This is a genomic window from Amycolatopsis thailandensis (genome assembly GCF_002234405.1).
GTDB lineage: Bacteria > Actinomycetota > Actinomycetes > Mycobacteriales > Pseudonocardiaceae > Amycolatopsis > Amycolatopsis thailandensis.
Genome location: NZ_NMQT01000016.1, coordinates 113,523 through 168,812 on the forward strand (window position 1 = coordinate 113,523; position 55,290 = coordinate 168,812).

Here is a 55,290-nt window from a genome sequence, read left to right on the forward strand (position 1 = left end):
CCATCCGTTCCAACGTGGTGTCGCGCCTGGGCCCCTCGTCCAGGCCCGCTCCGGCGAACGGCGTGATCTCGGCGGCGAACCGGCCTTCGTCGATCGCCGCGATCGCGCGCTGGTGACTGCGGAAGGCGAACTCCTCCATCGCCTCACGGGTCAGGTCCCAGTGCTCGGCGATCATGTCGGCACTGCGGAACTGCGAGACCTCGACGCTGCCGTACCGCTCCTGCCAGCCCTTCGAGCCGGAGAACGGGTCTTCGAAGCCGTACTCTCGTCCGGCGAGCATCGCCGCGCTGATCGGGATCGCGCTCATGTTCTGCACGCCGCCGGCGAGGACGAGGTCCATCGTCCCGGACAGCACCGCCTGCGCGGCGAAGTGCACGGCCTGCTGGCTCGAACCACACTGCCGGTCGATCGTCACGCCCGGCACGTGGTGCCCGAATCCCGCCGCGAGCCACGCCGTCCTCGCGATGTTCCCCGACTGCGGCCCCAGCGTGTCGCAGCAGCCGAGGATGACATCGTCGACCAGGTCGGCCTCGACGCCCGATCGTTCGACGACGGCCTGGATGACGTGGGCGCCCAGATCGGCGGAGTGGACGCCGCTGAGCGCTCCCCCGCGTTTGCCGACCGGCGTCCGGACCGCGTCCAGTACGTAAGCTTCAGCCCGAGGTACGTTTTCCCTCCGAGGGCTCATCGATTCAGCCACGCCGCCTCCTTTTGGTCGCGATGCCGTCCAGCAGGATCCCGAGGTACTGCTGCGCGACGTCGTCCGCGCTCAGCGATCCGTCGGGGTTGTACCAGCGCACCGCCACCCAGACGGTGTCGCGGATGAACCGGTAGGTGAGTTCGACGTCGAGGTCCTCGCGGAACGCGCCGGCCGCGATGCCGTCGGTGAGGATCGCGTTCCACAGTTTGCGGAATTCGGTGTTGCGGTCGTTGAGGTAGTCGAAGCGCGGCAACTGCATCAGGTGTTTCGCTTCGGACTGGTAGATCGCGACCTCGGCGGGCCGCCGGTGAATGGATTCGAACGACGCCACGACGATGGCTTCGAGCGTTTCCCGCGGTCCTCGGCCTTCCGCGACGATCTCGGCGTACGCGCCGAAGAGTTCGTCGAGGAACCCGGTGAGGATCTCGTCGGCCATCGACTCCTTCGAGTCGAAATGGTGGTAGAGGCTGCCCGACAGGATTCCCGCCGCGTCCGCGATGTCCCGCACGGTGGTGGAGACATAGCCGCGCTCGGCGAACAATTTCGCCGCGAGGGCGAGCAGTTCGGCGCGGCGGGACCCTGGACTGGCTTTCATCGGAACCTCACGCATGCTGGGAACTCACGGACAAGACCTCGCCGGTGAGGTACGACGAGTACTCACTGGCGAGGAACACCATCACATTCGCCACTTCCCAGGGTTCCGCCGCCCTCCCCGAGACCTCGCGGGCGGTGAGTTCGGTGAGCAGCTCCTCGCTGGTCACCTTGGCCAGGAACGGATGCATCGCCAGGCTCGGCGCGACGGCGTTGACCCGGATGCCGTGTTCGGCGACGTCGACGGCGGCGCAGCGGGTGAGCGCCATGACTCCCGCTTTCGCGGCCGCGTAGTGCGCCTGACCGGCCTGAGCGCGCCAGCCGATCACGGACGCGTTGTTGACGATCACCCCTCCGTCGCCCTGCGCGATGAACCGGTTCACCGCGGCCCTGGTCGCGCGGAAGGTGCCGTTGAGGGTCACGTCGATCACGCGCGACCATTCCTCGTCCGTCATGTCCACTATGGACTTCGTGCCGCCGAGACCGGCGTTGTTGACGAGCACGTCGATCCGGCCGTAGTGCGCGGCGGCGCCGTCGACGAGTGCCCGCACTTGATCTTCTTGCGTGACGTCACAGGGAATGGCGTGGACGTCGCCGAGTTCGGCCGCCTTCTCTCCCAGCCGTCGCTCGTGCCAGTCGCTGATCACGACCCGGGCGCCTTCCTCCAGCGCGCGTTTCGCCACCGCGGAACCGATCCCGGTGCCGGCCGCCGCCGTCACCACGACCACCTTGTCCCGCAGGAGATTCGCCCCCTCGGGGTACTTCGGCACCGGAATCACGGTCGCACCTCCCGGGGAAGGCCGAGCACCCGCTCGGCGATGACGTTGCGCTGGATCTCATTGGAGCCGCCGTAAATCGTATCGGCCCGGGTGAAGAGGAAAAGCCGTTGCCAGGCGTCGAGCCCATCTTCGGCGAGCATGCCCCGCGCGCCGCGGACGAGCATCGCGAGCTCGCCGAGGTCGCGGTGCCAGTTCGCCCAGACCAGTTTCGACACTTCGGCGACGCCCGGCGACGAGTCGCCCAGGGTGCGGATCGCTTGCGCCCGCATGACCTCCAGGCCGACCCACGCGCGGTCGATCCGCTCGGCGATCACCGGGTCGTCCGGCGCGATCCTGGTGAGGTCTTCGAGTTCCCGCCGGAAGCCGACCTGCTGGCCGAGCGTTGCGACGCCGCGTTCGAAGGCGAGGGTGCCCATGGCCACCCGCCAGCCGTCGCCGGGTTCGCCGACGACCAGGTCCTTCGCCGTGCGGGCGCCGTCGAAGAAGACTTCGTTGAACTCCGACGTCCCGGTGAGCTGCTGGATCGGGCGGACCTCGACCCCGGGCTGCCGCATCGGAACGAGCAGATAGGACAGTCCTTTGTGGCGTTTCGAACCGGGCTCGGTCCTGGCGAGGACGAAGCACCAGTCGGCCACGTGCGCGAGCGACGTCCACACCTTCTGGCCGTTCAGCACCCACTCGTCGCCTTCGAGGGTCGCGGTGGTCGACACCGCGGCGAGATCGGAGCCCGCGCCGGGTTCGGAATAGCCCTGGCACCACAGTTCCTCGACGGCCACGATCGGCGGCAGGAACCGCTTCCGTTGTTCCGGCGTACCGAAGGCGATCAGGGTCGGGCCCAGGAGTTCCTGAGCCAGATGACTCACCCGCGCCGGGGCGCCCGCTCGCGCGTACTCCTCGTGGAAGACGACCTGCTGTTCCAGCGTCGCGCCCTGCCCGCCGTGCTCGACCGGCCAGCCGACGCAGGTCCAGCCCGCCGCGGCAAGCCTCCGTTCCCACTCCACGCGTTCGTCGAAGGCCTCGTGTTCCCGCCCCGGGCCGCCCAGCCCCCGCAGTTCCGGCGGCAGATTGCCCGCCAGCCAGGTGCGCACACGGTCGCGGAAACCGTCCTGAGCCACACGTGCCTCCTCTAGCCAAACCAGAGCCTGCTGCGTAGGCTACCCTACCAAGCACTTGCTAGGGAGAAATGATTCGGACTTCGCGGCACTCGGGTGACAACAGGGAGACGTCGATGAGTGAGGGGACCATCCCGGCGGCGCTCGATCAGGCCGCGGAACGCTTCGCCACACGAGAAGCACTCGTCGACGGCGAAGTCCGGCTCACCTATGCCGAACTCGCGCGACGGGTCCGGCAGGCGGCGCGGTTCTTCGAAGGCCACGAACGGGTCGCGATCTGCTCCCCCAACACCTGGCACTGGGTCGTCGCCGGACTCGGCGCGCTGTACGCCGGCGCGACGCTGATCCCGGTCAACACCCGGTTCACCGCCCGCGAGACCATCGACGTCCTCGACCGCGCGGGGGTCTCCGCGCTGGCGATCACCGGCACGTTCCTCGGCACGGACCGGCTGGCGGCCCTCGGCTCCTCACGGCCCGGCACGGTGCTGCGGATCCCCGTGGAAGGCGCCGAAGCGCCGATGGACGGCGTCACGGAATGGGACGCTCTCGCCGATCTCGACAGTGATTTCGTCAGCCGGGCGGAGCCCGGCCACGTCAGCGACATCCTGTTCACCTCCGGGACCACCGGCCGCAGCAAGGGCGCGATGAGCAGTCACCGGCAGGCGCTGAGCGTCGCCGAGGCCTGGGCCGACTGCGGTGGACTGACCGAGGAAGACCGCTACCTCGTGATCAACCCGTTCTTCCACAGCTTCGGCTACAAGGCGGGAATCCTCGCGGCCATCCTGCGCGGCGCGGCGATCGTCCCGCAGGTCACCTTCGACGTCCGCGGCACCTTGAGCCTCATCGAGACCGAGCGGATCACCGTTCTCCCCGGCGCGCCGACGGTCTACCAAGTCCTGTTGGACGCGCCCGAACGCGGGGAACACGATCTGTCCAGCCTCCGGCTCGCCGTCACCGGGGCGGCGACCGTGCCGGTCGCGCTGGTCGAACGCATGCAGGCGGAGCTGAGTTTCGACACGGTGCTCACCGCGTACGGGCTCACCGAGGCCGTAGTGGCCACGATGTCCCGTCCCGAGGACGAAGCGAAATTGGTGGCACATTTCTCCGGACGCGCGACGGCGGGCTTCGAGGTGAAGCTCGGCGAGCACGGCGAAGTCCTGCTGCGCGGGCCGAACGTGATGCTCGGCTACCTCGACGATCCGGAAGCCACCGCGGAAGCCGTCGACGCCGACGGCTGGCTGCACACGGGCGACGTCGGCGTGCTCAACGACCGCGGCTACCTGCGGATCGTCGACCGCATCAAGGACATGTACGTCTGCAAGGGATTCAACGTCTACCCGGCCGAGATCGAGCAGACCCTCAGCTGGCTGGACGGCGTCGCGGAATCCGCGGTGATCGGCGTTCCCGACGCGGTGTACGGCGAGGCGGGCAAGGCCTACATCAGGCTCCGCCCCGGATCCGAACTGTCCACAGAGGACGTTCTGGCGCACTGCAAGAGCAATCTGGCCAACTACAAGCTCCCCCGGTATGTCGAGTTCGTGGCGGAGCTTCCGCGGAACCTGTCGGGGAAGGTGCTGAAACGCGTGTTGCGGGAGGAGAACGGATGACCGTCGAGTACGAGCGACGCGGGCCGGTGGCCGTCGTCACGATGAACCGGCCGGAGTACCGGAACGCGCAGAACTCGGCGATGACCTACGCGCTCGACGCCGCGTTCAGCCGTGCCGTCGACGATCCCGAGGTCAAAGTGATCGTGCTGGCCGGGGCGGGCAAGCATTTCTCCGCCGGGCACGACATCGGGACGCCGGAGCGCGACGTGGACGTCTCCTTCGAGCGCAAGGCGGTGCTGTGGTGGGACCACGTCGGTGCCGAGGGCGGTGACCAGCGGTTCGCCCGCGAGTCGGAGGTCTACCTCGGCATGTGCCGCCGGTGGCGCGAGATCCCGAAGCCGACCATCGCGAGTGTGCAGGGCGCGTGCATCGCGGGCGCGCTGATGCTGGCGTGGGTGTGCGACATGATCGTCGCCTCCGACGACGCGTTCTTCGCCGATCCCGTGGTGCGCATGGGGATTCCCGGTGTCGAGTACTTCGCGCACCCCTGGGTCCTCGGTCCGCGCGCGGCCAAGGAAGTGCTGTTCACCGGTGAGCGCTTCACGGCGCAGCAGGCCAAGGAATGGGGGATGCTGAACCGCGTCGTCCCCCGTGCCGACCTCGAAACGGAGACCATGGCGCTGGCGGAGAAGATCGCGGTGATGCCGAGGATGGGTCTCGCGCTCGCCAAGAAGGCCGTCAACCAGGCCGAAGACCTGATGGGCCTGCGGTCCGGAATGGACTCCGTGTTCGGACTGCACCACTTCGCGCACGCGCACAACGCCGAGATGTCCGGCGGTGACTCGCTGGGCGGACAGGACGCGCGCTCGATGCGAGACGCGAACAGGACTTCGTGATGGATCTCGATCTCGACGAGCGCACGCTCGCCTTCCGTGACGAGGCCCGCGCCTGGCTCGCCGCGAACGTTCCGGCCGAGCCGCTGAAGTCGTTCGACACCGCCGAGGGATTCGCGCAGCATCGCGACTGGGAATCCCGGTTGGCCGACGCTCGCTGGTCGGTCGTCTCGTGGCCGCGCGAGTTCGGTGGCCGGGACGCGAGCCTCCTGGAGTGGGTGCTGTTCGAGGAGGAGTATTACGCGGCGGGGGCGCCGTTGCGGGTCAACCAGAACGGTATCTTCATGCTCGCGCCCACGCTGTTCTCCCATGGCACGGAAGAACAACAGCGTCGGATCCTGCCGAAGATGGCGCGCTCGGAAGAAGTCTGGGCGCAGGCCTGGTCGGAGCCCGAGGCGGGCAGCGATATCGCCGCGCTCCGTAGCACCGCGACCCGCTGCGACGGCGGCTGGCGGGTCAGCGGGCAGAAGACCTGGAGTTCGCGGGCGACGTTCGCCGACCGGGCGTTCGGCCTGTTCCGCAGCGACCCGGAGTCGGCGCGGCACAAGGGCCTCACCTATCTGATGGTGGATCTGCGGTCCGAAGGTGTCACCGTCCGGCCCATCCCCCAGCTGGACGGCGAACCGGGGTTCGCGGAGATCTTCTTCGACGCCGTCTTCGTCCCCGACGCGGACGTGATCGGCGCGGCGGGCGAGGGCTGGCGGGTCGCGATGACGACGGCGAACAACGAACGCGGACTTTCCCTGCGCAGCCCAGGCCGGTTCCTCGCCGCAGCCGACAGGCTGGTCTCGCTCTGGACCGGCGCCGGGCGGCCCGCGCACACCGCCGACAGGGTCGCCGACGCGTGGATCGGCGCGCGGGCGTATCAGCTGTACACCCTCGGCACGGTCACCCGTCTCGCGGACGGCGCCGAACTCGGGCCGGAATCGAGCGTCAACAAGCTGTTCTGGTCGCGTCTCGACGTCGAACTGCACGAAACCGCGCTCGACGTCCTCGGCCCGGACGCCGAACTGCGGGGGCGCTGGAGCGACGGCTGGTTGTTCTCCCTGGCGGGCCCCATCTACGGCGGGACCGATCAGATCCAGCGGTCCATCGTCGCCGAACGACTGCTCGGCCTGCCGAAGGGGGCCCGATGAGGTTCACGCTTTCCGGCGAGCAGCAGCAGTTCTCCTCGAGCCTGCACGATCTTCTGTCCGATTTGGACACCGAAGCGGCCAACCGATCCTGGGCGGTGGGCGATCACGGGCCCGGTCTCAAGATCTGGCGGCGGCTGGCGGAACTCGGGGTGACCGCGCTGGCCGTTCCCGAGAAGTACGACGGGCTCGGCGCGACCCCGGTCGATCTGGCCGTCGGCTTCGAACGGCTCGGGTACCACTGCGTTCCCGGCCCGTGGACCGACACGGTGGCCATTCTGCCGTCTCTGCTGGACGACGAGCTGCTGACCTCGGTCGCGTCCGGCGAGACCTTGGCGTCGGTCTCGTTCGCCCCGCATGTGCCGTACGCCTTGGATTCCGATGTCGCCGACGCGCGGCTCTCCGTCGAGGACGGCAGGCTGCGCGCGTTCACACCTGGCGCTCTCTTGTCCTCTGTGGACGGTTCACGGCGGCTGTTCCCGCCGGTGGCGGGAGACGACCTCGGCACGGCGCTCGACGCGGACCGCGCGTTCGAACTGGGCTGTCTGGCCACCGCCGCGCACCTTCTCGGCGCGGGGCGGTGGCTGCTCGACACGTCCGTCGCGTATGCCGCGCAACGCAAGCAGTACGGGCGGGAGATCGGCGGGTACCAGGCGGTCAAGCATCTGCTCGCCGATGTCGCGACCGGGCTCGCGCTCGCCGAACCGCTGCTGTTCGGCGCGGCCGTCACCCTCGACCCACGCGACGTCTCCGCGGCCAAGGTGGCGTGCGGCGACGCCGCGCATCTCGCCGCCCGGACCGGGCTGCAAGTGCACGGCGCGATCGGCTACACCGCGGAACACGCGCTCGGTCTGCGGCTGAGCAGGGTCCGCGCGCTGGTCGGCGCCTGGGGCACGCCGCGGTTCCACCGGGAGCGGGTGCTGTCATGACGTTCACCGCCGAGCAGGACGCGCTGCGGGACAGCGTCCGGAAACTGCTGGACCGGGAAGCGGATCCCTGGCCGGAGCTGTGCGAACAGATCGGCGTGGCGGCGTTGGCCGTCCCCGAACGGTTCGGCGGGCTCGGCGCCGGGACGATGGAACTGCAAGTGGTCGCCGAAGAGCTGGGCCGGGTTCTCGCCGACGTCCCGTTCCTCGGTTCGGCCGTACTCGCCGTGCACGCTGTCCTGGCCACCGGTGACGACGAAGCCTGCGAGCGACTGCTCCCCCGCCTCGCCGAAGGTGCCGTCGGCGCGGTGGCCTGGACCGACGCCGACGGCCGGTGGGACGCGCCGGCGTGCCGAGTCGCCGACTCCGCTTTGACGGGTGAAGCGCACTATGTCCTCCACGGCGACGAGGCAGAGATCCTCCTGGTGGTGGCCGACGGCTCGCTGTACGAAGTCACCGAGGCGGCGCGGGTGCGTACCCCGGCGATGGACGAAACGCGGCGCCTGGCCCGCCTGACTTTTGATCGTGTCCCTGCCCGGCTGCTCGGCCCGGTCGATCTCGGCGCGCTGCGCGACGTGGCGTGCGCCGTCCTGGCCGCCGAGCAGGCCGGGGCCGCCGCGCGCGCTTTCGAGCTGACAGTGGAGTACAGCAAGCAACGCCGCCAGTTCGGCAGGCCGATCGGCGGCTTCCAGGCACTGAAGCATCGGATGGCGGATCTCCACGTCCTGGTGGAAACCGCGCGCTCGGCGGCCTACGCGGCGCCGGAGTCGAGCAGGCTGGCCGCGGTGGCGAAGGTCCATTGCTCGGAGGCGCTGGCGACGGTGGCGGGCGAGATGATCCAGCTGCACGGCGGGATCGCGATCACCTGGGAGCATCCGGCGCACCGCTATTTCAAGCGGGCGCACGGGGCGGCGCGGCTCTTCGGGGCGCCCGATGAGCACCTGAGGCGGGTGCGACCGCCGCTATCGTGACCGGGTGGACTGTGCGATCTGCGCCAAGCACCGCGGCGAAGGGCCGTTGGTGGGGCCGGTCGTCCGGGCCGACGACCTGGTCATCGTGTCGCACCGGCCGGGTGAGTTCCCCGGGTACCTGTTCGTGGAGACCCGGAGGCACGTGGCCGTACTCGACGAGCTGACCTCGGACGAGGTCTCGGCGGTGTCGCGGGCTGCGTGGTGCGCGGCTCGTGGCCTGCGGGCGGAACTGGCACCGGAGCACGTGTTCTCCGCCATCGCCGGGCGGAGTGTCGCGCATTTCCATCAGCACGTGTTCGCACGGCACCGGGGAACGCCCGCGGAGATCGGGTGGATGGACGGTCCTTCGTGGAGCGGCGCCCCGGTCGTGGACATCGACGCGCTCTGCGGCCGCCTCGCGGGCTACTTCTGATCCAGGAACCGGGTGACGGCGCGGATCCGGTCGCCGTCGAGCGTGAGGACCATCAACCCGGCCGGTGTCGCGCCGTGGCGGCAATGGAACGCGGGCTGGTTGTTCGCCCGGGCCGGTGTCATGGTGAAGCCCTCGGGGACCGGAACGGCCATGGTGACGCGGAGGAAGCTCGCGATCGCTTCGAGGCCGTGGTACTCGTGCGGCGCCGGCGGCATGGCGAGCCACGCGTCATCCGTGAGCAGACTGAGGACACCGTCGAGGTCGCCCGCGGTAAAGGCGTCGGCGAATCGCTTGGTCAGCTCGCGTTCCCGGGGTGAGGGCCGGTGCCCGGCGCCGTCGCGATGCTTGGCGAGCGACGCGCGAGCACGTTGGAGGATGCCTTTGACCGCCGTCTCGGTGGTGCCGAGCATGGCCGCGACCTCACCGGCGGGGAAGCACAGGACGTCCCGGAGGACGAGCGCGGCGGCCTGTCTCGGCGGGAGGAGCTGGAGACCGGTGACGAAGGCGAGTTCGATCGCCTCCCTGGCGGTGTAGCGCGCTTCGGGACCGGGTTCACTGTCGGCGACGCGCTCGAGGAGCTCGTCCGGGTACGGCTGCAACCAGGTCACCTCACCGCGACGGCTGGGCTCCGGCGGATCGAACGGCGGCACCGGCTCGGGCGGCCGGCGGCGGCCCGCGTCCCGCAGGGCGTTGAGGCAGCGGTTGGTGGCGATGCGGTACAGCCAGGTACGGAGCGACGAACGGCCCTCGAAGCCTTCGAGGCCGCGCCAGGCGGCCAGGAGCGTCTCCTGGACGACGTCCTCGGCGTCGGCGAAAGAACCGAGGAGCCGGTAACAATGCAGGTGCAGCTCATGCCGGTAGGTGTCGCTGAGCTCGCGAAAGCCCCGCTCGTCCGTCGTCCTGGTGCTCACGGGCCGATCCTGTCACTTCGTGGCGCACCGTTCCGTTCCGGGCGGGAATGGTGTCTGACGAGGTGAAGGTCGACGAAAGGAACCATCATGACCAGTCCGGCTTTGGACGTCGCACTCGCCTACCACCAGGCGTGGACCGGCAAGGACTTCGAGAAGGCGATGACCTACATCGCCGACGGCATCGTTTGTCACACGCCCGGTGGACCGCTTTCCGGCGCGGAAGCGTTTCGCGGGTTCATGGGGCCGTTCACCGAGATCCTGACCGGGTCGACGCTGCTTTCCGCGTTCGGGGACGAGACGACGGCGCTGCTGATGTACGACACGGCGACCTTGCCGGTGGCGAGCGCACCCGGGGCGGAGATGCTGACCGTGCGGGAGGGGAAGATCGTGGAGTTGCGGATCGTGTTCGATCGGGCTCCTTTCGATGCGGCGAGGGCTGCTGCTGCTGGGTCTTAGGGCACGTGGTCGCTGCGGGGTTAACGGTGCGCGGCGCTTAGCTGCATGTGGGCGCGGGGCGCTTAGCGGCACGCGGGCGCGGGGTGTGTGGTCGTGGACCGGGCGCGTCCTTCGAACCTGTCCTGATGGACCGGTTCGACCACGTTGCGCTGTTTATGGACCTCGGCGTCGAACATGGGCGGTCGCCCGCCGCTGCGGCTTTTGCGTCTTTTGTGGCCTTTGGCTGCGCGGCGGGCGATCCGGGCGACGGTGATGCCCAGCCAGCAGCGGGTCGTCTCCGGCTTGGCCCGGGATGAGCCGGAACCGCATCGGCGGATCCGCCCGTCCGCGGCGACGTGGATCTTGGTGCTCAGCACACCGCAGGACCGCCCGAGTCCTCCCCCACCGGAAGCGAGGGCTTCGATCCGTCGCTACGTCCTTCTTTCGGGCGGCGGCATGGTGGTGCGCCCGGACCACACTCGAGTCGACGGAAACGATCCCTTCGAGCTCGCCGACGGCGTCCTCCTTGAGGATCATCCGGTCGAGGCCAGGTCCCAGGTGCCGTCTTCGGTCCACGACCGCAGCCGTTCGCGCTGTCCTCCAGGCCCGTAAAGGTTAGGGCGTGCAGGTGCGCAGCTTCCACAAGATCGCGTTCGATGACTTGACGATGAACCTGCCATCGCCGTGCACCACGACCAACCACGTCCGCGATTCAACCGAACCGTGGCTAGACCACATACACGACACGCCTTGGGCGCGCGGCTACCGTCACCCAGCCTGCGTCCGGGTGAGCATCGGTCAGGTGCGTGCCTGTCAGAAGGGTGGGATGTCATCCTCCGGTTCCGGCCGCGGGTCGTGGAGTGGCTCGGGTGTCGCGTCGTAGGTGCGACCGGTGGGGGTGGTGATGATCATGCCGCCGTTGCCGGTAGGCGCCGCGGACCAGCCCGGTTCCTCCTTGAGCAGATTGTGGATCTTGCAGGAACCATGGCAGTTGTGGTGATCGGTCTTGCCGTTCCGCGCCCAGGCGAGGATGTGGTCGATCTCGGAGAACTCGGCGGGACGGTGGCAGCCGGGATGCGTGCATTCCCGGTCCCGGGCTTTGATGAACCGGGCCAGCGAGGCAGGCGACCGGTACTTGTCGGCACCTGCCTCCAGGAGCTGCCCGGTGGCGGGGTCGGTGATCAGCCGTGACCAGGTCGAGCCGGGATCGGAGGCGATCTCGCGGACGAGCCATTCGGGAATGGGTCCGTAACCGGCGAGGGTCGCGGGATCGTCGCGAGCGCCGGCCAGGGTCAGGAAGTCGACGTAGACGTGGATGTGCGCGCGAGGCTTTCCGTGACCGTCCTCGGCCAGTAGCCGTTCGGCGAACACGTCCGCGCGATGCTGATCCAGGGTCCGGGATTTGTCCTGCGCCCGGCGCGCCTGCGCGGCGCGGCTCATCGACGCGTAAATCGAGCTCGCCACCTCGGACGGCAAATAGCCGGCAAGGGTGGACATGGTTTCGTCTTCGTGTTCCAACGAAATGTGCCGTCGCGCGCGTTTCTTCTTCGCCCGCTCCTTATAGCCCTCCCGGTCGAACTTCTGCACCGCGCCGCTCACCGATCTACCGATCGCCCTGACATCACGATCGGCGAGCCGTTTGGCCATGAACGCGTCCACCTGCGCGGCGACCTCGTCCGAGACCTCCCGAGTCAGCTGACTGACTTTCGACGCCTTGTACAGATCGATGTCGCCTTTCTCCAGTGCCGCCAACGTGTTCGGCAAGCGCGCCACAAGAGCGCAGGACGTTTCGACCAGCAGGAAGGCTTGATTGCGAGAGACCGAGAAGCACAGGGCGACCTCCTCGGTCACCGATCTTCGCGAACCACCCACCGCGGCAAACTCGGCTATGGACCGCACCTGACGACCCTGCGCCTGACGAAGCAGAATCTCCTCGTCGTGGGCGGCATCGAGAAGGCGAGCGGCTTTCGGATTGAAAGCAAGAGATGTGGTCATGTCCATGATCATACTCGAACATGAGTTCGATCGCCATGAACGAAGCCTGGCGGTTTCAAGTGGTCAGTGCGCCACCTAAGTCTAAGGGTTGTCCCGTAAATGATCTCCCAGCAGTTCGGGACGTGCCTGCCCTGGAGCGGTCGCGCTCGTCTATCCAGCAAGGGTGAGATTGTGCAGGCGAGCGATGCCGAGCATCGCGTGGCGGACGCTTTCGCCACGTAGCCTGCAGTCGCGCAGGATCTTGTAGATCTTCATTCGGGCGAAGCAGTGTTCGACGCAGGCCCGGACTTGCTTGTGGGACTTGTTGTGCGCCTGCTTCCACTCCGGCAGTTCCTCGCCCTTGCGACGGCGGTGCGGCATTGCCAATCCGGTGCCGGGATAGCCGCCGCCGGCAATGGTCGTGGTGTTGCCGACCGCGTCCTTGGCACCGGACTCCGCCAGGCCCCGGCAGTCGTTGCGGTTGCCCGGCAGCGGTCGGCCGACCACGACCACCAGGCGGGTGTCAGCGTCAATGACCACCTGGTGGTTGGTGGAGTAGCGGTAGTTCTTCGACTGCTCGGCGATCTTGTGATCGCGGGTGGGCACTAGGGTGCCGTCTACGATCAGCACGGCGTCCTAGGCGAACCGCCGCGGGGTCGCAGAGCGAGCTTCGGCCCGCGCTCGTCGATTACCCGGTCGGCGCGGCCGACTTCGACACCCCGAACAGCGGGGTCAGCTGCCGCATGGTGAGGATGGTCCGTCAGTACGCGGCGACCTGCAGCACCCGGCCCTCAGGGAGAGCTTCCATAGTCGGCCCCGGCCGCCGACGCCAGCGCCTTCACTTCGCAGTTGAGTCAACAACTTGCCGAAGCGCGAGGGCCCAGCCCGGTGAACGGGCGATAGATGACGGCTCGGACGCCGTGGTCACGCCAGCCACATCCAAGATCATTCCCTCGGCGGTCAACCGGCCAGATGCAGGTCTCCTCGCCAACTCCCGCATTGCACGCTGCCTGTGGAGAAGCAGATCTCCAGGCCGACCCGTCCGGTGCGGGCGTCGAACCTCTCGTCCACCGAGGAGATGGCCTCTCCCACGTAGCGGGCAAACGGTGTCCCGTGTCCACTCGTCACCACCTCGACCCGGCCACTCTCACCAAGGTCGTATCCCGCGTGGGGTGCCGCGTCATCCACAATCAGGCACCAGTCGGATCCGGTCCTGATGTGGATGTAGTCACCGAGGCCGTCGACGAGCCAGATCTCCAGCGGGCCGACAGCTTCCTCGGAATCGTAGCGATGCCGGGCGGCCACGATCTGCACCACGCGACGTCCCACCAGGCGGTCGTGATCCACCGCCGCTCCATGCAGCGGACATACGTGCGGTTCCGTCGACATCACCCGCAGACCGTATCCGGCGTCGAGCATCAGGTCACTGGGATTACGGGACAGATCTTAGGAAAAGCTTGTTGAACACTTCGGCGGGTTTGTGCCAGCCGAAAGTTTCGCGTAGGCGGTCGTTGAGTTCGTCGGCGATGGCGTCGAGTTCTGGCTGCCGTGGCTGGAAAGGTCAGCGCCTTGGGGAAGTACCGCCAGTGACGCACTGACCATTTGAGCCAAGTCCAGCTAGACGACCATCCCGCCCGCGTTCCGGATCAGCCGTTGCAGCACCTTCACCGTCGTCACATAGTCCGTGTCGTCGATGCCGTCGTGGAGCGCGGCGCGGATGGCAGGGGCATTACGCGCGAGGTCGACACGGGCCTGTTCCCCCTCCTCCGTGAGCCACAGCCGGTTCTCGCTGTCCCGAGTCAGCCAGCCGCGCTCCAGGAGCACCTCGGCCTCCGCCACCAGATCGTCCTCGGGACGGATGTAGGAAACCATCGCCGCTTGCAGTTCAGCCAGGGTCATTCCCCGACCATCGGGCGAGATGTCGTTCGCCGACAGATTGCGCAGCAGCCAGAACTGGGGCTGGGTGTAGCCCTTTTCCGCCTGCCGGGCCCGGGTGAACGCGATGAGTGCCTCGTAGGCGACACCGGTCCAATACGCGGCGGGCTGTCCGGCCAGTTCGACGTCGGATATCGGCCGAGCCGTCATGTCGTACTTCTTCCCATACGGAGACGGTAGAACCTCAAGCGCGGTCGAGGACAAGAGCAAGCTCAGTCCTCAGCCCTGCCGAGAGCCTTGTTCCACACCCGTTCAAACTCGTCGCCGTCGATCCGGGACGCCGAGAACTCCTGCTGCGCGTTGATCTCGTCAAGGGGCACCCAAGCGCGTGCCGCCCACCTCGTGCCGCTCATCAGCCCAGCCGAGGCGGCCACCCCGGAAGCGCTCCACCTTCCGGCACTCGTAGCCATCTGCGCCCACCTCACTGAAGATCTCCACGGGTTCCTCGGCGAACTCGTGCGACCAAAAGCACCTCAAGTACCACATACACGCATCACTCCCCCAGGGTAGGGCCAGCCCCCGCATCGACCCACCGGCGCACCGCATTCACCCCACCCCACCGCCCGGCCAGACTCGGACCGGTGACCGCAAACCTCCGCACAGGCAGCGATTTCGCCCGCCTGTCCCGCCGCGTCAGCGAAGCGGGCCTCCTCGACCGCCGTCCCGGCTACTACGTCTTCCGCATCGGCCTGGTCGCCACCCTCTTCGTCTCCGGCTGGGTCGCCTTCTTCGCGATCGGGGATTCCTGGTGGCAGCTGGGGATCGCCGTGTTCCAGGCGGTGATGTTCGGCCAGATCGCCCTGCTGTCGCACGATCTCGCGCACCGCCAGGTGTTCCGGACCCGCCGTCCGAGCGAGATCGCCGGCCGCATCGCGGGCAATCTCGGCGTGGGCATGAGTTACGGCTGGTGGATGGACAAGCACACCCGCCACCACGCGAATCCGAACCACGAGGCTCTCGATCCCGACGTCGATCCGGACATCCTCGTGTGGTCGAAGGAACAGGCCAGGGCCAGCAAGGGGCTCCCCCGGTTCATCGGCCGCTACCAGGCTTTCCTGTTCTTCCCGCTGCTCACCCTCGAAGGCCTGAACCTGCACTTCTCCGGCATCCGCGCGGTCTCGAAGCCGGGGATCCGGCGGCGCGGGCTCGAAGCCGCCCTGCTGCTGACGCATTTCGCGCTCTACTTCAGCGCGCTGCTCGTCGTCCTCTCGCCCGGCAAGGCGCTCGTGTTCTTCATCGTCCACAAAGCACTGTGGGGTGTCTACATGGGATCGATCTTCGCGCCCAACCACAAGGGCATGCCGATCCTGTCCGGTGACGCCGAACTCGACTTCCTTCGCAAGCAGGTGCTCACATCCCGCAACGTCCGCGGCGGCAGGATCGTCGACGTCGCGCTCGGCGGGCTCAACTACCAGATCGAGCACCATCTGTTCCCGAGTATGCCGTCGCCGCACCTTCGCCGCGCCCGGCCCATCGTCCAAGGATACTGCGCCGAAATTGGCGTCCCGTATCACGAGACGGGGCTCGTCGAGTCGTATCGGCTCGCGTTGCGCAGTCTGCACGAAGCGGGTGAGCCGATCCGACTTTCGGAGGGTTCACCGGCTGAGACGGCCACCGGACGTCGTTGACACTCCAGATACGGCTTCTTACTTTCAGTGCATGACGCCCCCGAAGATCTTCCCCGGCGCCACCCTGCATCCAGAACCGTTCCCGCGAGCCCTGCGCGCGGCGATCACGGCCAGCGGGCTCCCGCTGGACCGGATCCGCCATCGTCTCGAACTGCGCGGCGTCTCCATCAGTGTGCCGACGCTGAGCCATTGGCAGTCCGGCAGACGCAGACCGGAACGCCCGGAATCCCTCCGGGCGCTCGCCGAACTCGAACAGCTGCTGTCCTTGCCGCCGTTGGCTTTGCGGTCACTCCTCGGCCCGCCACGACCACGCGGACGGAAAAGCTCGGTCCCGGCGCAACGCCGGGACCGAGCCACCACCGAGGGAACCTACCCGACGTAGAGCGTGCGGTTCGGGCTACCGCTACCGGGGTTGGTGACCAGCCCCGGAGTCGAAGCGCTGATCAGCGCCTGAGCCACCTGCGCCGCGGTGGCACCGGTGTGCGAAGACAGGTACAGCGCGGCGGCACCGGCGACGTGCGGAGCGGCGAACGAGGTGCCGTCACCGGTGTAGGTCGCGGTGTCGTTGTCCTTCCAGGCCGAGGTGATCGAGACGCCCGGCGCGAACAGATCGATCACGGAACCGTAGTTGGAGAAGGAAGCGCGGCGGTCGGTGCGGTCCGCCGCGGCGACCGTCAGCGCTTCGGTGACCCGGGCGGGCGAGGTGTTCGCGGCGTTGACGTTCGAATTACCCGCCGCGATCGTCCAGGTGACGCCCGCCTTGATGGAGTTCCGCACCGCGGTGTCCAGCGCGCTCGACGCGCCACCACCGAGACTGGCGTTGGCCACCGCGGGCTTCTTGGCGTTCTGGGTGATCCAGTTGACGCCGGAGATCACCCCCGCGGTCGTGCCGCTGCCGTCGGAACCGAGGACCCGCACCGGATACAGCGACGCGCCCTTGGCGACACCGTACTTCGCGCCGGCGATCGTGGCCGCGACATGCGTGCCGTGGCCGTAACCGTCGTCCGCGTTCGTGTCATTGTCGATGAAGTCGTACCCCTGCTTCACCCGGCCGCCGAAATCGGTGTGCGTGGCGCGGATCCCGGTGTCCAGAACGTAGACGTTCACATTCGAAGCGGTGGTCGAATAAGTGTATTTGTTGTCCAGCGGAAGTTTACGCTGATCGATCCGGTCGAGCCCCCAGGACGGCGGATTCGTCTGCGTCGCTTCGGCGCGCAGCACCTTGTTCTGCTCCACGAAGGCGACAGCCGGGTCGGCCGCGAGACGCTTCGCCTGCCGCTCGCCCAGCGCCACCGAGAAACCGCTGAGACCCTGCGAGTACTGCCGTCCGATGGTGCCGCCGAACTTGCCTGCCAGCGAAGGCTTGTCGGCGGTGGACCCGTCCTTGAGCACGACGATGTAGCTGTCGGCGATGGCGCCTTCCGCACCGGCGCCGACGATCGCGCCCTCGGCGGCCTGCGCCGGCGTCACGCCTGCCAAGACCGTGACGACGGCGGCGGCCAAGCCGATTCCGGTCAGTCTGCGAGAATTCACGTTGCTGTCCCCATTCCTTGGTGAGCTTCCGCCGAAAACGCTAAGCGGAAGCACCCGGAAAGGACAGCTTTACATTTTTTCGTTTATCCATTTAAAGCCAATCATCGGGACGCGGCCACGGCATGAGCGCGGAGAGCGCGTCCGTCACCGGTTCGGTCACCGTGTACCGGCCGCGGTGGAACAGCAGCGGCCGATCATCGGACGGCTCCCCGAGCGCGGTCACCTTGCCGACGACGACGTAGTGGTCACCCGCTTCGTGCACGGCTTCGAGCGTGCAGTCGATCCACGTCAATGCCCCTGCCAGCAAAGGGGATCCGGACGGCGCGGGCGCCCAGTCGACCGACGCGAACTTGTCCGCGCCCCGGGCGCCGAACACCGCGCTGACGTCCTGCTGATGCTCGGCGAGCACGTTGACGGCGAACCGGCCCGACTCGGCGAGCACCGCCCACGTCCGGGAAGTCTTGGCAGGACAGAAAAGCACCAGCGGCGGATCCAGGGAGAGCGCCGCGAACGACTGGCACGCGAAGCCCACCGGCGCCTCGCCATCGTGCCCGGTCACCACCGCGACACCGGTGCAGAAGTGCCCGAGCACCGTCCGGAACCGCGCCGCGTCGATCCCCGATCCGATATCCGTCACCGGGGTCACGACTGACCTGATACTCGATGTGCGCCGACTGAAAAGTCGTGCCCCCACAACGAAACCGCCGTACTCTCTCGGGCGATCCAGCTCTCGTCGTCCACCTGACGTCCCTCGCAGCCGTATTCGACGTCGAAGCCACCGGGGGTCTTCATGTAGAACGAGAGCATCAGATCGTTGACGTGCCGCCCGAGGGTCGCCGACATCGGCACCTTCCGGCGGATGGCCCGGTCGAGACAGAGGCCGACGTCGTCGGTGTTCTCCACTTCGACCATGAGATGCACGATTCCGCTCGGAGTCGGCATCGGGAGGAACGCGAGACTGTGGTGACGCGGGTTGCAGCCGAAGAACCGCAGCCACGCGGGCGCGCCGTCGGCGGGCCTGCCGACCATCTGCGGCGGCAGTTTCATCGAGTCCCGCAACCGGAACCCGAGCACGTCACGATAGAACCGCAAAGACGCGTCATCGTCGTGGGTGGACAGTACGACGTGCCCGAGTCCTTGCTCGCCGGTCACGAACTTGTGGCCGTACGGGCTCACCACACGCCGATGTTGCAGCGCGACGCCGTGGAAGACTTCGAGTGTGTTACCGGAAGGGTCCTCGAAGGACACCAGGCCGTCGACCCGGCGATCGGCCAATTGATCGGGCGTGCCTTCCTTGTACGGCACCGAGTGCGCGTCGAGCGAGTCCCGGATCTCGTCGAGTTCGCCGGCCGTGGCGACCTCCCAGCCCGCCACGGCGAGCCGGTCCTTTTCCCCGGGGAAGACCACCAGCCGCGCCGGAAAGTCGTCCATGCGCAGGTACAGCGCTTCCGGATTCGTACCGGAGCCCTCGACCATGCCGAGGACTTTCAGTCCGTATTCGCGCCACGCGGCCATGTCCGTGGCTTCGATGCGCAAGTAGGCGAGTGAACGGATACCCATCAGGAGGCTCCCAGGAAGTCGAGTGCCAGCCGGTTGAACTCGTCGAACTTCTCCAGCTGCGCCCAATGCCCGCAGCCGCCGAACACGTGCAGCTGGGCACGCGGGATCGTCTTGAGCGCGAGCAACGCGCCGTCGAGCGGGTTGACCCTGTCCTCCCTGCCCCAGATGAGCAGCACCCGCTGACGCAGGCGATGCGCCTCACGCCAGAGCATGCCCTCTTCGTAGGAATCGGGCTGGGCGAACGATTTGCCCATCGCCTTCATCGCGGCGAGGGACTCGGACGCGCTCGCGGTCGCGAACCGTTCGTCGATCAGTTCTTCGGTGATCAAGGACTGGTCGTGCACCATGATTCGCAGGAAGGCTTCGAGCTTCTCCCGGCTCGGCCCCGGCGGCGCGCTGAACCGGCCCAGGTTCTTGATGCCCTCGGTCGGGTCGGGCGCGAACAGGTTGACGCTCAGCCCACCCGGCCCCATCAGCACCAGCCGTCCGGCGCGCTTCGGATGGTTGAGCGCGAGCCGTACGGAGGCCCCGCCGCCGAGCGAGTTGCCGACGAAATGCGCCCGCTCGATGCCGAGTTCGTCCATCAGCCCGACAACGGCGTCCGCGCTGTGCCGGAAGTACTGCGGATGCTCGGTCGGCTTGTCCGACCGGCCGAACCCGGGCTGGTCGATCGCCAGCGTCCGGTAGTTCTTGGCGAACACCGGCAGGTTGCGGCCGAAGTTGCTCCACGCCGACGCGCCCGGACCACCACCGTGCAGGAGGATCACCGTCTCCGGATGCTCCACGCCCGCTTCGTGGTAATGCAGCTTGAGTCCACCTTGGACGGCGACGTATTTGCCTTCGGTCATCAGACCATCGCATTCTCGACGGGCAGCCCGAAGGCGCCGGTTCCGAACATGACGTACGCGCGCTCGGCGTCGTTCGCCGCGTGCACCCGGCCGGCGTGAGCGTCACGCCAGAACCGCTGGATCGGGGTTCCGGCCTTCAGCGCACGGCCGCCGGAGTTCTCGAAGAGCCTGTCGATCGCGAAGATCGCCCGCTCCGTGCCGCGGACCTGGTCGCGGCGGACCCGCAGCCGGGTGGGGAACGGAAGCTTCTCCCCCTTGCACGCCAGCTGGTACAGCTCGTCGATGTTGTGCGTCAGCTGGAGCCAGGCCGCGTCGATCTCGCTCGCCGCCTCGGCGATCCGCACCTTGGCGAACGGGTCCTCTTTGGACTGCTCCCCCGCGTACGCCGCGCGGACCCGCTTGCCCTGGTACTCGACGTGCGCGTCGTAGGCACCCTGCGCCATGCCGATGATGGGCGCGGTGATCGTGCTCGGATGCACCGAACCGTACGGCATCTTGTACAGCGGCCCGGGATTGATCTCCTGGCCGGGCGTCTTGCACTTCGACGTCGCGATGAAGCTGAGCGCGCGGTGCTTCGGGACGAAGACGTCGTTCACGATGATGTCGTTGGACCCGGTGCCGCGCAGGCCCACGGTGTCCCAGACGTCTTCGATCGTGTAGTCGGAGATCGGCACCAGGTACGTGCAGAAATCGACGGGCTTGCCATCCTTGAACACCGGCCCGCCCAGCAGCACCCAGGTCGCGTGGTCGCAGCCGGAGGAGAAGCTCCAGCGCCCGCTGAGCCGGTAGCCGCCGTCGACGACGTCGGCCTTGCCCATCGGCGCGTACGACGACGAGATCCGGACGTCGACGTCGTCACCCCAGACGTCCTGCTGCGCCTGCGCCTCGAACAGGCCGAGATGCCACGGGTGGACGCCGAGGATGGAGGCGACCCAGCCCGTGGACCCGCACGCGCTCGCGACGAGTTTGACGGCGGTGTAGAAGCTGACCGGGTCGGCTTCGAGACCACCGAAGGTCTTCGGCTGCAACAGCTTGAAGAAACCGGTCTCCTGCAGGGATTTGACGGATGCCTCGGGAACGCGCCTGGCGTCCTCCGCCTCCTGCGCCCGTTCCCGCAGGACCGGCAGCAGCTCCCGGATCCCCGCGATCACGTCCTGCGCGGCGTGCTCGCTCATATGCGTTCCCTCTCTCGCCATACTCCGTGAACCGGATCCAAGACTAGAACACGTTCTCGTTTTTGTCGACCGATCCCCGGTCGAGGGCGCTGTGCGCTCCAGCACGGCGGCCGGAAAACACGCAGTCGGCCAGCGACAGACCGCTCACATAGGACCTAGAACAGATTCCCACCGCGGTCCGCCCCGCCGCGTAGAGACCACGGATCGGGACACCCGCGCCAGAACGCACGGCGCCGGTTTCCTCGTCCACCACCAGGCCGCCCAGCGTCAGCATCGGGCACGGATAACCGAGATTCGGCTTGATCGAGACGTCGATCAGCGAGTACGGCGCCCGGTCCAGCGGGCGCGCGAACTCCGGGGGTTTACCTGTCGGATCCGCACCGGAACGCGACGCCTCGACACTGGCGACCAGCCCCGCCGGGTCCACACCCGCCTTGCGCGCGACGTCTTCCAGCGAACCCGCGACGACTCTTTGCCGCAGCAGGTAGCGCACCTGAAGTCCTTGGAACCACTGACTTTGCCCGCGCGCGTCCCGCTTGACCTCCCGGACTATGGCGTCGTCGACCAGCAGCCACCCGCGTCCTTCGTGGTCGGCGATCATGCGTTCGCCGACGGCCGCGCCGTACCGGGATTCGTCGATGATCCGGCCGCCCGTCTCGCTCACGAGCAGGCCGCCGAGGAACGCCGACGGCGGCGTGATGAACCGCCAGGCGGAGATCCGCCCGAGTTCCGCGGTGGCTCCGCCGGCCTCGACCCCCATCCGGATCCCGGATCCGTCGTCGGCGGAGGTCCCGAGCGCCAGGCCGCCGCGATACGCGGGCGCGTGTTCGCGCACCATCTCGCGGTTCGCGATGAACCCGCCCGCCGCGAGGACGACCCCTCGCGAGGCGGATATCCGCAGCTCACGGCCGTAGCGGCGTTCGATCCGCTCCACCCGCCGATGCAGCGACTTCCGCAGTGACGGCACGTAGATCCCCGGTTTCGCGGCGTACGCGGCCAGCTTCCGATGCGTCGCCCGCACGCGCGCGGGAGCGTCCCGCAGAGTGGACACGACGACGCCGGTCACGGTCCCGTCGGCGTCCACGATCAGATTTCGGGCCGCAGTCTGCGGCAGCACCTGGATCCCCCGACGCCGGACAGCCTCCGCCAGGCGTTTCATCAGCAGCTTTCCCGAGGTCCCCGGGCCTTTGACCCGATGCCCGCGCGGCGCGGGCTTGGCCGCGTCGCGGAAGCCACCCGCCGCCTCACTGCCCGAGTAGTACAGATAGTGCTTGTCGCTCGGATACGACGTCTTATAAGGACAGAGACTGCCTTCGAAGGGCACGCCGTTGCCTTCCAGCCAGGAGATCATCTCCGTACTCCCCGCGCAGAACCGCCGCAGGGTCTCCTCGGAGACGACGTCGCCGACCTCCAGCCGCAGGTAGTCGTACATCGCGTCGACGCTGTCGTCGACGCCCGCGTCCCGCTGTTGCGCCGTCCCGCCACCGGCGTAGACGACACCTCCGCTGACGGCGCTCGCGCCACCACCGGAAAACCGGTCCAGGATCAGCACCCTGGCTCCGGCGTCGGCGGCTTCGATCGCCGCACAGGCGCCGGCCGCCCCGAAGCCCACGATCACCACATCCGCGACGAGGTAGTCCATGACCCCACCCTAGAACTAGAACACGTTCTCGTCTATGGTGACTGGAGCAGCGCGAATGCTGCTACATGCTTCCTACAACGTGTTTCAGGTGAGGGGCGTATGGACTACGACGTGATCGTGGCGGGCAGTGGTGCCGCCGGGATGACCGCCGCACTGTCCGCAGCCCATCGGGGACTCGACGTCCTGGTCGTGGAGAAGGCCGCCCATTTCGGCGGCTCGACCGCGCGTTCCGGTGGCGGCGTCTGGATCCCGGGCAACCACGCGCTGCGTGCCGCCGGGATCTCCGAACCCCCGGAACGGGCGCACGAATACCTCGAATCGATCGTCGGTGACGTGGTCCCGGCGGAACTCCGGTCGGCCTTCCTCGACCGCGGCCCCGAGGTCTTGTCCTTCGTCTGCGACAAGACGCCGCTGCGCTTCCGCTGGGTCCGCGGCTACTCGGACTACCACCCGGAAGCGCCCGGCGGGCGGCCCGGCGGGCGGTCGGTCGAGCCGGCCGCGTTCGACGGCAACCTGCTCGGACCGGAACTGGCGAATCTGGAGCCGCCGTACAGCGCTCCCCCGCTGGGCGTCCCGATCACCCAGGCGGACTACCGGTGGCTGAGCCTGCTCGCCCGGCATCCACGCGGGATCCTCCGCGTCCTCGGCCTCGGCGGACGCTGGCTCGTGGGCCGGATCCGGCGACAGCGGCTCCTTTCCATGGGGCAAGCGCTTGCGGCCGGGCTGCGCGAGGGTCTCCGACGGGCGAACGTCCCCGTCTGGTTGAACACGCCGCTGGTGGACCTGAAGGTCGAGGGCGATCGCGTGGTCGGCGTCGTCGTCCGCCACGAGGGTGAAGAGAAACTGATCCGCGCGCGGCTCGGCGTCGTCCTCGGCGCGGGCGGGTTCGAGCGCAACGAGGAGATGCGGGTCAAGTACCAGCGCGCGCCCATCGGCACGGAGTGGACGGTCGGCGCCGAGGCCAACACCGGTGACGCCATCGACGCCGGGCTCAAACTCGGCGCGGCCGTCGACCTGATGGACGACGCCTGGTGGGGCCCGTCCATCCCGCTGACCGGCGGGCCGTGGTTCGCGCTCGCCGAGCGGTCGCGGCCGGGCTGCCTGATGGTCAACACGCGGGGCGAACGCTTCGTCAACGAGTCGGCGCCCTACGTCGAGGCCGTGCACGCGATGTACGGCGAAGGTGACGGGCCCGGCGAGAACATCCCGACCTGGCTGGTGTTCGACCAGCGCAACCGCAACCGGTACATGTTCACCGGTCTCGGCCCGCGCCAGCCGCTGCCCGGCCGCTGGTTCAAAGCGGGCATCGCGGTCAAAGCGAGCACGATCGCGAAACTCGCCGAGCGGATCGAGGTCCCGGCCGAAGCGCTGGAGAACACCGTGCGGCGGTTCAACGGCTTCGCGAAGAGCGGCGTGGACGAGGACTTCCACCGCGGGCGCAGCGCGTACGACCACTACTACGGCGACCCGCGGAACAAGCCCAACCCGAGCCTGGGCCCGCTGGACGTCGCGCCGTACTACGCGGTGAAGATCGTGCCCGGCGACCTGGGCACCAAGGGCGGTTTGCGGACCGATCCGCACGCGCGCGTCCTGCGCGAAGACGGTTCGGTGATCGACGGACTTTACGCGGCGGGCAACACGAGCGCGGCGGTGATGGGCCGCACCTACGCGGGCCCCGGCGCGACGATCGGCCCGGCGATGGTGTTCGGCTACCTTGCGGCCGAGCACCTCGCGAAGCAAGATCACACCAAAGCGGGAGGCAGCCGATGACGACGGAATCCGTACGGCAGATCGACGCGGGCGCGCTCCCTTCGCGGTTCGCGCGCGGCTGGCACTGTCTCGGCCTGGCCGAGTCGTTCCGGGACGGGAAGCCGCACGCCATCACGGCGTTCGGGACGAAACTGGTGGTCTTCGCCGATTCGTCCGGCAAGCTGAACGTGCTCGACGGGTACTGCCGTCACATGGGCGGCGACCTCACGCAGGGCGAGGTCAAGGGCGACGAGATCGCCTGCCCGTTCCACGACTGGCGCTGGAACGGCAACGGCAAATGCGTCTCGATCCCCTACGCCAAGCGGGTTCCGCTCCGCGCGCGGACCAAGACGTGGCAAGTGCTGGAGGAGAACAAGCAGCTGTTCGTCTGGCACGACCCGGAAGGCAAGCCGCCGCCCGAGGACGTCGTCATCCCGCGGATCGAGGGCGTGTTCACCGGCGAGTGGAGCAACTGGACCTGGGACTCGGTGCTGATCGAGGGCTCCAACTGCCGCGAGATCATCGACAACATGGTCGACATGGCGCATTTCTTCTACATCCACTACGCCTTCCCGACCTACTTCAAGAACGTGTTCGAGGGGCACATCGCCACCCAGTACCTGAACACGAAGGGCCGTCCGGACAAGGGGATGGCGTCCAATTACGGCGGCGAGGAGAACCTGCTGCGGTCGGAGGCGTCGTACTTCGGGCCCTCGTACATGATCAACAAGCTGCTCAACACGTACCAGGGCTTCGAGATCGAGAACGTGCTGATCAACTGCCACTACCCGGTCACCGAGAACTCGTTCGTGCTCCAGTGGGGCGTGAGCGTGAAGAAGTTCGAGGGCGTCTCGGACGAGCACGCGGACAAGATCGCCGGCAAGTTCGCCAAGGGCATCGGCGTCGGCTTCCTTCAGGACGTGGAGATCTGGCGCAACAAGACGCGGATCGACAACCCGCTGCTGTGCGAGGAGGACGGGCCGGTCTATCAGCTGCGCCGCTGGTACGACCAGTTCTACGTGGACGCCGCCGACGTCACCGAGGACATGACGCGGCGGTTCGAGTTCGAAGTGGACACCAGCCGCGCCAACGAGGTCTGGGCGGCGGAGGTGGCCGAGAACCTGGCGAGGCAGCAGGCGGAAGAGGCCGGGGTGTGAAGCCCGAGACCGTCGAGTTCCTCACCGCCGGGCTGCGGCCGCTGAACTGCCGCGCTTGCGGGACCTGCGTGCTGGTCAAGAAGAGCAGCATGCAGCACACCAGCATCCAGTGGACGAGCGACGCGTCCCGCAGCTGCCCGGTGTTCGCGGAGCAGAAGGCCTCCGGGGCGCAGACGGCGTTGCTCGACACCTGCGGCAATCTCAGCGAAAGCATCGAGATCGCCTTGAAGGACGGACTGCTGGAGGTTCCCGAATGAGCGGTCCCGTCACCGTGACCGTGGCCGAGGTGATCACCGAGACGGCCGACGCGCGTTCGATCGTGTTCGAGATCCCGGCCGAGCACGTCTCCGTTTTCGCTTACACGCCAGGGCAGTTCCTCACCGTCCGGGTGCCCAGCGAGCGGACCGGGTCGGTGGCCCGCTGCTATTCGCTCTCCAGCGCGCCGCACGAGAACCGGGTCCAGGTCACCGTCAAACGCACCGCCGACGGCTACGGGTCGAACTGGCTCTGCGACAACCTCCGGGCGGGCCAGGAGGTCCAGGTCCTGCCGCCGGCCGGGGTGTTCAGCCCCGCGTCGCTCGACGAGGACTTCCTGCTGCTCGCGGGCGGCAGCGGCGTCACGCCGGTGATGTCGATCCTGAAGTCCGCGCTGGAGCACGGGACCGGCAAGGTGGTGCTGCTCTACGCCAACCGCGACGAAGCGTCGGTGATCTTCGCGAAGGAGCTCGCGGACCTCTCCGGGAAGCATCCGGACCGGCTGGTCGTGGTGCACTGGCTGGAAAGCCTGCAAGGGCTGCCGACCGAGGCGCACCTGCGCGCGCTGGTGGCGCCGTACACCGCGCACGAGGCCTTCATCTGCGGCCCCGGCCCGTTCATGGACGCCGCTCGCACGGTGCTCAAGGAGCTCGGGCTGCCACGCAAACGGATCCACCTGGAACGGTTCCTGTCCCTCGGCGGGAACCCGTTCGAGGTGGCCGAGCCCGTCGCCGTCGAAGAGGCCGAGACCCCGGCGAAGGTCGAAGTCACCCTCGACGGCGAGACCAGGAACCTCGGCTGGCCGCGCCGGACGAAACTGCTGGACCTGTTGCTGGAGAAGGGTTTCGACGCGCCGTATTCCTGCCGCGAGGGCCAGTGCAGCGCGTGTGCCTGCCGGATCACCTCCGGCGAGGTCAAGATGCTGCACAACGAGGTCCTCGACGGCGACGACATCGCCGAAGGCATCGTGCTGGCGTGCCAGTCCCTGCCGCTGACCGACGAGGTCACCGTCACCTACGAGTAGGAGTCTTCCCGTGCCCATCGATCCTTCGGTCGCGATCGGCGCCGACCTCGGCGAGGTGAGCTTCGCCTGGACCGCGTCGGACGTGCAGCTCTACCATCTGGCGCTGGGCGCCGGAGCGGATCCGATGAGCCCGCGAGAGCTGCGCTACACCTACGAGGACGGCCTCCAGGTGCTGCCGACGTTCGCCACCGTGGCGGCGAACCTGCGCGTGTTCGAACCGCCCGCGGTCTCCTTCCCCGGCGTCGAGGTCGACCTCGGGAAGGTGTTGCACGGCAAGCAGGAGGTGATCGCGCACCGGCCGATCCCGACCTCGGGCAAGGCCGTGGCGCGGACGAGGATCGTCGACGTCTTCGACAAGGGCAAGGCGGCCGTGATCGTGAACGAGACCGTCGCCACCGACTCCGACGGGACTCCACTGTGGACGCTGCGGTCGAGCATCTTCGCCCGTGGCGAAGGGGGTTTCGGCGGTGAACGCGGCCCGTCCGACCGCGTCGAACTCCCGTCGCGGGAGCCGGACGCGGTCATCGACACCCCGACGCTGCCGCAGCAGGCGCTGCTCTACCGGCTCTGCGGGGACCGCAACCCCCTGCACGCCGACCCCGCGTTCGCCGCGGCGTCCGGGTTCGACAAGCCGATCCTGCACGGGCTGTGTACCTACGGCGTCATCGCGAAGGCCGTCACCGACGAGTTCCTCGACGGCGACACCTCCCGCGTCGCGTCGTTCTCGGCCAAGTTCGCCGGCGTCGTCTTCCCCGGTGAACCGCTGCGGACGCGCGTCTGGCGGGAGCAGGCCGGGCTGCTGATCACGACGTCGGCACCGGATCGGGACGAGGCACCCGTCCTTTCCGACACTTTCTTGACCACGACAGACTGAATCATCGTTCCCGCAGGTAGCGGGTCTGGCTAGACTCGGCCGGGTGCGCCCCTTGATCTCCGATCCGTATGCCGAACTCGGCCGGGACTACGCGCGATCAAGACGTCCGGACCCCAGGATCGCGGCCACCGTGACAGCCGCTCTCGGCGACGCGCGCTCGGTGGTCAACGTCGGCGCCGGCGCCGGTTCCTACGAGCCGGAAGACCGCGACGTGATCGCCGTCGAGCCGTCGTCGCGGATGATCGCGCAGCGTCCCGGGGGTGCGGCCCCCGCCGTCCAGGCTTGTGCGGAAGGGCTCCCTTTCCGCGACAACGCCTTCGACGTCGCCCTGGCGGTGCTCACCGTGCACCACTGGACGGACGTGACCGCCGGGCTGGCCGAGTTGCGGCGCGTGTCCCGTCGCCAGGTGATCGTGACCTGGGACCAGGCGGTGTTCGCGCGGTTCTGGCTGGTGCGGGACTACCTGCCGGAGATCGCCGAGCACGAGAGCAGGCTGGCCTGCCTCGACAGGATCGTCGACGAGTTGCGCGCGGCGGGCGAGACACCCGAGGTCGCTCCGCTGCCGGTTCCCTCGGACTGCGTCGACGGTTTCCTCGGCGCGTATTGGCGCAGGCCGGAGGCGTATCTGTCCGAGCGGGTGCGCGCGGGGATGTCCGGAGTGGCCCTGCTGGACCAGAACGTCGTCGCCGACGCCGTCGGCCGGTTGCGCGCCGACCTCGCCGACGGGCACTGGCACCGGCATCACGTCGGCCTGCTGGGCCGGACGGAACTCGACCTGGGATACCGGCTCGTCACGACGTGACCGAGTACACAGTGGACACTGTCCGTGGCGTGGACGGCGGTCGACCTCCGCTGCGAGGCGTGGTATTCATGGCTTTCGTGACAGCGAGGACGGGGGCGGCATGACGGCGGAGTACTTCGTGGTCCGTGGCCAGGTGGAGAAGGGCGATCAGCGGGGCCGGGAACTGGGCTTCCCGACCGCCAACATCGCGCTGCGCGACCAAGACGGCCAGGTCGGCGACGGAGTGTGGGCGGGCTGGGCCGAACGCGCCGACGGCACGCGCATCGCGGCCGCGGTCTCGGTCGGCAGGCGCCCGACGTACTACGGCGCGGACGGCTACCGGCTCGTCGAGGCGCATCTGCTGGACTTCAGCGGCGACCTCTACGGCGAGGTGCTGACCGTGTGGCTGGGGCACCACCTGCGGGAGCAGAAGGCGTACCCGTCGTCGGAAGCGCTGATCGCCGCGCTCGACACCGACATCGCGGACGCGGGCAAGTGGGCCGCCGACAACCCGGCCGAGGGCCTGCCGGACGCGGGCGACGCCGAGGACGGCGTCGTCCGACGGGTACCGCTCACCTGAGCTGCTGAGCGCCTGTGATGCGAAAGCCACTTTCGCAACCTTCAACGTTGCGAAAGTGGCTTTCGCATCGCGCCTTCTTGGCCTCGCTCACGCCGGCACGTGCGGTGAAGGGCTCCTTCACTACCTTCAGGGTAGCTAAGGAGCCCTTCACTACATCCGGCCTTGCCCTGTCGCGGACGTTGCGAAAGCCACTTTCGCAACGGTGAGTGTTGCGAAAGTGGCTTTCACAACACACGGGACGCAGCCGCCGCGTCCGCGTTTAGTCCTCTGAATGCGGCCGGGAAACGTCAGAGGGCCGCGCCCACCAGCATGTACCCCATCCCCACGCCCATGATCACCCGGCACACCCACCGCGACACCTGACCGGAGCGCTCGGTGCCCCGCGCCGCCAGGACACCGGCGCGCACCGCGTCCACCGCGAAGTACGCGGCCACGGCACCGAAGACCAGCGAAAGCCACAGCGCCGAACCGCCGCCGGGGCCGGACATCACCAGCCACGGACCGTGAGAAACCTCGCTGTGTGGCATGGCCGTCACCATGAACAGCATCGCGGCGGCGGAGACCGCGTGGTGCCCGCACGCGGCGTGCCCGGACCGCCGTCCCTTCCACCACGAGACGGCGAACCAGCCCGCGGTCAGCGCCAGCACCGCCTGCCAGCCGGCCGCCGGGATCGGGCCGCCCACCGGGGACAGCATCGCGACCATGGCGACGACGAGCAGCAGCTCGGCGAGATCGCCGTTGCGGACCGCCGCGCCCTGGCGCCCGTAGTCCAGCCGGACGAGTCTCAGCACGCACGGCAGGACCAGCGCGGCGAACACCGCGGTCAGGGCCCACGCGACGACGAGTGGTCCAGACATGTCACCTCCTGGCCGGTATCCCTCTCACCGTCGCAGGTGGCGCACTAGTACACCATCGGGCATCGGGGTGATCTCAGCCCGCGGTCAAGACCAGTCCGCTCGTAGGTACGCCGGTTCCGGCGGTCACCAGCACCCGGGAAGCCCCGTCGACCTGGTTGACGGCGTCGCCCCGCAGCTGCCGGACCCCTTCGGCGATCCCGTTCATCCCGTGGATGTAGGCCTCCCCCAGCTGCCCGCCGTGCGGGTTGAGCGGGAGTTTCCCGTCGAGCTCCAGGGTGCCGCCGCCGATGAAGTCCTTGGCCTCACCCTTCCCGCAGAAGCCGAGTTCTTCCAGCTGCATCAGGACATAGGGGGTGAAGTGGTCGTAGAGCACGGCGAGATCCATGTCGCCGGGCCCGAGGCCGGACTGCTCCCACAGCTGCCGTCCAACGACCCCCATCTCGGGCAGCGCCGGGAGGTCGTCGCGGTAGTAGCTGGTCATCACGTACTGGTCCGGACCACTCCCCTGCGCGGCCGCCGCGATCACGGCGGGCCGGTGCGGCAGGTCGCGCGCCCGTTCGGCGCTGGTGATCACCAGCGCGACCCCGCCGTCGCTCTCCTGGCAGCAGTCCAGCAGGTGCAGCGGTTCGGCGACCCAGCGGGAGGCTTGATGGTCTTCGAGCGTGATCGGCTTGCCGTGGAACCAGGCCTTCGGGTTCGTCGCCGCGCGGGCGCGGTCGATCACGGCCACCCGGCCGAAGTCCTCGCTGGTCGCGCCGTACTCGTGCATGTAGCGCCGGGCGAGCATGGCGACGGTCGCGGCCGGGGTCGCGATCCCCATCGGGTAGTGGAACGCGTTGTCGACGCCGGAGGAGTTCACCTGCCCCGCCGCGGCGGAGGACACCTGCCCGAACCGCATCCCGGACCGTTCGTTGAACGCCCGGTACGCGACGACGACGTCCGCGACGCCGGTCGCGACGGCCATCGCGGCCTGCTGCACGGTCGCCGCGGCCGCTCCGCCGCCGTAGTGGATCCGGCTGAAGAACTTGAGTTCCGGGATGCCGAGTTCCCGCGCCACCGCGATCTCGCTGTTGCCGTCCATGGTGAACGACACCAGTCCGTCCACATCAGACAGAGAAAGACCGGCGTCCTTGAGCGCGCTCGAGACCGCCTCCGACGCCAAGCGCAGCTCGCTGCGCCCGGAATCCTTGGAGAACTCCGTCGCGCCGATCCCGGCGATCGCCGCCCGTCCGGACAGGGTCATCACTCGCCTCCCAGCGTGAGTGCCACGGTGCCCACCACGTGCTCGCCGAGACTGTCCACACCGGACACCGAGATCACCACGTCGTCACCGTCCCGTTCCGTGACCCGGCCGGTGAAGGTGAGCGTGTCGTAGGCGTAGCAGGGCACGCCGAGCCGGATCTTGATCGATCGCACGAAAGCCTCCGGTCCCGCCCAGTCGGTGACGAATCGTTGCACCAGGCCGGTGTCGGTGAGGATGTTGACGAAAATGTCCTTCGACCCGCGCCGCACGGCGGCGTCACGGTCGTGGTGGACGTCCTGGAAATCCCGGGTCGCCACCGCGGTGCTCACCACGAAGGTCGGGGTGGCCTCGATCATCAGCGGCGGCAGCTCGGTGCCGACCGAACAGTCCTTCATCGCGCGACCCTCCAAGCGGGCAACGTCAGTTCCTCGTCGACCTTCACGAAAGCCGCTTCCACGCCGAGTCCGATGTGGACGGACCCCGGATCCGCGTCGAGCAGTTCGCCCATCACCCGGACGCCCTCCTCCAGTTCGACGAGCGCGACCACGAACGGCAGATCCTTGCCGGGCACCTTCGGATGGTGGTGCACCACGTAGCTGTAGACCGTCCCGCGGCCGCACGCGACGACGTGGTCCGGCTTGGCGTCGAGGTCACCGTCCGGTGGCATCGGGCCGGGCGGATGCCGCAGGGTCTCGCCCCAGCGCTGGATCCGCAGTTCCCCTTCACGCAGTCCGGCCCAGAAGAACTCGGTGTCCTTGCTGATCACCGGCCGCAGGACCGGGGCCGAGGGCTTGGCGGGTTCGGCGCCCGGCGGCCGGAACTTCAGCACCCGGAACACCATGTCCGCGACGGCCTCGTCACCGACGTACCAGGTGGTCTTCGTGGTCACGAACCAGCCTTCGCCCAGCGCGGTGCGTTTCGGCCCGACGACGCTTTCGAGTTTCGCGGTCGCCTCGACGCGTTCGCCGTGCCGCAGATAGCGGAAGTAGTTCTGCTCGGAATTGGTCGCGACGACCGAGGTGAACCCGGCTTCGTCGAGCACCTCCATCATCGCGCCGAGCGGGTCGTCCGAAGCCCTCGTCCAGTGCAGCCCGCCCATCGTCCACACCTGCGCCATCGCGGGCGGCGCGACCAGTCCCTTGTGGACACTTCCGGCGGCGAACTCCTCGTCGACGTACACCGGATTGCGGTCGCCGATGGCTTCGACCCAGTTGTTGACCATCGCCTGGTTGACCGCGTCACGGGCGGCCCTCGGCGCGGATTCCCCTTGTGCGGCGATGCGTTCCGCCGCTTCCTGGATGCTCATCGCGGCACCCTCGGCAGGCCGAGGCCGGCGGTGGCGATCAGTTCGCGCTGGATCTCGTTGACACCGCCACCGAAGGTCAGCACCAGATTGCGTTTGGCCACCACGTCCAGCCATTGCGCCAGTTCCGCGGTTTCGGCGTCGGCCTGATCGCCGTGTCGCGCCACGATCTCCTCCAGTCTCCTGGCCAGCCGCTGGATGCGTTCGGAACCGAAGATCTTGGTGGCCGAAGCGTCGGCCACCGCCACCGGTCCGGTCGCGGTCGAGGCCGCGACCTGCCAGTTCAGCAGTTCGTTGACCCGGGCGGTCGCCAGGGTTTCCGCGAGTACGCCTCGGACGTCGGGCAGCTGGAGCAACGGGGTGCCGTCCGGGGTCTTCCGGGACGAAGCCCAGTCGCGGACTCGGTCGTGGAGGCCGCCGACGCGCCCGGCCGGGCCGAGCATGACGCGTTCGTGGTTCAGCTGGGTGGTGATCAGCCGCCAGCCCTCGTTCTCCTTGCCCACCAGCATGTTCGCGGGCACCCGGACGTCCGAGTAGTAGGTGGCGTTCACGTGGTGCGCGCCGTCGCAGGTGATGATCGGCGTCCACGAGTAACCGGGATCCCGGGTGTCCATGATGAGGATCGAGATCCCCTTGTGCTTCGGCGCGTCCGGCGCGGTCCGCACGGCCAGCCAGATGTAGTCGGCGTCATGCCCGCCCGTGGTGAAGATCTTCTGGCCGTTGACGACGTACTCGTCCCCTTCGCGCACCGCCGTCATGCGCAGCGACGCGAGGTCCGTTCCCGCGTCGGGTTCGGTGTAGCCGATGGCGAAATGCACCTCGCCCGCGAGGATCTTGGGCAGGAACAAGGACTTCTGTTCCTCGGTGCCGAAAGCCTGCAACGTCGGCCCGACGGTCTGCAAGGTCACCGACGGCAGCTGGACGTCGGCCCTGGCTGCCTCGTCGACGAAGATGTGCTGCTCGATCTCGCCGAAACCTCGGCCGCCGTACTGTTCGGGCCAGCCGACGCCGAGCCAGCCGTCGCGGCCCATCCGCCGCACGATCTCGCGGTACACCGGTCCGTGCCGCTCGCGCAGCATCGCGCGCCGCTCGTCGGCGCTCACCAGGCCGGCGAAGTACTTTCGCAGTTCTGCGCGCAACTGGTGCTGCGCAGCGGTCAGTTCGATCAGCATTCTCACCCCGCCACCTGTTCGCCCAACGCGGCCAGCCGATGCGAGGCGCCGCCGAGCGTTCGTCCCAGATCCTTGACCGCCGACGAGAACCGGTGCAGTGGATACGTTTCGTCCACGCCGATCCCGCCGTGCAGGTGATGGCAGACGGCCAGCGCCCCGGGCGCCTCCTCCGCCAGCCAATACGCCGCGATGTCCAGTTCCGCCTCGGCGTCGAGCCCCGCCGCGAGCCGCCAGACCGCCGACCGCGCGGCCAGCTGGACGGTCCTCGACGCGACGTAGACGTCCGCGATCTGTTGCGCCACCGCCTGGAACGCCGCCAGCGGACGCCCGAACTGTTCACGTTCGCCGACGTGCTTGGTGGTCAGCGCGAGCGCGCCGGCGAGCAGTCCGTCGCCGAACGCCACGGTGCCCGCGAGCGCGAACCAGTGCAGGGCCGCGATCGACTCGCCGGGCCCGTGCCCGTTGAGGAGATCGGCGTCGGTGACGGTCACGGAATCCAGCGTCATCGTGTAGTCCGGTGTGCCGGAAGAGGTTCTCGTCGGAGTCAGCGTCACGCCGTCGGCCCGGGGATCGATCAGGAAGACGCCGGTGCCGCCGGGCAGCGAGGCGGGCGTCAGGATCCGGGTGGCCTCCGCCGCGAACGGCACGCCGACCTTGACCCCGCTCAGCCGCCAATCCCCGGCCGATTCCGCGACGGTCGCGGGCCGGGTGGTGAACGGCGCGGAAGGTTCGTGCAGGGCGGCGGTGAGCACGGATTCGCCCGCGGCGACCGGCGGAAGCAGCGCCGCACGCTGGTCCGGGCCGCCGAGCGCCGTGACCGGCAGGACCCCGAAGGCGAGCGTCGCCAGCGCGGGCGCCGGCGAGGCGACGCGGCCGAGTTCGGTCAGCACCAAGGCGACTTCGGCGACGCCGAGGCCGTCACCGCCGAGTTCGGCGGGTAATGCCAGGGCGAGCAGACCGGCGTCGGCGAGCGCGCGCCACGTGTCCGCGGGCTCGCGCTCCTTGCCGAGCACACCCGCGGTCAGCGCGATGACCTCGGTCTGCGTCTCGTCGAACTGGAAGTCCACACTGGCTCCTCACCGGGGCGAACGGGCACAATACTGAAACCTGTTCTAGTCTTATCCGGAAGGAGGCCCGACGGCAAGGGGGAGGATCTAGGAGGTGGCTTTCAGCAGTTCCTCGAGAGCGTCCGGGAAGTGGTCGGCGAGCGGCCACAGGTCTCCGGTCAGTTCGCGCGCGCCGAGCAGCCCGACGTCGACCCGGCCCGCGTTGGACAGCACGGTGACGTTGAGCCCGGCGCCGTGGAACACCGGCCCGAGCGGGTAGAGCCCGGTGATCCGGCAGCCCAGCAGGTACAGCGGCATCGGCGGACCGGGCACATTGGACACCACCAGGTTGTGCACCACCGGATGCCGTTCGGCCAGGCGCAGCGCGGAATACGCGCGCACCGCGAGGCCGAACATGGTCGCGGCCGAGAACTGGGCCCAGTCCTGGAGCATGTCGGCGTGGATGTCGTGGTGGTGGTCTTTGGACTGCCGGTTCGATTCCGCGAGCATGAACACGCGCGCGGCGGGATCCTCCAGATGGGTGGGCAGCGAGGCGAAGAACGCCGAGACCTTGTTGCTGCCGTGGTCGCGTTCGGTGCGTTCGTGCACCGACACCGGCACAGTCGCCACCAGCGGATCTTCCGGCAGTTCGCCGCGATCCAGCAGGAACCGCCGCAGCGCACCGGAAACGACGGCGAGGACGACGTCGTTGACCGTCACTCCGAAGGCGTTCTTGATCTGTTTGACCTCGTCGAGGTCGAGAGAGGTGTAAGCGACGCTTCGGTGTGCGGTGATCGTCCCGTTGAACGACGTGCGCGGCGCGGTGAACGGGACCGGCATCCCCTTGCCCTGCAACGCTTTGCCGAGCCATTTCGGGACGAGTCCGAGCAGGTCCGGCAGTAGTTTGACGACCTCGGCCGGGCGTTTCGCGAACGACGTCAGCCCCGCGCCGAGCAGCGCACGCCTGCCCGGGACGCCTCCGTTGTGGCGTTCGTCTCGCGCGATCTCCGGCGGCGGCGCGTCCGGTTCGAGACCGGCGAGATAGGTGATCAGGCTGGCGCCGCCGACCCCGTCGACGCTGGCGTGGTGCATCTTCAGCAAGACCGCGATCCCGCCGTCCGCCAGGCCTTCGATGACGTACAACTGCCAGAGCGGCTGCGCGCGGTCCAGTCGTTGTCCCGCGATGTGGGCGCAGAGGTCGGCCAGTTCCCTCCGGTCACCGGGCGCGGGTACGCCGATCCGGTGAACGTGGGCTTCGAGGTCGAAGTCCTCGTCCTCGACCCAGACCGGATGTGTCAGGTTCCAGAGTGGATTGTGCAGCTTGCGCCGGAATGCCGGGATCAGCTCGACGCGCTCGGCCAGTTTCTCCTTGAAGCGCTCGAAGTCGTAGCCGCCGGGCATCGTCGAACCGTCGAGGGTGAGCAGCCCGCACACATGCAGGACCTGGGCGGGTGTCTCCAGGTAGAGGAAACTCGCGTCGAGACCGCTCAATCTCTGCATAAGAATCACCTTAAGTGAACTTTGCAACCGGTTCTAGGCGGTCACCCGGCGGTAGGATCGGTGCCCATGCAACCGAGTTTCGTCGTCCGTCAGGCACTCCAGCTCGCGCTCACCGCGAACGCGCTGAAGCCGCCGAGAGGGGCCCGGACGGCGGTTCCGGCGTTCTTCGCGGGCTGGCTCACCGGAGAGCTGGCCCCGCATCTGCTCGCGCTCACCGCGGCCGACGCGGCGGCGCACGTCGCGCGGCACCGGGGCGGGTCGAGCAAGGCCGGTCTCGCGCTCGCGACGGCGTCGGCGGCCGGGCTCGGCACGCTGATCGCGCAGTCCCAGTGGGCCCGGGGCGAGATCGAGTCCGCGCTCACCGAAGGCATCGGCAAGGCCTACGCCGACGAACTCGAGCACCCGCCGAGCCCGACCGACCTCGCGACCCCGTGGGGTCAGCTGGCCATGCCGTTCCGCATGCGCGACCCGGAAGTCCGGCGGACACGAAATATCGCCTACGCGCCCGGCGGGAAGCGGTTCCTGCTCGACGTCTACGCCCCGCGCGAACCGGTCACCGGGGCGCCGATCCTGCTGCAGGTGCACGGCGGCGCGTGGGTGATCGGCAACAAGGACCAGCAGGGTCTGCCGCTGATGTTGCACATGGCCAAACGCGGCTGGATCTGTATCGCGATCAACTACCCGCTCTCCCCCGCCGCCCGCTGGCCGGCGCACATCATCGCGGCGAAACGCGCGCTGGCCTGGATCCGGGACAACGCCGAGTCCTACGGTGGCGACCCGTCGTTCGTCGCCGTCACCGGGGGTTCGGCGGGCGGGCATCTCGCGGCGCTCCTGGCACTGACCGCGAACGACCCCGCGCTGCAGCCCGGCTTCACCGAGGCGGACACGAGCGTCCAGGCGTGCGCCCCGCACTACGGCGTGTACGACTTCGCCGCGACCAGCGGGCGGCGATCCAGCCAGACCCGGCTGAAGACCCTGATCGCCCGGCACGTCTTCGAGGCGGACAGGGATCCGGTGAACTTCCTCGACGACTACATCGCGGCGTCACCGCTGGACCGGATCACCGAGGACGCGCCCCCGTTCTTCGTGATCCACGGCGTCCACGACTCGCTGGTGCCGGTGGGCGAGGCGCGCGAATTCGTGCGGCGCCTGCGGGAGAAGTCCCGGCGTGAGGTCGCGTACGCGGAGATCTCCGGCGCGCAGCACGCCTTCGACGTCTTCCCCTCGATCCGCAGCGCACACGTCGTCCGCGGGGTGGAACGCTTCCTGGAGTGGAGCCACCGCACCTGGCGGCGGTCCGGGGAGGCACCGCACTCACGTGATTGAGCACGGGACTCGCGTGCTTGAAGCCGGAACTCGCGTGATCAGAGGCCGCACACCCGAGTTCCGCCTCTGATCACGCGAGTCACGCCTTCAAGCACGCGAGTCACGGCTCTGATCACGCGAGTCACGGCTTCAAGCACGCGAGTCACGTCTTCACCTCGGCCGAGCCGCCGGTGTCAGGGCGGGTAGATCACGTCCGTCGGCCGCGCGGCCCCCGGACCGTCGACCCGCCAGCCCTCACCGTCGCGCACGAAGCGATACCACTTATCGTCGCGGCCGTAGCGCAGTTGCAGATCGCCCTGGGTGATCCGGTTCCGCCAGGTCTTCGGCGTTCCCGGCAGCCCCGACTCGGCGAAGTCCGCCTTGGCCTGCGCGAGCGGAGCCTGCGCCGGTCGCCAGACCTCCCGGATCACCGCCATCCCACCCCGGCCCGCCTCACTCCAGGCCTGCGCCCAGACGGCCAGATCCCGCACCGCGATCCCGGCCGCCTCGGCGAGGTCGGCGACACCGCCGGGATCGACTGCCGCCGCCCGCCGCGCCAGGTCTTCCACGAACGACAGTTCCGTCTCGCGCTCGGGCCCCATGACCAGTAGCTCCCAGGCCCTCGCGGCGGCATCGGCGGCCAGTTCCGCGAATGTGTCGCTGCTCCAGCCGGTGCGGTGCGGCGGGTCGACGTCGAGGACCGCGGGCGGTCCGACCGTGCCAGGGACGGCCAGCCGCGGCGGCAGCGCGGCGATCCGCCGGGTGTAGGCGCGTTTCGGATCGACACCCGGCGCAGCGGGGGCGCGCACCCGCTTGCCCGGCTGGCTCGCGGGAGCCCGGCGGGCCCGCAGTTCCGCGAGCACGGCTTCCCTCGGCCTGCCGCGCAGCAGGAACAGCACGAACGGATCGGCGTCGACCTCGTCCGCGACCAGGTAGTACACCGCGGCGACGTGTTTGCACGGATTCGCGCTGTCCGGACAGGAACATTTCGGGCGGAGGTCGCCGGGACCGGGAAGCAGATCCGCGCCGGCGGCCCGCGCGTCCTCGGCCAGCTCGCCGGGCAATTCGCCGTCGAGCAGGGCGGCGACGTGCCCGAGCCGGGAACCCGCCATACCGAGCAGGCTTTCCCACTGCGCGTCGGTGAACGCCCGCATGTGGATGGTCACCCGGTACGGCACCGCCCGGCTGCCCTGCACCCAGGCCGTTACCTCACCGGCGCCGACCACGAGCTTGCTGACCGTGTCTTTGCGCGCGTACGTCCGGCCGCGTGGGAGCCGGTTCGGGTCGAGCTTGGCACGCTCCTCCAGCGCCTCGACCCACGCCGCGCCCCACCACGTGTTGCCGAAGGTGCGCCGTTTCCGGCCGGTCACGCCCGGCATCAGGTCTCCCCGAGCCGGACGAGGGCGGCGAGCTCGTCGTCGGACAGCTCGGTGATCCAGTTCTCGCCCGCGCCGATGACCGAGTCGGCCAGCCCGCGTTTGGTCTCCAGTACCGTGGCGATGCGCTCTTCCAGGGTGCCTTCGGCGATCAGCCGGTGCACCTGGACCGGCCTGTCCTGCCCGATCCGGTACGCGCGGTCGGTGGCCTGGTCCTCGACCGCCGGGTTCCACCAGCGGTCGTAGTGGATCACGTGGGTGGCCTTGGTCAGGTTGAGCCCGACGCCGCCCGCCTTGAGCGACAACAGGAACACCGGCACCTCGCCCGCCTGGAACCGGGCGACCATGTCCTCGCGGTCCTTGGGCGTGCTCGACCCGGACAGCAGCATCGTCGGGAGCCCGCGTTCGGCCAGGCGTTTCTCCAGCAGGCGGCACAGCTGGACGTACTGGCTGAACACGAGCACGCTGTCGCCTTCGTCGAGGATGACGTCGAGCAGTTCCTCGAAGGCGGCGAGTTTCCCGGACCGGCCGTGCAGCACCCCGGGTTCCTTGAGGTACTGCGCCGGATGGTTGCAGATCTGCTTGAGTTCGGTGAGCAGTTTCAGCACCTGTCCGCGCCGGGCCGCGCCGTCCAGCTCGCGGATCATCGCGAGATTCTCCCGGACCACGGCCTCGTACAGGGTCGTCTGCTCGGCGGTGAGCGGGACGAACCGGTCGGTCTCGGTCTTGCGCGGGAGTTCGGGCGCGATGTCCGGATCGGTCTTCTTGCGGCGCAACAGGAACGGCCGCACGGTCGTGGCCAGCCGCTCGGTGACGGCGGTGTCGCGGTCGCGTTCGATCGGCCGGGCGACCTTGCGGCGGAAACCGTCGAGCGAGCCGAGCAGGCCCGGCGTCGTCCAGTCCACAATGGACCAAAGCTCGGTGAGCCGGTTCTCCATCGGCGTTCCGGTCAGGGCGACCTTCGCGGCGGCCGGGATCTTCCGCAGCTCCTTGGCGGTGACCGAAAGCGGGTTCTTGACGTGTTGCGCCTCGTCGGCGGCGATCATCCCCCAGTCCACTTCGGACAGTGCCGCGCGATCCCGGCGGAGAACGCCGTACGTGGCGAGCACGACCTCGTCCGGCGCGACCTCGTCGAGATGCCGTCCGCCGCCGTGGAACCGGCGCACCGGGATGTCCGGCGCGAACCGGGCGAACTCGCGTTCCCAGTTGCCCAGCAACGACGTCGGGCACAGGACGAGCGTGGGGCCCTCCCCGCGCGGACGGCGGTGCAGATGCAGGGAGATGAGCTGGATCGTCTTGCCCAGCCCCATGTCGTCGGCGAGGCACGCGCCGAGACCGAGCCCGGTCATCGTGGCCAGCCAGGCGAGGCCGGCCTTCTGATACGGCCGCAGGGTGGCCTTCAGCTCCGCGGGCTGCTCGATCGGCTCTTCGGCGCTTTCCCGGATGCGCTGGAGCAGCCCGGTCAACGCCGACGGGGCGCTGAACTCGACCTTCTCGCCGTCCAGTTCCAGTTCGCCGGTGAGCGCCGCGGCCAGCGCTTCGGCTCCGGACAGCTTCTTCGCGCGATGAGCGCGCACCTTGGCGATCAGGCGCGCGTCGACCTTGACCCATTTGCCGCGCAGCCGCACCAGCGGCCGTTTCGCCTCCGCGAGCGCGGTGACCTCGGCGTCGGTGAGCTCCTCGTCCCCGAGGCTCAGCCGCCAGCGGAACTGCAGCAGGCTCTTGAGCGTGAACTCGGGCCCGGTGACACTGCCCGGGGCCTGCGTCGCGCTCGCTTTCGCCTTGAGTTCGCCCGAGAAGAGGTTCTTCGGCCACTGCACCTCGATACCGGCGCCGCCGAGGGCCGCGTCGCCGTGGGTCAGCAGGTCGACGACCTCGTCGTACTCCAGCGCCAGCTCGGTCGGCGCGGCCGACCGGAGAATGCGCCCGAGCGGAGCCCACGCCCTGGCGCCGCGGCGCAGACCGAGCAGCATCTGGGTCTCGACCTGCTCACCCATCCGCTCCAAGACGGCTTCGGGCGCGTCCCACAGTGTCGCCGCTTCGACGATCAGGCTCGGATCCGCGGCGCTCCGCACGGCGACGACGGCGGCGAACGTCGCCTCGCCTTCGGGGTCCTCGGGTTCGTACACCTCCATACGCAGCACGAGATGCGCGCCCTGCGCCTGGCGGGCGCTCAGTTCCGCGAGCCACGCGGCGCCGTCCGGCCCGACCAGCGTCGGCTCCGCCGAGGCGAACGCCGGACCGCCCGCCGCGACACTCGCGGCAGGCGTGCGGACCAGCACGTCCGCCGTCGCGTCCCAGAACGCGCGGATCAACGACTCCGGCGAGTGCAGCCGGATGCGTTTCAGCCCGGACAGCGGCAGCGCGTGCGCCTCGGGCGGCAACGCGGCGGCGAGACCGCGCAGCATCTCCTCGTCGGCGACGTCGAGCGGGCCGACCCGCCACGAATCCACCCCGCCGGGCGAGGCCGCGGGCAGCAGCCTCCCTCGGGCGATGAGGTTGACCCCGGCCTCGGCGACGGCCGACCACGCCGCGATGGCCGGACTCAGATCGCCCTCGGCTGTCAGCAGCCGGGGAATCGCGCGTGACAACGGGACGAGCGCCGCGTCGACCTTCGTGCGCCGGAAGACCTTCCCGACCGGCAGCACGAGTTCGATCGCGGTGTCACCCGCTACGCCGTCTCCCCAGAGCGCCAGCACGCCGTCCCGCGGGGGATCCGAGGGGACGAAGGTGGCTTGGGTTCCTGTGCCGAACTCCACGCCCCGCACGCTAGAGCACGGGACCGACAGCTGTCGGGCGGCGGTGTCATGAAAGGGGCTTTCAGGACACAAAACGTCTTGAAAGCCCCTTTCATGACACTCGAAACGGCCGTGACCGGGACTTTCACGACCCGGCCGTCAGGAGCGCGGGAGCCCCAGCAGCCGCTCAGCGGTCAGCGAGAGCAGCACCTGAGTGGTGCCGCCCGCGATGCTGAGGCACCGCGTGAGCAGGAACTCGTGCTGCGCCGGGTCACCGGCCACGAGGGCGCCCTCGCCGAGCGCCTCCAGCGCGAATTCCGCCACCGCCTGCCGGTGCCGGACGCCCAGCAGCTTCCGCACGCTCGACTCGGCGCCCGGATCCTGACCGTCGAGCCGCCGCAGCGTCGCCCGTAGATCCAGGACCGAACACGCGCTCCCGTCGGCGATGAGCTCGCCGAGTTTCTCCAGGTCCGCGCCATCGCCGAGGGTGGCGAGCAGGTTTTCGACGCCCTCCCCCACCGCGGATCCGCTGCCGAGGGCGACGCGCTCGTTGGCCAGCGTGGTCCGCGCGAGCCGCCAGCCGCCGTCGATCTCCCCGACCACCATGTCGTCGGGGACGAAGACGTCGTCGAGGAACACCTCGTTGAAGACGGCGTCGCCGGTGATCTCGCGCAGGGGCCGCGTGCTGATCCCGGCGGCGGTCATGTCGACGAGGAAGTAGGTGATCCCCTTGTGTTTCGGCGCGTCCGGATCGGTGCGCGCCAGGCAGATCGCCCAATCGGCTTCGCGGGCGAGTGAGGTCCACACCTTCTGGCCGTTGAGCAGCCACCCGCCGTCGGTTCGCCGCGCCGTCGTGCGGAGCGACGCGAGATCGGAGCCCGCCTCGGGCTCGCTGAACAGCTGGCACCAGGTGATCTCGCCACGCAAAGTGGGCGCGGCGAACCGTTCGCGCTGGGCCTCGGAGCCGTGTTCCAGCAGCGTCGGCACCGCCCAGGCGCCGATGACCAGATCCGGGCGCCGGACGCCGGCTTCGGCGAGCGCGGCGTCGATCCGGAGTTGCTCGGCGGCGGAGGCGCCCCGGCCGTACGGCGCGGGCCAATGCGGGGCCAGCAACCCCGCATCGGCCAGCACGACGCGCCGCCCCGATTCAGGCAGGGCGGCGATTTCGCCGACCAGGTCACGGAGTCCGGCGTCTTCACCGACTTCGACGCTCAACGTGCGGCGATCGCCGCGCAGCGCGAGTTCGGCGGCGCGACGCCGCCAGCGGGCGGAACCCCCGAGCCACTGCCGCAAGGCCACGGCACGGCGCAGATAGAAGTGCGCGTCATGCTCCCAGGTGAATCCGATGCCGCCGAGGACCTGAATGCAGTCCTTCGCGTTGGCCACGGCCGCGTCGAGGGCGTAGGCCGCCGCCGTCGCGGCCGCGAGGGCGTGCTGCGCCGGGTCTTCGGCCGCCCTCGCCGCGTCCCACGCCAGTGCGTCGGTGGCTTCGGCGCGGCAGAGCATTTCCGCGCACAGATGCTTGATCGCCTGGAACGACCCGATCGGGCGACCGAACTGTTCTCGCACCTTCGCGTACTCGACGGCGGTCCGAAGACACCATCGCGCGATCCCGGCGGCTTCGGCGGCACCGAGTGTGGCGGCGTAGGCATCCACCGGCAGAGCGTCGAAAACGGCCTCGGGCCGCGCGCTCGCGCACCGGACACGGCCGACCGGCCGGGAGACGTCGAACGGGTCGCACTCCTCGATGTCCACTCCGGACGTCCCAGGTGGAATGAGCGCGGCGAAGTCCCCATCGGACACCAGCAACCATGCCGAAGGGTGAACGTCGAGGGCCGGACCCGACTCGCCGTCGACCATCGAATCCGTGACACGGAAGCCCCGCCCGAGCACCACCGCCATCCGCTCGGTCCCGTCCGCGAGACCGGGCAGGATCTCTTTGGCCGCTTGGGAAACCGTCGCGAGCAACGCGCCACCCAACGCCGTCCCGAGGACAGGACCGGGCACGAGCGCTTCGGCCGCTTCGGCGAGCCCGGCGGCCAGATCGACGAGCGTGCCGCCGGCGCCGCCGACGTCTTCGGGAATCGCCACGCCGAACAGGCCGAGTTCCGCCAGTCCGGGCGGCGGCTCGGCGATCCGGCCACTCCGGACGGAGTCGACCGGATGGACGGAAGCCGCCCAAGCCCGGATCGACGCGGCCAGCGCCGCCTGTTCCTCGGTGAGCGCGATCGACACGGGTGGGACCTCCTCGTCGGACCTACCCGCGAGTGTAGAACGTGTTACAGTTTCTTGCCCAGTGGGTCACGTCTTGAACAGTTCGTCCGCTTGGGTACGCTACGCGGAGAAAGTGGAACAAGTTACGAAGATCGTTCGATGAAGGGGGACGTGGCGATGCCAGGGAAGGCCAAGGCACCCACGAGCGCGAAAGCTCGAAGCGGCAACGGTCTCTCCGCGCTGGGCGGCGAGGAGCTCGGCTCCGCGGCCCAACGCGACCGGCGGCGCCGCATCATCGACGCGACCCTCACCCTCGCCGCGAAGGGCGGGTACGACGCGGTCCAGATGCGGGCGGTCGCCGAGAAGGCGGACGTCGCGCTCGGCACGCTGTACCGCTACTTCCCCTCGAAGATCCACCTGCTGGTTTCCGGGCTGGCCAGGGAATTCGAACGCGCGCAGGAGAAACTGGACCGCGCGGCCATCCCCGGCGAAACCCCGAGCGAGCGGCTCATGTTCGTCCTCGGCCGCAACACCCGGATGATGCAGCGGGACCCGCATCTCACCGAGGCCATGGTCCGCGCGTTCATGTTCGCCGACACCACCGCGGCCGCCGAGGTCGAGCAGGTCGGGCGGCTGATGGAGAACATGTTCGCCAAGGCCATGGGCATCGAGGACCCGACCGAGGCCGATCGCGACATCTTCCACGTCATCGCCGACGTCTGGATGGCGAACCTCGTCGCCTGGGTGACGCGGCGCGCTTCGGCCGCCGACGTCGCGAACCGGCTGGAGCTGTCGGTGCACCTGCTGCTGGACAAGAACGCCTGACGCAGCGCGCTTCTCGTGCGATGAAGGGGCCTTTCATAGCAAATTTTGCTATGAAAGGCCCCTTCATCGCAGCGTCGGCGCGCGTCAGGCGGTCAGCTTGGGCAGCACGTCCCGGCCGAAGGTCTCGATGAACTCGTCCTGGTTCCGGCCCACGTTGTGGACGTAGATCCGGTTGAAGCCGGCGTCGACGTACTTCTGCAGCGCCGCGCGATGCACGTCCGGATCGGACGAGACGACCATGCGGCCCTCGAAGTCCTCACGCCGCACCAGTTTCGCCATCTGCGCGAAGTCGAACGGCGAGCGGATGTCGGCCTTCGGGAACTTCATGCCGCCGTTGGGCCACTGGTCCATCGCGTTGGCCCACGCCGTCTCGTCGTCCTCGGCCCACGACAGGTGCACCTGCAGCAGCTTCGGCATCGAGTCCGGGTCCTTGCCCGCCTTGCGCGCGCCGGTGCCGAAGTTGTCGAGGATCCCCGCCAGCTTCTCGATCGACGCGCCGGGCGTGATCAGCCCGTCCGCGAGCTCACCGGTCTTGCGCGAGGTGTACGGCCCGGCCGACGCGATGTAGATCGGCGGCGGCTCGTCAGGCAGCGTCCACAGCCGGGTGGTGTGCAGTTTGAAGAACTCGCCGCTGTGCTTGACGTCCTTGCCGGTGAACAGCTTCCGGATGACCTCGAGCGCCTCGAACATCCGCCGCACCCGCTCGGGCGCCTCGGGCCAGTAGCCGCCGATGATGTGCTCGTTGAGCGCCTCACCGGAGCCGATGCCGAGCCAGGTCCGGCCCGGGTAGGTCGCCTCCAGCGTCGCCGCGGCCTGCGCGACCATCGACGGATGCAGCCGGAACGACGGGCACGTCACGCCCGGCCCGAGGTCGCCGGTGGTGTTCTCCGCCAACGAGGCGAGCACGCTCCACACGAAGGAAGCTTCACCCTGTTGAGGGACCCACGGCTGGAAGTGGTCGGCGGCCATCTGGCCGGAGAACCCGTGTTGTTCGGCCAGCGCCGCCAGCCGGATCGACTCGCGCGGCGAGAACTGCTCCAGCGCCGCCGCCAAGCCGATTTGCACCTCAGTCACGCCTGCTGCCCCTTTCGAAAGCTCTCGGCGACCTTCGCGTACTGGTCGAGTAGCTCCAGTGTCGCCGCTTCGGGCTCGGTCGGCAGGAAGATCGTCGCCTCGTCGACGCTTCCGCTCTCCAGCGAACGCAGCGCCTCCACCTCGGGCGTGGCACCGAAGGCCGAGAACTTGATGTCGGTCCGGCCCTGGTCGGCCAGCCACTGGCGAGCCCGGCGAAGCTCCTCCGGCGGGGTGTGCGCGTGCGGCAGCCAGCCGTCGCCGTACTTCGCGATCCGCTCCATCGCCTTCTCCCCCGCGCCGCCGATGTAGATCGGCGGATGGGGCTTCTGCACCGGCTTGGGCCAGGCGAAGATCGGGTCGAAGTCGACGTGCTTGCCGTGGAACTCGGCCTCGTCCTTGGTCCAGATCTCCTTCAGCGCGGCGAGCTGTTCGTCGACGAGGGCGCCTCGCGTGCGCGGATCGGTGCCGTGATTGCGCATTTCCTCCCGGTTCCACCCGACGCCGACGCCGAAGACGAACCGGCCTCGCGAGACCAGGTCCAGCGAAGCGACTTCTTTCGCCGTGTGGATGACGTCGCGCTGCTGGAGCAGCGCGACACCCGTGCCCAGCAGCAGGTTCGACGTGGCCCCGGCCGCGGCCGTCAGCGCGACGAACGGGTCCAGCGTCCGGTAGTACACGCGCGGCAGCTCGCCACCGCCCGGGTACGGCGTTTCCCGGCTGACCGGGATGTGCGAATGCTCCGCGATGTGGAGCGAGCTGAACCCGCGCTCTTCGACGGCCGCGGCGAGGACGTCCGGCCTGATGCCTTCATCGGTGATGAAGGTGGCGATTCCGATCTCCATGTTCAGCAACTACCCGAACACGCCCCGCGATATTCCCGGCGGCTAGACGTTGCGCCGGTACTGCCCGCCCACCTCGAAGAACGCCTCGGTGATCTGGCCGAGCGAACACACCCTCGCCGCGTCCATCAGCACGCCGAACAGGTTGCCGCCGCGGGTCGCCGCCTCGCGCAGCGTCTTGAGCGCGACCTGCGCCTCGGCGTGGTGCCGGTGCTGGAAGTCCTCCAGCCGGTTCAGCTGCGACACCTTCTCGTCCTCGGTCGCCCGCGCGAGTTCGACCTCGACGTCGTTCTCGCCGCCGTGCGGATTGCGGAAGGTGTTGACGCCGATGATCGGCAGGGTGCCGTCGTGCTTCTGGCGTTCGTAGAGGATCGACTCGTCCTGGATCTTGCCGCGCTGGTAGCCGGTCTCCATCGCGCCCAGGACGCCGCCGCGCTCCGAAATCCGGTCGAATTCCAGCAGGACGGCCTCTTCGACCAGGTCGGTCAGCTCGTCGATGATGAACGAGCCCTGCAACGGGTTCTCGTTCTTCGACAGGCCCCATTCCTTGTTGATGATCATCTGGATGGCCATCGCCCGGCGCACCGAGCTCTCCGACGGCGTCGTGATGGCCTCGTCGAAGGCGTTGGTGTGCAAGGAGTTCGCGTTGTCGTACAGCGCGCACAGCGCCTGCAGCGTGGTGCGGATGTCGTTGAAGCTCATCTCCTGCGCGTGCAGCGACCGGCCGGAGGTCTGCACGTGGTACTTGAGCTTCTGCGAGCGGTCGTTGGCGCCGTAGCGCTCCCGCATCGCGACCGCCCAGATCCGGCGCGCGACCCGGCCCAGCACCGAGTACTCGGCGTCCATGCCGTTGGAGAAGAAGAACGACAGGTTCGGCGCGAAGTCGTCGATGTTCATCCCGCGCGCGAGGTAGCTCTCGACGTAGGTGAAACCGTTCGACAGGGTGAACGCCAGCTGCGAGATCGGGTTCGCCCCGGCCTCGGCGATGTGATAGCCGGAGATCGACACCGAGTAGAAGTTCCGGACGCCGTGGTCGATGAACCATTCCTGGATGTCGGCCATCATCCGCAGGCTGAACTCGGTGGAGAAGATGCAGGTGTTCTGCCCCTGGTCCTCCTTGAGGATGTCCGCCTGCACGGTGCCGCGGACGTTGCGCAGCGCCCATTCGCGCAGTTCGACGGCCTCGGCTTCGGACGGCTCGCGGCCGTGCTCGGTCTTGAACGCCTCGACGCGCTGGTCGATCGCGGTGTTGAGGAAGAACGCGAGGATCGTCGGCGCCGGGCCGTTGATCGTCATCGACACCGACGTGCTCGGCGACGTCAGGTCGAAGCCGTCGTAGAGCACCTCCATGTCCTCCAGCGTCGCGATGGAGACGCCGGAGGTACCGACCTTGCCGTAGATGTCCGGGCGGGTGTGCGGGTCGTGCCCGTAGAGGGTCACGGAGTCGAACGCGGTCGAAAGGCGCTTCGCGTCGGAATCGGCCGACAGGAGCTTGAACCGCTTGTTGGTACGGAACGGGTCGCCCTCGCCGGCGAACATGCGCGCCGGGTCCTCGCCCTCGCGCTTGAACGGGAAAACACCCGCGGTGTAAGGGAAGTATCCGGGCAGGTGCTCGCGTCGCAGGAACGACAGTAGCTCGCCGGACTCGGTGTAGCGCGGCAGCGCCACGCGCGGGATCCGGTTGCCGGACAGCGTGTCGCGCCAGAGCTGGGTGTGCAGTTCCTTGTCGCGGATCTTCACGACCAGTTCGTCGGCGCGGTAGGACTCGGCGAGTTCCTGGAAGCGGGCGAGCAGATTTGTCGACTCACCGTCCACATCGGACTCGGCGGCCGCGAGCAGCCCGTCGAGCGCGTCGGTGCTCGCGTCGACGGCGGCCAGCGCCTCCTTGGCGGCGGCGAGGTGTTCGCGCTTGCGGAGCGCGGCGACCTGCTGCTCGGTCTTGGTGTGGTAACCGCGGACGGTGTCGGAGATCTCGGCGAGGTAGCGCGTCCGGTTGGCCGGGATGATCGTGCTGGCGTCGGTCGAGACCTTGCCCTCGACCTTCGGGAGCACGCCGGGCGAGACGGTCAGGCCGCGCTCGGCGAGGGTGTCGCGCAGGTGCTGATAGAGCGCGGTGACACCGTCGTCGTTGAACTTCGCGGCGCTCGTGCCGTAGACCGGCATGTCCTCGGGCGAGGAGCTGAACGCCTCGCGGTTGCGGACGAGCTGGCGCGCGACGTCACGACGAGCGTCTTCGGCGCCACGGCGCTCGAACTTGTTGATCGCGACCGCGTCGGCGAAGTCGAGCATGTCGATCTTCTCCAGCTGCGACGCCGCGCCGAACTCCGGCGTCATGACGTACAGCGACTGGTCCACGTAGTCGACGATGCCGGCGTCACCCTGGCCGATACCCGGCGTCTCGACGATCACGAGGTCGAAGCCCGCGGCCTTGCAGGCGAGGATCGACTCGGAAAGCCCGGTCGGGATCTCGCCGCTGGTGGTCCGGGTGGCGAGCGAACGGAAGTAGACCGGGCTGCCGTCGAGGCAGTTCATCCGGATGCGGTCGCCGAGCAGCGCTCCCCCGCCCTTGCGGCGCGACGGGTCGACGGCGAGCACGGCGATGCGGAGCTTGTCCTCCTGGTCCAGCCGGAACCGGCGGATCAGCTCGTCGGTGAGCGACGACTTGCCCGAACCACCCGTTCCGGTGATGCCGAGGACCGGCACCGTCCGCGACTTGGCGGTTTCGGCGATCTTGTCGAGCCACGCCTGCGGCAGCGCCTCGCGCTGAAGCTGCGTGATGACACGGGACAGCGCCGGGATGTCACCCGAAAGCAGTTTGTCGACCGAATCCGGCGGCTGCGTGGTCAGGTCTGTGTCGCAGGCCTTGATCATCAGGTTGATCATGCCCGGGAGGCCCATTTCGTAGCCGTCCTCGGGCGAGAAGATCCGGGCGACACCCCGCGAGTGCAGCAGGTCGATCTCCTCGCGGACGATGACGCCACCGCCACCGCCGAACACCTTGATGTGCCCCGCGCCGCGTTCGTTGAGCAGCTCGACCAGGTAGCTGAAGTACTCGACGTGCCCGCCCTGGTAGGCGCTGATGGCCACGCCCTGGACGTCCTCGGCGATGGCCGCCGTCGCGACCTCGTCGACCGACCGGTTGTGCCCGAGGTGCACCACCTCCGCGCCCTGCGACTGCAGGATGCGCCGCATGATGTTGATGGACGCGTCGTGCCCGTCGAAGAGGCTCGACGCCGTCACGAACCGAACGGGGTTCACGGGCCGGTGCAGGTCGCTGCTCATCCCTCCAAAATACTAGGACTTCCTACTGTTTTAAACCCATCCACTCGCGTGACGGCGCTCTCACTCGTCCTTGACAGATCAACTCACACCAGTACATTCAACCTCAGGGTTAAACAACCGATTGATTGAGCAGCGATGACCACTGATCAGCTCAGCGCCACGTTCGCCGCCTTGGCGGACCCCACCCGGCGGGCGATCCTCGCCCGCCTCTCCACGGGCGAGGCCAGCGTCAACGAGCTGGCCGAGCCCTTTCCGGTCAGCCTCCAGGCCGTCTCCAAGCACCTGAAAGTCCTCGAACGCGCGGGCTTGATCAGCCGGAGCCGGACGGCGCAATGGCGGCCCTGCCGGCTCGAAGCCGCCCCGCTCGGCGAGGTCTCCGACTGGGTCGAGCGCTACCGGCAGTTCTGGGAAGGCGGCTTCGACCGGATGGAGCGGCACCTGGCCGAACTACAGAAAGGCGACAAGGATGACTGAGACCACGACACTGCCGGACATCGTCTCGCAGGACGAGTGGCAGATCGCGCGAGACGCTTTGCTGGCCGAGGAAAAGGAGCTGACCCGCGCCGCGGACGCGGTCGCCGCCCAACGGCGACGGCTGCCGATGGTCCGCTTCGACGCCGGGTACGAATTCGAAGGCCCCCAGGGCCGGGTCTCCCTGCTGGACCTGTTCGAGGGACGACGCCAGCTGATCGTCTACCACTTCATGCTCGCCCCCGGGCAGGAGGCGGGCTGCCCCGGCTGCTCGTTCCTCGTGGACAACATCGGCCACCTCGCGCACCTCCACGCCCGCGACACCACGCTGTCAGTGGTCGCGCCGGCGACCCTGCCCGAGATCGAGCGGTACAAGGAACGGATGGGCTGGACCGTCCCGTGGGTCTCCACGCGTGACGGCTTCAACGCGGACTGCGGCATCGACGGCGGGTTCGGCGTCAGCGTCTTCCTGCGCGACGGCGACGACGTGTTCCGCACCTACTTCACCACGGCTCGCGGCGGGGACCAGCTGGTGGGGACGCTGCGCTACCTGGACCTGACGCCGCTCGGGCGGCAGGAGGCCTGGGAGGAGTCCAGCCGCGGGACCGACGGCCCCGGGCACTGGTGGAAGCGGCACGACGAGTACTGAGCCCGCACCCGCCGCATTTAGTCCTCTGGATGCGCCCGAGGCGGCTTCGCTGCGAGGGGTCTACCCCGGCCACAAGTCCGTGAAGGCCTCCTTGCCTACCCTCAAGGTAGTGAAGGAGGCCTTCACGGAACCGCCAGGCTTTTCACAAGCGCCCCAGGAACCCCACGAACCTCAGTGGCCACCTCGGAAGCGCGTGAAGGCCCCCATCCCTCGGCTGAGCGAAGGAAACTCGACCTTCACACCTTGCGGCAACCACGGGATGCAGAGACCAACGCGTTTAGTCCTCTGGATGCGCCCGAGGCGGCCGGCCGGACTGTCCGTGAAGGCCTCCTTGAGGGACTCTGGGTCCCTCAAGGAGGCCTTCACGGAATGCCGTGCCGTGAAACCCGCCGCATTTAGTCCTCTGAATGTGCGAAGGGCGTGTCGAGAACGCCGTCGCCGCTCCGACCCCCAGGTGTCCGGCGCCCGGGAAGCGGGCGCCAACCCGAAGGGAACACCCCATGCGCAAGCTCGTCTACTTCGTCCACACCTCGGTCGACGGCAACATCGAAGGCCCGAACGGCGAGTTCGACTGGCCCGAGATGGGTCCCGAACTGTCCGGCCACTCCAAGGAACTGGCCGACCGCTCGGACACCTTCGTCTACGGGCGGCGCGTCTGGGAGATGATGACGTCGTTCTGGCCTGAGGCCGAGAAGCACTCGACCCACCCGCACGTCCTGGATTTCGCGCCGATCTGGCGGGGGACGAAGAAGATCGTCGTCTCCCGGACACTGGAAAAGGCGGATTGGGACACGGAGGTCGTCAACGGCGACCTCGCCGAGCGCATGACCGAACTCAAGGCGAGGCCGGGCAAGGATCTGCTGCTCACCGGCGGGACCGAACTGGCCACCGCGTGCGCCCACCACGGTCTGATCGACGAGTTCCACGTCGTCGTGCACCCGGTGGTGCTCGGTGGCGGGAAGCAAGTGCTCGCGGGCGGTGCCCGGGCGAACCTGCGGTTGACCGGCACCCGCACGATGGACGGGCGCGCGGTCCTGCTGACCTACGAAAAGGCGTGAAACCGGGGCGGCAGCCCCTACGCTGCCGCCGTCGGGATCACCTCGAGTTGCTCGCGCGCAACGCGATCCACTGCCGCATCGCGTACTCGACCAGGGTGATCAGCGTCTGCTTCGTCGACTCCCGCTCCCGCGCGTCGCACCGGACGATCGGGATGTTGGGGTCGATGGACAGCGCTTCACGCACGTCGTTGATGTCGTGTTCGAGGATGCCGTCGAAGGTGTTGACCCCGACGATGTAGGGCAGGCCCCGGTCCTCGAAGAAGTCGATCGGCGCGAACGAGTCGGCCAGCCGTCGCGTGTCGGCCAGCACCACGGCGCCGATCGCGCCGCGGACGAGGTCGTCCCACATGAACCAGAACCGCTGCTGCCCGGGCGTGCCGAACAGGTAGAGGATCAGGTCCGCGTCCAGGGACACCCGGCCGAAGTCCATCGCGACCGTGGTGGTCGACTTGTTGGGCGTCTGGTCGAGGTTGTCGATCCCCCGACTGGCGTCGGTCATCATCGCCTCGGTGGTGAGCGGGACGATCTCCGACACCGACCCGACGAAGGTCGTCTTGCCCGCACCGAAGCCACCCGCCACGACGATCTTCGCGGATGTCATGGTCGGGGGCGCGGTGTCCCGCGGTGCCTTAAAGCCGACGGAGTCCACTCAAAACCCTTTCCATCAACACCAGATGTGCCTCGGCGCCGTCATTGCCCGAAATCGTCTTGTGCACGCTGACCAGTCCCGCGTCCGCCGCGTCGCTGATCAGCACGCGTGCCACACCCAGCGGTACACGCAGGGTCGCCGCGATCTCGGCGACCGAACGCGGGGTCCGGCACTCCTCGATGATCGAAATGCATTCGATCTGGTCCGCGGCCACCGCGGGAAGGCTACCCGCCGCTACGTGGTCCTTGGTGGAGATGAGGGTCTCCAGCTCGAGAGCGTAGTTCGCCTTGGTCCGGCCGCCGGTGAGGGCATAGGGACGGACTATCGCCGTCTCCTCGAGCGGCGACGGCGCCTGCTCGAAGACGGCGGGCATGATGAACTCGCCACTGGGTGGACCCGGGTCGAAAAGACCACCTGGTCTCGGCCCGACGGCGCCTGCGCCGCTGTCGGGTGGAGAGGCAAGTGAGGTCACGCGGTCTCCTTGATCGGTCGGCTGCGGGACTGCCGATTCCCCGGCGGCGTGTGCTCCGCTCACCGGGAAATCCTCGGACTGCTTGTTCTTCTTGCGCTTCCGACGACCACGGCCCGAATCCAGGGTGAAGCCGTTCAAGACGTCGGCGAAGGTGCCGTCGTCCCGTGAACCGGCAGCATGGGCAGCCCCCGGGTACGGAGGCTGGTGTTCACCCGTCCCCGGCGGGTCGCCGAAGGATCCGGATCCGGTGCTCATCGGGACATCATCCCACCGGTTCGCCGATCAGCGACCCACCGGCGCCCTGCAATTGTGCGCGGAGTTCCGGAGTGAGTATCTGACCAACGCGATCGACGAGCATCGTCATCTCGTAGGCGACCTGTCCGATGTCGCAGTTCGGGGCGGCGAGGATGGCCAGGCACGAGCCGTCGCTGATGGACATCAGCACCATGATGCCGAGTTCCATCTCGACGACGGTCTCGTTGACAGCGCCCGCTTCGAAGCAGCGCGCGGCGCCCTGGGTCAGGCTCACCAGGCCGGACGCGACGGCGGCCAGCTGGTCGGCGCGGTCCAGCGGAAGCCTGCTGGACGCGGTGAGCAGGAGGCCGTCCGCCGACACGACCACGGCGTGCGCCACTCCGGGTACCCGCTCGGCGAAGTCATTGACCAGCCACCCGAACTGGTTCTGCTGGGGCTGGGCCGGGTTCGGCGAGGTCATTCACCCTCCAGGGTTTCGTGGTTGCCTTCGGTCGCCTGGGCTGTGTGGTGCCGTCCGCGCTGGATGCCCTGCTGGAAGCTGCTCAGGCGACCGCGCACGTCGTGCGCGTCTCGCTGTGGTCGGGGGGTGACCGCCCCGGCGGGGGGTCCCGCGCTGCCCGGGAGCAGTTGCTCCCCGCGACGGCGCCTGGGTAATCCTGCCGAAGTCATCCTCGAGGGCACAGACTGGGACACCGCTTGGGCGGCTTTCCAGCCTTCGTCGGAGCCGAAGTTCCAGGCATCGGTCTCCTCGACAGCGGAGACCGGTTCCGGTTCCGGGGGCGCTGCCTGCGGTTTCTTCTCCGGTTTCCGGCTCGGCAACGCGGCCGGCGACGCAGCCGGACGCGCGGCCGTCTCCACCGAATCCGCCGGCTCCGACAGCTCCACGGCCTTCGCGGGAGCCGGCTCCGGCGTCGTGTCCGGCTGGGTGGCGGGGAGCTGCGCGGTGGCCGGAGCGGCCTTGTCCGCCGCTTCCTTGCGGCCCCGTTTGACGCCCTGCTGGAAGCTGCTGAGCCTGCCGCGCACGTTCGCCGGGTCGCGGACCGGCAGGTCCGACTTGGCGGCGGGTTCGGCGGCCGGGACCGACGACGCCGCACTGCCCGGCAGCAGCTGCTCACCCTTGCGGCGGCGCGGCAACCCGGCCTGGGTGAACGTCGACGGCGCGTGCTGGGAAACCTCCTGGACCGTGCGGAAAGCCTTGTCACTGGCGAAGTCCCAGTTGCGGGCTTCCTGCTCGGCGGCGGAACCGGCTTCGTCGGCGGGCTCGGCCGTCTTCTTCTCTTCGGGTTCCTTCTTTCCCGGCTTCTCCTTGGCCGAGGGTTTGGCCGCGGGCTTGTCCGGAGCGGGCGAACGGAACCACGCCGAGAGCATCTCGTCGAAGATCGGCGTCGTCTCCGACGCGGTGGGCGCCGGTGAGGCGGCCGGGGGCGGTGTGGTCGCCTGGCTCCACCATTCGCTCAGCGTCGTGCTGTTCTTGGCCTCGAACAGTTCCTTGCCGCTGGGCAGCTCGTCTTCGGCCGCGGCCGGCGCGGACGCGGCGGGCTTCGCCGTCTCCTCGGCGACCGGCTCGGGCTCGGCGGCGGGCTCCGGTTCGGGCTGACGCGGCTGCGGCGCCGGAGGCGGTGTCGTCTCGTCCCGGGGGATCGGGCTGAACAGCGCCGTTCCCGAAATCTCCACAGTGGACGGTGGCCGCGGCTCCTGGGTCTGGCTGTGCCCGTTCACCCCGGGTTTGGTGTGACCGGCCAGATCGTTGGCCGACGGCCACCGCTCGCCGCCCTGCGGCGGGACACTCGGCATCCCCGGTCGCGAACCGTTCGTCGCGGGGCGCTGGCGGCGCGGC

51 protein-coding genes and 5 pseudogenes (1 of these 56 cut by a window edge) are annotated in these 55,290 nt (G+C 68.7%); 21 read left to right on the top strand and 35 right to left on the bottom strand.

Annotated features, from left to right (window positions below; all coding sequences use genetic code 11):
- The 4 genes in view from CFP71_RS05040 to CFP71_RS05055 are tightly spaced (at most 7 nt apart) and all read right to left on the bottom strand, a layout consistent with a single transcriptional unit that may run on beyond the window.
- Positions 1 to 688: the 5' portion of an acetyl-CoA C-acetyltransferase gene (locus tag CFP71_RS05040; RefSeq protein WP_093932700.1), read on the bottom strand. The gene continues 491 nt to the left of window position 1, outside the view; the window shows 688 of its 1,179 coding nt (coding positions 1–688); its start codon is at positions 686 to 688; its stop codon lies off the left edge, out of view.
- 4 nt (positions 689 to 692) lie between these two features.
- The gene (locus CFP71_RS05045; RefSeq protein WP_093932701.1) at positions 693 to 1,295 is read right to left on the bottom strand and encodes a TetR/AcrR family transcriptional regulator; all 603 of its coding nucleotides are present in this window, start codon (positions 1,293 to 1,295) and stop codon (positions 693 to 695) included.
- Between the two features lie 7 nt (positions 1,296 to 1,302).
- Positions 1,303 to 2,070, bottom strand: coding sequence for an SDR family oxidoreductase (locus CFP71_RS05050; protein WP_093932653.1), 768 nt, complete (start codon positions 2,068 to 2,070; stop codon positions 1,303 to 1,305).
- On the bottom strand, positions 2,067 to 3,185 hold the full coding sequence (locus CFP71_RS05055) for an acyl-CoA dehydrogenase family protein (RefSeq protein WP_093932654.1): 1,119 nt from the start codon (positions 3,183 to 3,185) through the stop codon (positions 2,067 to 2,069). The genes CFP71_RS05050 and CFP71_RS05055 overlap by 4 nt, the downstream gene beginning before the upstream one ends.
- Before the next feature lie 113 nt (positions 3,186 to 3,298).
- On the opposite strand from CFP71_RS05055, the gene CFP71_RS05060 reads away from it, so the two are divergent.
- Genes CFP71_RS05060 through CFP71_RS05085 form a run of 6 tightly spaced genes read left to right on the top strand, consistent with a single transcriptional unit; the run spans position 3,299 to position 9,064 of the window.
- Complete coding sequence (locus CFP71_RS05060; protein WP_093932702.1) at positions 3,299 to 4,789, top strand: FadD3 family acyl-CoA ligase; 1,491 nt, start codon at positions 3,299 to 3,301, stop codon at positions 4,787 to 4,789.
- Positions 4,786 to 5,625, top strand: coding sequence for an enoyl-CoA hydratase (locus CFP71_RS05065; RefSeq protein ID WP_093932655.1), 840 nt, complete (start codon positions 4,786 to 4,788; stop codon positions 5,623 to 5,625). The genes CFP71_RS05060 and CFP71_RS05065 overlap by 4 nt, the downstream gene beginning before the upstream one ends.
- The gene (locus tag CFP71_RS05070; protein WP_093932656.1) at positions 5,625 to 6,758 is read left to right on the top strand and encodes an acyl-CoA dehydrogenase family protein; all 1,134 of its coding nucleotides are present in this window, start codon (positions 5,625 to 5,627) and stop codon (positions 6,756 to 6,758) included. The genes CFP71_RS05065 and CFP71_RS05070 overlap by 1 nt, the downstream gene beginning before the upstream one ends.
- Positions 6,755 to 7,684, top strand: a complete 930-nt coding sequence (locus tag CFP71_RS05075) for an acyl-CoA dehydrogenase family protein (RefSeq protein WP_093932657.1) — start codon at positions 6,755 to 6,757, stop codon at positions 7,682 to 7,684. The genes CFP71_RS05070 and CFP71_RS05075 overlap by 4 nt, the downstream gene beginning before the upstream one ends.
- Complete coding sequence (locus CFP71_RS05080) at positions 7,681 to 8,652, top strand: acyl-CoA dehydrogenase family protein (protein ID WP_093932658.1); 972 nt, start codon at positions 7,681 to 7,683, stop codon at positions 8,650 to 8,652. Before CFP71_RS05075 ends, CFP71_RS05080 begins: the two co-directional genes overlap by 4 nt.
- Positions 8,653 to 8,656: 4 nt before the next feature.
- Positions 8,657 to 9,064 carry an HIT family protein gene (locus CFP71_RS05085; protein ID WP_093932659.1) on the top strand — a complete coding sequence of 136 codons (408 nt, stop codon included), beginning with the start codon at positions 8,657 to 8,659 and terminating at the stop codon, positions 9,062 to 9,064.
- Here the strand turns inward: CFP71_RS05085 and CFP71_RS05090 are convergent.
- A complete protein-coding gene (locus CFP71_RS05090; protein WP_093932660.1) occupies positions 9,055 to 9,975 on the bottom strand; it encodes an RNA polymerase subunit sigma-70 in 921 nt (306 codons plus the stop codon). The two genes, CFP71_RS05085 and CFP71_RS05090, sit on opposite strands and share 10 nt — an antisense overlap.
- 87 nt (positions 9,976 to 10,062) lie before the next feature.
- Here CFP71_RS05090 and CFP71_RS05095 point away from each other — a divergent pair, with 87 nt between their 5' ends.
- On the top strand, positions 10,063 to 10,431 hold the full coding sequence (locus tag CFP71_RS05095) for a nuclear transport factor 2 family protein (RefSeq protein ID WP_093932661.1): 369 nt from the start codon (positions 10,063 to 10,065) through the stop codon (positions 10,429 to 10,431).
- A 267-nt stretch (positions 10,432 to 10,698) separates the two neighbouring features.
- Here the strand turns inward: CFP71_RS05095 and CFP71_RS45570 are convergent.
- From CFP71_RS45570 to CFP71_RS45510, 7 genes and pseudogenes are all read right to left on the bottom strand, one after another.
- Positions 10,699 to 10,899, bottom strand: a pseudogene (locus CFP71_RS45570) (IS5-like element ISMt1 family transposase); the annotation flags it as partial.
- 324 nt (positions 10,900 to 11,223) lie between these two features.
- Positions 11,224 to 12,405: an HNH endonuclease signature motif containing protein gene (locus tag CFP71_RS05105; RefSeq protein WP_093932703.1), complete on the bottom strand. Its 1,182-nt coding sequence runs from the start codon at positions 12,403 to 12,405 to the stop codon at positions 11,224 to 11,226.
- A 150-nt stretch (positions 12,406 to 12,555) separates the two neighbouring features.
- Positions 12,556 to 13,321 (bottom strand): annotated as a pseudogene (locus CFP71_RS05110) (transposase).
- A 23-nt stretch (positions 13,322 to 13,344) separates the two neighbouring features.
- Positions 13,345 to 13,803: a hypothetical protein gene (locus CFP71_RS05115; protein WP_208635882.1), complete on the bottom strand. Its 459-nt coding sequence runs from the start codon at positions 13,801 to 13,803 to the stop codon at positions 13,345 to 13,347.
- A 13-nt stretch (positions 13,804 to 13,816) separates the two neighbouring features.
- A pseudogene (locus tag CFP71_RS44805) lies at positions 13,817 to 13,959 on the bottom strand (IS30 family transposase); the annotation flags it as partial.
- Between the two features lie 42 nt (positions 13,960 to 14,001).
- Entirely contained in the window at positions 14,002 to 14,469 is a 468-nt protein-coding gene (locus CFP71_RS05120; RefSeq protein WP_093932663.1) for a MarR family winged helix-turn-helix transcriptional regulator, read from the bottom strand.
- Between the two features lie 62 nt (positions 14,470 to 14,531).
- Positions 14,532 to 14,865: pseudogene (locus CFP71_RS45510) on the bottom strand (DUF6881 domain-containing protein).
- Positions 14,866 to 14,900: 35 nt separating this feature from the next.
- Between CFP71_RS45510 and CFP71_RS05130 the strand changes: the two are divergent.
- Complete coding sequence (locus tag CFP71_RS05130) at positions 14,901 to 15,947, top strand: fatty acid desaturase family protein (protein WP_093932664.1); 1,047 nt, start codon at positions 14,901 to 14,903, stop codon at positions 15,945 to 15,947.
- Positions 15,948 to 15,978: 31 nt separating this feature from the next.
- Positions 15,979 to 16,329, top strand: a complete 351-nt coding sequence (locus CFP71_RS05135) for a transcriptional regulator (protein WP_093932665.1) — start codon at positions 15,979 to 15,981, stop codon at positions 16,327 to 16,329.
- On the opposite strand, the gene CFP71_RS05140 is transcribed toward CFP71_RS05135, so the two are convergent.
- The 6 genes from CFP71_RS05140 to CFP71_RS05165 form a co-directional block, all read right to left on the bottom strand.
- Positions 16,317 to 17,480, bottom strand: coding sequence for a S8 family peptidase (locus CFP71_RS05140; protein ID WP_425266597.1), 1,164 nt, complete (start codon positions 17,478 to 17,480; stop codon positions 16,317 to 16,319). The two genes, CFP71_RS05135 and CFP71_RS05140, sit on opposite strands and share 13 nt — an antisense overlap.
- 91 nt (positions 17,481 to 17,571) lie before the next feature.
- The gene (gene hsaB, locus CFP71_RS05145) at positions 17,572 to 18,126 is read right to left on the bottom strand and encodes a 3-hydroxy-9,10-secoandrosta-1,3,5(10)-triene-9,17-dione monooxygenase reductase subunit (protein WP_093932666.1); all 555 of its coding nucleotides are present in this window, start codon (positions 18,124 to 18,126) and stop codon (positions 17,572 to 17,574) included.
- Entirely contained in the window at positions 18,123 to 19,040 is a 918-nt protein-coding gene (gene hsaC / locus CFP71_RS05150) for an iron-dependent extradiol dioxygenase HsaC (RefSeq protein WP_093932667.1), read from the bottom strand. The genes hsaB and hsaC overlap by 4 nt, the downstream gene beginning before the upstream one ends.
- On the bottom strand, positions 19,040 to 19,888 hold the full coding sequence (gene hsaD, locus CFP71_RS05155; protein WP_093932668.1) for a 4,5:9,10-diseco-3-hydroxy-5,9,17-trioxoandrosta-1(10),2-diene-4-oate hydrolase: 849 nt from the start codon (positions 19,886 to 19,888) through the stop codon (positions 19,040 to 19,042). Before hsaD ends, hsaC begins: the two co-directional genes overlap by 1 nt.
- The gene (gene hsaA / locus CFP71_RS05160; RefSeq protein ID WP_093932669.1) at positions 19,888 to 21,063 is read right to left on the bottom strand and encodes a 3-hydroxy-9,10-secoandrosta-1,3,5(10)-triene-9,17-dione monooxygenase oxygenase subunit; all 1,176 of its coding nucleotides are present in this window, start codon (positions 21,061 to 21,063) and stop codon (positions 19,888 to 19,890) included. Before hsaA ends, hsaD begins: the two co-directional genes overlap by 1 nt.
- A 43-nt stretch (positions 21,064 to 21,106) precedes the next feature.
- Positions 21,107 to 22,705 carry an FAD-binding protein gene (locus CFP71_RS05165; RefSeq protein WP_093932670.1) on the bottom strand — a complete coding sequence of 533 codons (1,599 nt, stop codon included), beginning with the start codon at positions 22,703 to 22,705 and terminating at the stop codon, positions 21,107 to 21,109.
- A 99-nt stretch (positions 22,706 to 22,804) separates the two neighbouring features.
- Between CFP71_RS05165 and kstD the strand changes: the two genes are divergently transcribed.
- The 7 genes from kstD (at position 22,805) to CFP71_RS05200 (ending at position 29,125) form a co-directional block, all read left to right on the top strand.
- Positions 22,805 to 24,475: a 3-oxosteroid 1-dehydrogenase gene (gene kstD / locus CFP71_RS05170; protein WP_093932671.1), complete on the top strand. Its 1,671-nt coding sequence runs from the start codon at positions 22,805 to 22,807 to the stop codon at positions 24,473 to 24,475.
- The gene (locus CFP71_RS05175) at positions 24,472 to 25,611 is read left to right on the top strand and encodes a 3-ketosteroid-9-alpha-monooxygenase, oxygenase component (protein WP_093932672.1); all 1,140 of its coding nucleotides are present in this window, start codon (positions 24,472 to 24,474) and stop codon (positions 25,609 to 25,611) included. Before kstD ends, CFP71_RS05175 begins: the two co-directional genes overlap by 4 nt.
- On the top strand, positions 25,608 to 25,868 hold the full coding sequence (locus tag CFP71_RS05180) for a hypothetical protein (RefSeq protein ID WP_093932673.1): 261 nt from the start codon (positions 25,608 to 25,610) through the stop codon (positions 25,866 to 25,868). Before CFP71_RS05175 ends, CFP71_RS05180 begins: the two co-directional genes overlap by 4 nt.
- On the top strand, positions 25,865 to 26,890 hold the full coding sequence (locus CFP71_RS05185; RefSeq protein WP_093932674.1) for a ferredoxin--NADP reductase: 1,026 nt from the start codon (positions 25,865 to 25,867) through the stop codon (positions 26,888 to 26,890). The genes CFP71_RS05180 and CFP71_RS05185 overlap by 4 nt, the downstream gene beginning before the upstream one ends.
- 10 nt (positions 26,891 to 26,900) lie before the next feature.
- Positions 26,901 to 27,764, top strand: a complete 864-nt coding sequence (locus CFP71_RS05190; protein ID WP_093932675.1) for a MaoC/PaaZ C-terminal domain-containing protein — start codon at positions 26,901 to 26,903, stop codon at positions 27,762 to 27,764.
- Between the two features lie 52 nt (positions 27,765 to 27,816).
- Positions 27,817 to 28,566, top strand: a complete 750-nt coding sequence (locus CFP71_RS05195) for a class I SAM-dependent methyltransferase (protein ID WP_093932676.1) — start codon at positions 27,817 to 27,819, stop codon at positions 28,564 to 28,566.
- A 100-nt stretch (positions 28,567 to 28,666) separates the two neighbouring features.
- Positions 28,667 to 29,125 carry a riboflavin kinase gene (locus CFP71_RS05200; protein WP_093932677.1) on the top strand — a complete coding sequence of 153 codons (459 nt, stop codon included), beginning with the start codon at positions 28,667 to 28,669 and terminating at the stop codon, positions 29,123 to 29,125.
- Positions 29,126 to 29,412: 287 nt separating this feature from the next.
- Here CFP71_RS05200 and CFP71_RS05205 read toward each other — a convergent pair whose 3' ends face one another.
- The 7 genes from CFP71_RS05205 to CFP71_RS05235 all read right to left on the bottom strand — a co-directional run bounded on the left by CFP71_RS05205 (position 29,413) and on the right by CFP71_RS05235 (position 36,246).
- Complete coding sequence (locus CFP71_RS05205) at positions 29,413 to 29,982, bottom strand: DUF5134 domain-containing protein (RefSeq protein WP_093932678.1); 570 nt, start codon at positions 29,980 to 29,982, stop codon at positions 29,413 to 29,415.
- 73 nt (positions 29,983 to 30,055) lie between these two features.
- Positions 30,056 to 31,225, bottom strand: a complete 1,170-nt coding sequence (locus tag CFP71_RS05210) for a lipid-transfer protein (RefSeq protein WP_093932679.1) — start codon at positions 31,223 to 31,225, stop codon at positions 30,056 to 30,058.
- Positions 31,225 to 31,620: a MaoC family dehydratase gene (locus CFP71_RS05215; protein WP_093932680.1), complete on the bottom strand. Its 396-nt coding sequence runs from the start codon at positions 31,618 to 31,620 to the stop codon at positions 31,225 to 31,227. The genes CFP71_RS05210 and CFP71_RS05215 overlap by 1 nt, the downstream gene beginning before the upstream one ends.
- Positions 31,617 to 32,531: a bifunctional MaoC family dehydratase N-terminal/OB-fold nucleic acid binding domain-containing protein gene (locus CFP71_RS05220; protein WP_093932681.1), complete on the bottom strand. Its 915-nt coding sequence runs from the start codon at positions 32,529 to 32,531 to the stop codon at positions 31,617 to 31,619. Before CFP71_RS05220 ends, CFP71_RS05215 begins: the two co-directional genes overlap by 4 nt.
- Positions 32,528 to 33,700: an acyl-CoA dehydrogenase family protein gene (locus CFP71_RS05225; protein ID WP_093932682.1), complete on the bottom strand. Its 1,173-nt coding sequence runs from the start codon at positions 33,698 to 33,700 to the stop codon at positions 32,528 to 32,530. Before CFP71_RS05225 ends, CFP71_RS05220 begins: the two co-directional genes overlap by 4 nt.
- Before the next feature lie 2 nt (positions 33,701 to 33,702).
- On the bottom strand, positions 33,703 to 34,767 hold the full coding sequence (locus CFP71_RS05230) for an acyl-CoA dehydrogenase family protein (RefSeq protein ID WP_093932683.1): 1,065 nt from the start codon (positions 34,765 to 34,767) through the stop codon (positions 33,703 to 33,705).
- Positions 34,768 to 34,854: 87 nt separating this feature from the next.
- Positions 34,855 to 36,246 carry a WS/DGAT/MGAT family O-acyltransferase gene (locus CFP71_RS05235; protein ID WP_093932684.1) on the bottom strand — a complete coding sequence of 464 codons (1,392 nt, stop codon included), beginning with the start codon at positions 36,244 to 36,246 and terminating at the stop codon, positions 34,855 to 34,857.
- Positions 36,247 to 36,312: 66 nt separating this feature from the next.
- Between CFP71_RS05235 and CFP71_RS05240 the strand changes: the two genes are divergently transcribed.
- A complete protein-coding gene (locus CFP71_RS05240; protein WP_093932685.1) occupies positions 36,313 to 37,572 on the top strand; it encodes an alpha/beta hydrolase in 1,260 nt (419 codons plus the stop codon).
- 173 nt (positions 37,573 to 37,745) lie between these two features.
- Here CFP71_RS05240 and CFP71_RS05245 read toward each other — a convergent pair whose 3' ends face one another.
- The 3 genes from CFP71_RS05245 to CFP71_RS05255 form a co-directional block, all read right to left on the bottom strand.
- The gene (locus CFP71_RS05245; RefSeq protein WP_093932686.1) at positions 37,746 to 38,930 is read right to left on the bottom strand and encodes an SWIM zinc finger family protein; all 1,185 of its coding nucleotides are present in this window, start codon (positions 38,928 to 38,930) and stop codon (positions 37,746 to 37,748) included.
- Positions 38,930 to 41,695 (bottom strand): DEAD/DEAH box helicase, encoded by a 2,766-nt coding sequence (locus CFP71_RS05250; protein WP_167405999.1) that lies wholly within the window; start codon positions 41,693 to 41,695, stop codon positions 38,930 to 38,932. Before CFP71_RS05250 ends, CFP71_RS05245 begins: the two co-directional genes overlap by 1 nt.
- A gap of 129 nt (positions 41,696 to 41,824) precedes the next feature.
- A complete protein-coding gene (locus CFP71_RS05255; protein ID WP_093932688.1) occupies positions 41,825 to 43,900 on the bottom strand; it encodes an acyl-CoA dehydrogenase family protein in 2,076 nt (691 codons plus the stop codon).
- A gap of 156 nt (positions 43,901 to 44,056) precedes the next feature.
- Between CFP71_RS05255 and kstR the strand changes: the two genes are divergently transcribed.
- Complete coding sequence (gene kstR, locus CFP71_RS05260; RefSeq protein WP_093932706.1) at positions 44,057 to 44,704, top strand: cholesterol catabolism transcriptional regulator KstR; 648 nt, start codon at positions 44,057 to 44,059, stop codon at positions 44,702 to 44,704.
- Positions 44,705 to 44,788: 84 nt separating this feature from the next.
- Here kstR and CFP71_RS05265 read toward each other — a convergent pair whose 3' ends face one another.
- The 3 genes from CFP71_RS05265 to icmF are packed head-to-tail and all read right to left on the bottom strand — an operon-like array spanning position 44,789 to position 49,899.
- A complete protein-coding gene (locus CFP71_RS05265) occupies positions 44,789 to 45,778 on the bottom strand; it encodes a TIGR03557 family F420-dependent LLM class oxidoreductase (RefSeq protein ID WP_020637510.1) in 990 nt (329 codons plus the stop codon).
- Positions 45,775 to 46,620, bottom strand: a complete 846-nt coding sequence (locus CFP71_RS05270; protein ID WP_093932689.1) for an LLM class F420-dependent oxidoreductase — start codon at positions 46,618 to 46,620, stop codon at positions 45,775 to 45,777. The genes CFP71_RS05265 and CFP71_RS05270 overlap by 4 nt, the downstream gene beginning before the upstream one ends.
- A gap of 42 nt (positions 46,621 to 46,662) precedes the next feature.
- On the bottom strand, positions 46,663 to 49,899 hold the full coding sequence (gene icmF / locus CFP71_RS05275; RefSeq protein ID WP_093932690.1) for a fused isobutyryl-CoA mutase/GTPase IcmF: 3,237 nt from the start codon (positions 49,897 to 49,899) through the stop codon (positions 46,663 to 46,665).
- Between the two features lie 135 nt (positions 49,900 to 50,034).
- Between icmF and CFP71_RS05280 the strand changes: the two genes are divergently transcribed.
- The 3 genes from CFP71_RS05280 to CFP71_RS05290 all read left to right on the top strand — a co-directional run bounded on the left by CFP71_RS05280 (position 50,035) and on the right by CFP71_RS05290 (position 52,077).
- Positions 50,035 to 50,373, top strand: coding sequence for an ArsR/SmtB family transcription factor (locus CFP71_RS05280; RefSeq protein ID WP_093932691.1), 339 nt, complete (start codon positions 50,035 to 50,037; stop codon positions 50,371 to 50,373).
- Entirely contained in the window at positions 50,366 to 51,019 is a 654-nt protein-coding gene (locus tag CFP71_RS05285; RefSeq protein ID WP_093932692.1) for a DUF899 domain-containing protein, read from the top strand. The genes CFP71_RS05280 and CFP71_RS05285 overlap by 8 nt, the downstream gene beginning before the upstream one ends.
- Before the next feature lie 500 nt (positions 51,020 to 51,519).
- Positions 51,520 to 52,077 carry a dihydrofolate reductase family protein gene (locus CFP71_RS05290; RefSeq protein ID WP_093932693.1) on the top strand — a complete coding sequence of 186 codons (558 nt, stop codon included), beginning with the start codon at positions 51,520 to 51,522 and terminating at the stop codon, positions 52,075 to 52,077.
- A gap of 37 nt (positions 52,078 to 52,114) precedes the next feature.
- Here the strand turns inward: CFP71_RS05290 and CFP71_RS05295 are convergent, their stop codons facing one another.
- The 4 genes and pseudogenes from CFP71_RS05295 to CFP71_RS05310 all read right to left on the bottom strand — a co-directional run.
- Positions 52,115 to 52,678: a GTP-binding protein gene (locus tag CFP71_RS05295; protein WP_020637517.1), complete on the bottom strand. Its 564-nt coding sequence runs from the start codon at positions 52,676 to 52,678 to the stop codon at positions 52,115 to 52,117.
- Between the two features lie 28 nt (positions 52,679 to 52,706).
- Complete coding sequence (locus CFP71_RS44595) at positions 52,707 to 53,453, bottom strand: DUF742 domain-containing protein (RefSeq protein WP_208635883.1); 747 nt, start codon at positions 53,451 to 53,453, stop codon at positions 52,707 to 52,709.
- A 7-nt stretch (positions 53,454 to 53,460) separates the two neighbouring features.
- Entirely contained in the window at positions 53,461 to 53,913 is a 453-nt protein-coding gene (locus tag CFP71_RS05305) for a roadblock/LC7 domain-containing protein (protein WP_005166055.1), read from the bottom strand.
- Positions 53,910 to 55,290 (bottom strand): annotated as a pseudogene (locus CFP71_RS05310) (nitrate- and nitrite sensing domain-containing protein); the annotation flags it as partial. The gene CFP71_RS05305 and the pseudogene CFP71_RS05310, both read right to left, overlap by 4 nt.

Bases quoted from the DNA above. Each gene is read 5' to 3' on its own strand.
- CFP71_RS05045 (WP_093932701.1), bottom strand. From the start codon at position 1,295: ATGAAAGCCAGTCCAGGGTCCCGCCGCGCCGAACTGCTCGCCCTCGCG.
- CFP71_RS05060 (WP_093932702.1), top strand. From the start codon at position 3,299: ATGAGTGAGGGGACCATCCCGGCGGCGCTCGATCAGGCCGCGGAACGC.
- CFP71_RS05065 (WP_093932655.1), top strand. From the start codon at position 4,786: ATGACCGTCGAGTACGAGCGACGCGGGCCGGTGGCCGTCGTCACGATG.
- CFP71_RS05070 (WP_093932656.1), top strand. From the start codon at position 5,625: ATGGATCTCGATCTCGACGAGCGCACGCTCGCCTTCCGTGACGAGGCC.
- CFP71_RS05075 (WP_093932657.1), top strand. From the start codon at position 6,755: ATGAGGTTCACGCTTTCCGGCGAGCAGCAGCAGTTCTCCTCGAGCCTG.
- CFP71_RS05080 (WP_093932658.1), top strand. From the start codon at position 7,681: ATGACGTTCACCGCCGAGCAGGACGCGCTGCGGGACAGCGTCCGGAAA.
- CFP71_RS05095 (WP_093932661.1), top strand. From the start codon at position 10,063: ATGACCAGTCCGGCTTTGGACGTCGCACTCGCCTACCACCAGGCGTGG.
- CFP71_RS05105 (WP_093932703.1), bottom strand. From the start codon at position 12,405: ATGACCACATCTCTTGCTTTCAATCCGAAAGCCGCTCGCCTTCTCGAT.
- CFP71_RS05115 (WP_208635882.1), bottom strand. From the start codon at position 13,803: ATGCTCGACGCCGGATACGGTCTGCGGGTGATGTCGACGGAACCGCAC.
- CFP71_RS05120 (WP_093932663.1), bottom strand. From the start codon at position 14,469: ATGACGGCTCGGCCGATATCCGACGTCGAACTGGCCGGACAGCCCGCC.
- CFP71_RS05135 (WP_093932665.1), top strand. From the start codon at position 15,979: ATGACGCCCCCGAAGATCTTCCCCGGCGCCACCCTGCATCCAGAACCG.
- hsaC (WP_093932667.1), bottom strand. From the start codon at position 19,040: ATGGGTATCCGTTCACTCGCCTACTTGCGCATCGAAGCCACGGACATG.
- hsaD (WP_093932668.1), bottom strand. From the start codon at position 19,888: ATGACCGAAGGCAAATACGTCGCCGTCCAAGGTGGACTCAAGCTGCAT.
- hsaA (WP_093932669.1), bottom strand. From the start codon at position 21,063: ATGAGCGAGCACGCCGCGCAGGACGTGATCGCGGGGATCCGGGAGCTG.
- CFP71_RS05165 (WP_093932670.1), bottom strand. From the start codon at position 22,705: ATGGACTACCTCGTCGCGGATGTGGTGATCGTGGGCTTCGGGGCGGCC.
- kstD (WP_093932671.1), top strand. From the start codon at position 22,805: ATGGACTACGACGTGATCGTGGCGGGCAGTGGTGCCGCCGGGATGACC.
- CFP71_RS05175 (WP_093932672.1), top strand. From the start codon at position 24,472: ATGACGACGGAATCCGTACGGCAGATCGACGCGGGCGCGCTCCCTTCG.
- CFP71_RS05185 (WP_093932674.1), top strand. From the start codon at position 25,865: ATGAGCGGTCCCGTCACCGTGACCGTGGCCGAGGTGATCACCGAGACG.
- CFP71_RS05200 (WP_093932677.1), top strand. From the start codon at position 28,667: ATGACGGCGGAGTACTTCGTGGTCCGTGGCCAGGTGGAGAAGGGCGAT.
- CFP71_RS05205 (WP_093932678.1), bottom strand. From the start codon at position 29,982: ATGTCTGGACCACTCGTCGTCGCGTGGGCCCTGACCGCGGTGTTCGCC.
- CFP71_RS05210 (WP_093932679.1), bottom strand. From the start codon at position 31,225: ATGACCCTGTCCGGACGGGCGGCGATCGCCGGGATCGGCGCGACGGAG.
- CFP71_RS05215 (WP_093932680.1), bottom strand. From the start codon at position 31,620: ATGAAGGACTGTTCGGTCGGCACCGAGCTGCCGCCGCTGATGATCGAG.
- CFP71_RS05220 (WP_093932681.1), bottom strand. From the start codon at position 32,531: ATGAGCATCCAGGAAGCGGCGGAACGCATCGCCGCACAAGGGGAATCC.
- CFP71_RS05225 (WP_093932682.1), bottom strand. From the start codon at position 33,700: ATGCTGATCGAACTGACCGCTGCGCAGCACCAGTTGCGCGCAGAACTG.
- CFP71_RS05235 (WP_093932684.1), bottom strand. From the start codon at position 36,246: ATGCAGAGATTGAGCGGTCTCGACGCGAGTTTCCTCTACCTGGAGACA.
- CFP71_RS05240 (WP_093932685.1), top strand. From the start codon at position 36,313: ATGCAACCGAGTTTCGTCGTCCGTCAGGCACTCCAGCTCGCGCTCACC.
- CFP71_RS05245 (WP_093932686.1), bottom strand. From the start codon at position 38,930: ATGCCGGGCGTGACCGGCCGGAAACGGCGCACCTTCGGCAACACGTGG.
- kstR (WP_093932706.1), top strand. From the start codon at position 44,057: ATGCCAGGGAAGGCCAAGGCACCCACGAGCGCGAAAGCTCGAAGCGGC.
- CFP71_RS05270 (WP_093932689.1), bottom strand. From the start codon at position 46,620: ATGGAGATCGGAATCGCCACCTTCATCACCGATGAAGGCATCAGGCCG.
- icmF (WP_093932690.1), bottom strand. From the start codon at position 49,899: ATGAGCAGCGACCTGCACCGGCCCGTGAACCCCGTTCGGTTCGTGACG.
- CFP71_RS05280 (WP_093932691.1), top strand. From the start codon at position 50,035: ATGACCACTGATCAGCTCAGCGCCACGTTCGCCGCCTTGGCGGACCCC.
- CFP71_RS05285 (WP_093932692.1), top strand. From the start codon at position 50,366: ATGACTGAGACCACGACACTGCCGGACATCGTCTCGCAGGACGAGTGG.
- CFP71_RS05290 (WP_093932693.1), top strand. From the start codon at position 51,520: ATGCGCAAGCTCGTCTACTTCGTCCACACCTCGGTCGACGGCAACATC.
- CFP71_RS05295 (WP_020637517.1), bottom strand. From the start codon at position 52,678: ATGACATCCGCGAAGATCGTCGTGGCGGGTGGCTTCGGTGCGGGCAAG.
- CFP71_RS44595 (WP_208635883.1), bottom strand. From the start codon at position 53,453: ATGAGCACCGGATCCGGATCCTTCGGCGACCCGCCGGGGACGGGTGAA.
- CFP71_RS05305 (WP_005166055.1), bottom strand. From the start codon at position 53,913: ATGACCTCGCCGAACCCGGCCCAGCCCCAGCAGAACCAGTTCGGGTGG.